Raw genomic sequence first — 55404 nt, 5'->3', positions numbered from 1 at the left:
GCGGCGAAGACCTGGCAGGAATACAAGCACGGGTGGGGACCCGATCCGGCTGGTCTGTTCTTCCAGGGCAACTTCGGCATCGTCACCAAGATCGGCGTACGGCTCATGCCGCTGCCCGAGCACTATCGCACCGGCAAGATCACTGTACCGAAGCGCGCCGACCTGCACGGGTTGATCAAGACCGTGAACTATCTCGCCGACCTTTTCATGATTGGCGAGCCGGTCTTTTCCAGCCCGCTCCACCCGCTTATGAAGGACCCGGAGTTCTTCGCCGAAGCGACGCGGCAGGGCTCGTTCGACGATGACCGTCTGAACGCCATGGCTGCTGCGGCCAACCTGCCGTTCTACCAGGTCGAACTGCAATTCTATGGTTCCGAAGGGACGACGCGCGCAAATTGGGAGTATGCCAAGGAATTGGCCCTGCGCAACGTGCCCGGTGGCAAGACGCTCGACGGGGTATCCTTTGCCATGCCGCTCACTCGCGAGCAGATCATGGAAAAGACCACGCCGTACGGTGAAAGCGCGATCCGCAGGTATGCGGCGGTGGCAACGCCGAACCTGACGACGTTCGACTTCATCGGACGGCATGCCGACAGTCCGGACGACTATGTGCACCTGCACTATGGCATGTTCACGATCGTGCCGCGCTCCGCTGAGTCCGTGTTCGAGGTGCAGCGTGCCTGGGTGGACCTGGTGCATGAAGCCAAGGCGACGCTGGTTACCGAACAAACGCCGCGTCCCAGCGTGCTGACGCTGCCGCTGCAATGGCACCAGACCTGCTTCTTCATGTGGGCCGGCTTCCCGTTGCAGACCGAGAAGCCGATGTCCGAGGCACTTGCTGACATGCTGCAGCGTGTTCTTACGGTGAACGCGAAGAATGGTTGGGGCGAGTATCGCTCGGAGCCGCTGCTGCAGGACAAGGTTGCCGAGCACTACAACTTCAACAACCATGCGCTTAGGCGTTTCAACGAGGCGTTGAAGGACGCGGTCGATCCCAATGGTATCCTTTCGCCGGGGCGCGGCGGGATATGGCCAAAGCCGTATCGCTCGCTGCGCGGAAAGGTCGGAACATGAAGGCAGCACTCCCATTCGCGCTGGTGGCTACAGTTGCACTCGCAAGTGGCAGCGTTGCGCTTTCGTCTGCCCCCCGGCGCGGTGCCGCAGCAAGCGAGACCGCGATCGTCGCACAGGGACGCGACGCGTTCGAGCGCATCTGCGCGCCATGCCATGGCAAGGGGCCGAGCGAAGGACGCGTGCCTTTGCTGACCGGGACCTATGCGCTCTCGCTCAAGTACCGGAATGGTGAGCTTCCGGCGGCCTTGGAGGATCGCAAAGACCTGACTCCGGAGCTGATAGAGTCCGTCGTGCGCTACGGCATCTTCTCGATGCCGCCGTTGCGCAAGACCGAGGTGAGCGATCAGGAACTCAGGGCGATTGCGGCCTATTTCAAGGTTTCGTCGAAGAACCCCGGCGGGCCGATCACGACGGGACCGAACAAAGTACTTGGTCGCAAGACCAACTGAACCTCACAATTTGCGAACATCTGAAGGACGGGAAGTGACCGAAAACAAATTCTGCGACGTGCGCGATGAGGGCAATATCCGCATCATCACGATCAACCGGCCCGAGGTCATGAACGCGCTTCACTGGGAGGCGCACGAAGAACTCGACCGTATCTGGAGCGATTTCGCCACGGACGATTCTGCATGGGTCGCGATCATCACCGGCGCTGGCGACCGGGCCTTCTCGGCCGGCAACGACCTCAAGGTGATGGCAGCGGGCAAATACCGCCCCAAGCCGGTCACCGGTTTTGCCGGGCTGACGCGCCGTCACGATCTGGACAAGCCGGTCATAGCGGCGGTGAATGGCATGGCCATGGGCGGCGGCTTCGAAATCGCGCTGGCGTGCGACATCATCATAGCGGCCGAACACGCGCTCTTTGCCCTGCCTGAACCGCGCGTCGGCATGATGGCGGGCGAGGGCGGCATCACGCGTCTTGGCCGGGTCATCCCGCAGAAGCAGGCACTTGGCATGATCCTGACCGGACGCCGCGTGACGGCGGCAGAGGGTGAACGTCTCGGTTTTGTCAATGAAGTGGTGCCCAAGGGCGAAGCGGTCGCCGGCGCGCTGCGCTGGGCCAGCCAGATTCTCGAAGCCTCGCCGATGGCTGTGCGCGGGTCGAAGCAGGCGTTCTATCGCAGCATGGACGAGCCCACGCTGGCAGCGGCGATCAGCACGATCTATCCGATGCAGGAGAAAAACATGGCGAGCCAGGATTACATCGAAGGGCCGCGTGCATTCTCCGAAAAGCGCAAGCCGAACTGGCAGAACAAGTAAGCGAAGCGGTCGCCTGCGCGCGACCTCCTGAACGGTAAGCCGGCCATCACCGGACCTGCAGAACCAAAGGATAACGATGTCCAAAGAAGCACTTGTCTCGCCAACCTATCTAACCGCCGAGATGGCCGAAGCAGCCGTCGAGGCGGTGGTCGAAGCGATCCTCAATCCGGCTGCGGACAGCAAGCTGGCGGGCGCCGCGAAGCTGCTGCGCCCCAAGCGCAACCAGTGTCATGTCGTGGTCGTCGTGCCCGGCACCTCGGGATCGCTCGACCATGATGGCTCGGGCGACTGGATGGAGCAGCGTCAGGTCAAGCCGCTCGTCCTGTTCGAGAAGAGCTTCTTCGGTGGTCGCGAAAAGCTTGACGCGACCTTTGGCCCGTTCGCCCGGATGAAGGCGCACCAACTCTGGTACGATCGCAACGATGACCGAACGGGCATCCTCCCACACCTGCTGTTCGAAGGTGACACTGTCTATTGGGGTGGCGTCAAGCGCTACGGCATCGTGGTGGCCTGCTCGGGTATCCAGCCCTACATCGATAAGCTGATCTCGGGCATGGTCGCCGACATGCTGGTCACCATGGCCCATGAGGCGTGGATGACGAGCCCGGAAGTGTCCGAGGCACGCCACTTCGTCGGCGGCTGAAGCACACCTGGCCGCAAGGAACGCCATGTCTACCGCAGATCCCCAAGCGCAGCCCACATGGTCGCAACTCTCGCAGGCAGATCGCGATGCCGCCTACAACAACCGTGGCGCGATTGAGGGTGCGGACGATCTGATCGCTGCACGAAAAGTCGCGTCGGCGCAGGTTCGCGCGGAGTTCCCGTGCCACTGCGACGTGGCCTATGGCGATCATCCGCGCGAATGCTGGGACATCTTCCCCGCACGCGACGCCGATGCGCCATGCCTTGTGTTCATTCATGGAGGCTACTGGCAGGGCGGGGCGCGCGACGAATTCTCGGCTTGCGTTCGCGCCGCGCTCGAAAAGGGCTGGTCGGCGGCGCTCTGCGGCTATCCGCTCGCGCCCGAGGCTTCGCTCAGCGACGTCGTCGACAGCGTGGCTCGTGCGATGGCTTGGCTTGACGCCAATCGCGAGGGTTTCGGGGCAGGCGGCCCACTGGTGCTTTCAGGGTGGTCGGCCGGGGCTCATCTGGCGGCTCTCAATGCAAGCCATCCGTCCGTCCGTGCCGTACTGTGCATCTCGGGCATCTTCGAGCTGGCTCCACTGCGCGACACTTTCCTGAACGCGAAGCTGGAGTTGACCGACGCGGAGATCGAAAGTTTTTCGCCAGTCCTTCTCGCTCCGATCGACAAACCTTTCATTGTTGCCTTCGGGGATGAGGAATTGCCGGAGATCCAGCGCCAGAGCCAGGCCTTCTTCGCGATGCGCGCGGGCGCAGAAGTTCCGGTAGAACTGCTGCCGATAACCGGTGCCAATCATCTGACGATTCTGGAGGAGTTTACCCGCACCGGCTCGGTCCTCGCCGAAGCGCCTGGCGTGGCTCTTTCACTGGCGACAACGGCGTGAATGACCAGAATTTCGAATGGCCTGAACGGCCCGGAAAGTTGTTAGCACTTGCCTCGAAGCGATTCTCCGGATAACGTTGTCTATAAGCTCTGACGCGGGCCAAGGCCTTATCGGATGAGTGGCTTTGAGGAAGTAAGGGGGAAGTTGAGCGATCCGCCAAAAATTGGGGTTTTGTTCCTGCAGAAGCCTGGGCGAACGTTTCAGATCACTGGGCATGCGGATCGATCCCCGGATTGACCTGTGCACGTTGAAATATCGGGAAAAGCAGCGCTCTCGCCTAGGAACAGGCGGGATGTCCCTGCAAATTTTTGATCTCCTGGCAGGGATCGATCCGGGTGACCCTTCGGATCTTCAGGCCGGGAGAACCAGCGAATATCCAAAAGGGAACAGTTTCTGATGGCAATCAAGATAGCCACCATCGAAGGCGACGGAATCGGGCCCGAGGTCACGCAGGCCACGATCGAAATCCTGCGCGAGGCTTGCGGGCACGACGCGCTCGATTTCGTCATGCTCGAGGGTGGCGCGGGATCCTATCGGAAGACCGGCCACGTCCTCCCGCCAGAGACTGCAGAGGCCTGCAACAGCATGGCTGCGATCCTTCATGGCGCAGCAGGCCTGCCCGAAGTCGTCTATCCCGATGGCACCGAGGTCGGCAACGATCTGCACCTGCGCCTGCGTTTCGATCTCGATCTTTATGCCAACGTCCGCCCGATCAAGCTGCTCTCGGGCGTTCGTTCGCCCTTGCGCGATGCCGAGACGACCGGCATCGACTACGTCATCGTTCGCGAGAATACCGAAGGGCTCTACGCCAGCCGCGGCGGCGGGATCGAACTGCGCAACGAAGTTGCCACCGATACCCTGCTCATCACGCGCAAGGGAACCGACCGCGTTGCCCGCTTCGCCATGGAACTCGCCCGCAAGCGCAACGGCGCGCTGCGTGATGGCAAGTCGCGCGTGACAGTGTGCGACAAAGCCAACATCCTGCGCTCCTTTGCGTTCTTCCGCCGGGTCTGCGACGAGGCCGCTGCCGATTTTCCCGACGTCGAGATGGATTATTCCTACGTCGACGCGATGACAGTCCACCTCGTCAAGCGCCCTGATTTTTACGATGTGATCGTTGCAGAGAACCTGCTTGGCGACATCATTTCCGATCTGGGCGCAGCCACGGTCGGCGGCATGGGCATCTCGCCGTCTGCCGAGATCGGACCTTCGCACGGGCTATTCCAAGGCGCACACGGCTCCGCTCCGGACATCGCCGGCCTTGGCATTGCCAGCCCCGTGGCGACGGTCTTGTCGGGTGTGATGATGCTCAAGTGGCTGGCTGATCGCGAGAACGCGCCTGCGCTCGCAGAAGCGGGTGACCGGATCGAAGCCGCGGTGATCAAGGTGCTGGCGCAGGGCAAGTCCTTGCCGCGCGACCTTGGTGGCCAGGCGGGATGCGCCGAAGTCACGAAGGCCATCTGTCTCGCGCTGAAGTGATCCGCTGCATTTCTGGAATACGCTTCCTTTGAATTTATTGAAACACCAATGGAGTTAAGGTGAAATGTCCTCAGAGAATAGCAAGCTGCAGATGAGGGGGCTCTATCCAGCCACTGTCGCCGTATACCACGAAGACTTCTCGCTCGATACCGAAGCGACCCGGAAGCACCTTGCTTCCGTGGCATCGGTTCCGGGCGTCAAGGGTCTTGTGGTTACCGGCATGCTGGCCGAAGTGATCGAACTCACCTCTGAGGAAGAGTGCGAGATCGTCCGGATCGCGTGCAGCGTCCGCAAGGAAGGGCAGCTTGTCATCGCCGGCCTGATGGAGCGCAACCCCGATCTGGCGGTCAAGCAGGCCAAGGCACTTAAGGCAGCAGGCGCCGACGCGCTCCTGGTCTTCCCGCCCTACGAACTGCGCTCCTATCGCAAGCTGCTGAGCGACGAAGCCGAGATGGTGAAGTACTTCAGCCGCCTCGACGATGAAGCCGGTATCGCGCTGATCGTGTTCCAGTATCCGCCAGCCAGCGCCGCGTCCTATCCGATCAACATCCTCGAGCGTCTGGCCGACATCCCCGGCGTCGTCGGCATCAAGGCCGCCACCGGCACGGTCGAGGCCTATTACGACATCTGGGACAAGCTGAAGGACAAGATTTCCGTGCTCGCCGCTGTGGACTCGCCGCCGCTGCGCGACATGCTGCTCTACGGTGCGCATGGCGCCCTGATCGGCATCAGCACGATCACGCCGCAGCACTGGGTCAAGCTGCTCGAAGCCACCGAAGCCAAGGATGTTGCAGCGACCGACGCGATCTTCGACAAGATCTGCCGTCCGCTGATGGGCACTGTGTTCGAGAACCAGAAGCCGACCCGCGCGACGCACGAAACCGCCGCCGTCAAGGAAACGCTCGTCCAGCTGGGCGAAATTCCTTCGGCCCGCATCCGCCCGCCCGCCGTGCCGGTCACGGAAGCCATCGCCAAGGAAATTAGCGAGATGCTGGTTTCAACCGGTCTGCTCGCGAAGTAATAGGCGGCCATCGCGGGAAGAGACCTCTTCGGCAGGCCCAAGTAACGAGCCAACTTGTTCGCCCTGGTCCCGTATCGCCACTTCGCGGCAGGTCGGGTCCGGGACGTGACAGATTTATGGAGTAATTTGAAATGACGATTAGAGTCGCAGCGACGGGCGTCGGCCACTGGCATTCGCTCTATGACGCCAAGTACCTCAACATCCTCGATGACATGCCCGACATTGAATTCGTCGGCATTCAGGACCCGAAGGTTGAGGTCGCTGAGCACCGCTCGGCCGCGCTCGGCAAGGGCACGCCCGTCTGGACCGACTATCGCAAGATGATCGACGAGACGAAGCCCGATTTCGTTCTGGCGCTTGGCCGTCATGACGACATGTCCGAGACCGCACGCTATCTCATCGAATGCGGCCTTCCGTTCATGATGGAAAAGCCGATGGGCCTTAATTCGGACCAGGTCGGCGAAGTCGCCGAACTCGCAACCGCGCGCGGTGCCTTCGCCGCCGTGCCTTTCACGCAGCGCTATCTGCCGTTCACGCAGCAGGCGCGCGAACTGCTCGGCTCCGGTGATCTCGGCACCGTTTCGCATCTCTACTTCCGCAACAACCGCCCGACCTCGGATCGCTACCTTGCGTGGGATTCGGAATGGATGTTCGATCCTGCCATGGGCGGTGGCTGCCTGCGCAACCTCGGCATTCACGGCATCGATCTGTTCCTTCACCTGACCGGCGAAGAAGTCGAAGTGATCGGCGCCCAGTCGAGCAACCGCGTCCACGGCCGTGCGGTCGAAGATTACGTCACGGTCATGGTGCGTACGCCCAGCGGCATCATGGGCACGATCGAATCCGGCAACACCTTCCCGCGCGACGGAACCGACGGAGAATGGAAGATTTCAGGCTCGAAGGTCCTGCTCGCTGCCAAGGATGGCAAGATCCGCCGCGTGACCGCCGACGGTGACGAAATGACCGACGGCAACCCGCACCAGCACCTCAGCATCACCGCGACCGAAGAAATCTTCGCCGCATGGCGCGCCGGCCAGAAGCCGCCTGCCAGCGTGGTCGATTGCTATCGCGCCAACAAGGTGGTCGACGCCGCCTTCGACATGATCAAGTCGCGTTGATCGAATATCGCCCCCGGTTTTCCGGGGGCGGCTATAGCGCTCTGCTTGCTTGAACAGGGGCCGGCATGGCCGCAACGCACTGGCAATAGCCGTGCGCGCGGCGATGTCGGCCTCGTCATTCCTCTGACGATGGAAATGGCGCAGCGCCTGCCGGTGCGACGCACAGCGTGGCGTTCAAGCGCCCTGCCGTATCAGCCGCTTGGCCGGCTTGGCGACCGTCGCACCCGGCGTCACCCGCACGGTCATGCTGACGGCATCACGGGCCTCAAGGCCCCTCAGGCGATTGTGGATGTAGTCGAGCGCCTGCCGGCCGCAATCGGCCAGCCTGACGTCGATTGTGACCAGCGGCGGATTCGACCATTCGGCAAGGCGAGAATTGCCCACGCTCACGACCGAGGCGTCGCGCGGGATTTCGCGCCCGAGTTCTCGTAGCTTCTGCAGCACGCCAAGCGCGATCGACCCCGAACCGACGACGAACCCGGTCAGATCGGGCCTGACACTAACGAGCCGTTCCACGGCTGCCGCGCCCGCACCGGGGTTGAGCGTGCTGTGGATCACCTCGTATTCGCCGCCAACCGCTTCGATCGCCTCGATCGCGCCCGAGAGGCGCAAGCTGGTGACCGGGCTTTGCGGCGGCCCTGCGATGATGCCGATCTTGCGGTGCCCGTGCTTCGTCAGTTCGCGCGCCATCATCTGCCCGACTTCGATATTGTCGACAGCAAATTCTGGAACGCCGAGGTCGCGCGGGCTGAGCGAAGTCACGATCACCCCGGACTGGACCATGCGTCCAAGCAGCGCCCTGAGCGCCTCCTTGTGCTCCTCCTGATCGAAGCCGCCGCCCGAGAGCACGAGGCCCGCCACGCGGTGTTCCCACAACTGCTGGCAGTATTTCAGCTCGAGCAGGGGATCGCGCTGCATGTTGCAGACGATGGCGAGCGTGCGGTGCGCTGCTTCGGCGTGCTGCGTGATCGCTTCGGCAATCTCGGCGTAATAGGGTTCGACCATGTCACCGATGACCAGGCCAACCATGGTGGGTGAACCGCCGCGCAAGCTGCGTGCCAGAATGTTGGGCACATAACCCAGCGCTGTGGCGACCTGTCGGACTCGTTCCGCCAGCAGCTTGTCTACTGGATAGCCTTCGTTGCGGAGCACGCGCCCTGCGGTCGCAAGCGAAACTCCGGCCTGTGCTGCGACATCTTTAAGGGTTGGGGCCTTGGTTGGCCGGTGCGACGATATCATAAGCTATAATAGTCACCGTGGCGGCCGAACTGCAAGCCGATTGGCCATTAAGGTCGCCAGGTTCGAAATGAATAGCATTGCGCCCCGCCGGCCAGAGCAGTCGCAGACATCTCGCGCGCAGAAGCTGCCACGACCATATTCCCCCTCAAACCGAACCCTGGCCTCGTCGCCATGCTATCGGCTACCCCTCTCTACGCCACCCCGTCTGTAGCGGGTGGCGCAGGACTTTCAGTTCACTTGTTTGTCTTCGAACGCGGCCGAGCGAGATAAGCACCGATCGCGGCCAGTTCGCTGTCGGATATTTCGGTCTTGCGGAAAAACGGCATGACCGAGATGCCGTTTCTGACAAAAACGGTTACAATTTCGGGCGTTAGGTCGGTACGTTCCTCCAGCAGGGCAGGGGGGTCGCCTTGGTATTTTTCCTGAAGCGCTGCGGTCCCGGGCAATTGCGTGCGTCCCTCGGCACCGACCCCCGCGCCGTGGCACGTGGCGCACCAGTACTGGTAAAGCTTGCGACCCTGCTCGACCTGGCTCACCGGCTTTGCCGCCTTCCCAGCCATGGCCGTGGCGGTGCGCGCGGATGAAACGTATGCCGCGCTCAGCGCGATGGGCGCTGCGATGGCCACAAGCCAGACCGACTTCATGCCTTCTTCTCCCGGTAGCTCTTGGGCCAGATTCCACCCCGGCCCGGCGCAAGGATGCCGTTGGGATCGACCGTGTCCTTCATTGTTTCGATGAAGCGCCGCAGGGCGTGATCGTTGAACGAATAGGTGTCGGACACCAAGCTGTGAAAGATTGCCGGAGCCCGATACTCGCCGAAGCCCGCAGCGGCCGCCGCACGGGCATAGGTCTCGTAGAGACGCCGGCTCTTCTGGTTGAGTTCGCTGTCCGAACGCGAGATCGGCAGACCCGAGATCAGGATGAAAGTGCGATACCACGAGCTAGGTGTGCTGAACGGCGAAATGGTGGGCTCCACGCCCAGATCCCACGCGGCAGCACGATAGACCTTCTGCGCCTCGAAGATCGCATCGCCCGATTTGGGGATGACCGACGAGAACCACATGAAGCCGTCACCCGGCTCGGGGCTTTCCTTCGCCCGCGCGCCGACAAAAAAGATCGAGAGATCCGGAACGCCAAGCGCCGCCTTGTGCGGGAGCGCATCGCTCTGTGCCTGTGTCAGCGGGAAGGAGTGACGGTGGAGGATCTCGAAGCGTGCGCCGGGTATGGCGGCGCTGATCTTGGCGCAGGCTGCCGCCCAGTTGGCCTCGATCGCGGCCGGAGGTCCGTAGAACTGCAGTTCGACCTGCCACGAGGCGAGATTGCGGTCCTTCGCCGTCTGGTTCAACTGGTCGTCGGTCATGCCCGGACGGCTGTTCACCGCGGCCTTGAAAGCTGCATCGCCAAACAGCGATTGCATGGGGCTGCCATAGCGCGGCTGACCGATGACGCCGGTGTGTTCCAGTGCGTTGACGATGTCGACCAGCGGAATCAGATCTTCGCGCCGGGCAACGAACGCCATGCCCGACATGTAGGCGTCGGGCATGGGCATCAGATGGAAGCCCATCTTGGTCACAATGCCGAAATTGCCCTGACTGAACAGACCATCGACGCTCGGCCCGAAGCCATGCTTGAACTCAGCCCAGGTCTTCGAGCCTGGCAACGCGCCCATGCCGGTGCGGATCAACTCGCCATTGGCCAGCACGATCTCCATCCCCGAATGACTGTCGAAGTGGTCGCGATAGCTGCCGTATGTGTAGCCGCATCCCCGATCGAGGCTGTTGCCGATCAGGCTGCCCCAGCCCGGATCAGGCGGATCGATCCACACCTTCAGTCCGCGTTCCTGAATATAATTATGCAAATCAAAGTACGAAACGCCCGGCTCGACAATCGCGAAGTGGCGCTTGTCGTCGACCTCGATGATCTTGTTCATCCGCTTGAGATCGACCACGACCGAACCCGTAACCGTCGGGGCGGAGCCGCCATAGCCTAGGTTCTTGCCGGTCGAGATCGAATAGAGCGGAATCTTGAATTCGTTGGCGATGCGCACGATCGCCTGAACTTCCTCGGCGCTTTGCGGAGCGAGCGCTGCCGAAGGCAGGCGTTCATCCTTTTCGTCCCACAGCGGCGAATAGGCATCACGATAAAGGAAGACGTCTTCCTCTGATGTGAAAACCCATTGACTGCCAATGGCTTGTGCGAACTTGGCTAGGGCCGACTTGAAATCGGCCGGCGAGACACCGGGGGGCAGGGGAAGAGGCATTCAGAGTCTCGCCATGTCGAAAGAACGGGGATCGTTGCGGCGGTGCACGGGTGCCAGCACCCAGGTCACGAGCCGTCGTGACCTGTCGGCCATTCCCGCAGCACGCCCGGTTTCGTAAGATGAAGCCGTGGCTTTCGCGCCCGCTTCGCGCGGTGCTGCTGCCAGGTGCCGCGCCATGTCCGCTACCCAGTCGGCACCGACGCGCAGATCGGGGCAGGTCAGCAGAGCATCGCATCCCGAAAGCTCGTGGCGCATGCCCGAGGGAAGAGTGCGATGTTCGGCGCTGAACACGATGCGCGCGCCGTGGTCGCGACCGAGCTGTTCAAACACCATGCGCACGGCGGGAGTTGTCAGGCCCGCAATGGGGCGTGGCCCCTGTGGCCAGAGCGTACGCAACTCGCGCTGCCACAATGCGGTGGGATCATGATCGAAGCCAAAGACCTCGTCGGCCAGTGCCTCCGCATATGTGCCAAGCCTGACGCTTTCGGGGATGGAATGATCGACGAGCAGACGATGCAGCCGGGGTTTCGCTCCAGCGCCGCGCAGATCGGCGGCTTGCGCCAGGCCTCCCAGAGGAAAGGCTCCGGAAATCAGGCTGCCCACCACAAAGCCGCGGCGATTGACCTCGAAACCGCTCATAAGCGAGCTTCTCCCTCAGCTTCGGGTTCAAGCACGAAATCATAACACAGGCTGTGCCATGGCCCATCCATGGCCCGACCATCGGGAGCAACGCCCGCCTCGTGGCCGGGAAATTCGCAGATCAGCGAATCCTTGACGCCGAACACGGCGTCGGATTCCAGATAGCTGTCGCCTTTGACGAAAAGGTGCGTCACCACCGTGGAGAAGCCCGGCGCGGTCAGCTTGAAATGGAGGTGTGCCGGACGCCATGGATGGCGGGCGGTGGCGTTCAACAGCACGCCGACCGGGCCATCATGCGGGATCGGATAGGCGGTGGGCAGCACCGACCAGAACCGCACTTTGCCCGCGTCGTCGGATGACAACGTGCCGCGCAAATGAAAGCTGCCAGCCAGATCAGGACGCTGCACGTCGTAAAATCCTTCGGAGTCCGACTGCCAGACCTCCACTTTGGCATGCTGGATGGGCAGTCCATCCGCATCGCGCACACTGACATCGACGTAGAGAGGATCGCCTCCCATTCCGCCGGCGATATCAGAACCTTGATCGAACGAAGGTGAATTCTCGATGAAGAAGGGGCCAAGCACGGTGGTGTCGGTTCCTGCGCCATCGGGTGCGTGATTTACCGCATCCACCAGCATCGAAACGCCAAGGACATCCGACAGCAGGATGAACTCCTGGCGCGTCGCGTCGCACATCTGTCCGACGCCGGTCAGAAACTCGATGCCTTGCATCCATTCGCCAAGCGAAAGCTGGGTCTCGCGTACGAAAGCATGGAGGTGCTTTGTCAGGCTCGTCATGATCTCGCGCAAGCGCGGGTCAGGCGTCTGGCTGAAACTGCCGAGCACGGCAGGAGTGATCTTCTGTTCATCGTATTGCGCCACAGATCAGTCCTCGTCCCTGTTTGCTGTCTTCTGAGCCTGTCGTCGTCGGGCTTTGCTGTTGTCAGTCCGACTGTGGAGGACGGCCAAGATAGGCGTTCTCGATCAGGGTCCGGAGACGCCCGGCATCAAGCGGCGCTGGGTTCCAGTAGGGGTTCTTGATCGCCAGCTCTACGACATGGTCGATCCCGTTCTCGGGCATGCCCAGTTCCTTGAGGCTTGTCGGCGCACCCAGCGACTTGGCAAGATCATACAGCCCACGCGGCGCATCTTCGACGCCCAGAGCGCGCGCGAGCCGCGCCATCGCATCGGGCGCGGCCGAGGCATTGTAGGCCATGGCGTGCGGCAGCACGACCGTGTGCGTCTCGGCATGAGGCAGGTCGAACGCGCCCCCAAGGGTGTGACACAGCTTGTGGTGCAGCGACATGCCCACCGAGCCGAGCGTCACGCCGCAAGCCCAGGCACCGTAAAGCGCGTTCGACCGCGCCTCCTTGTCGGTTCCATCGGCATGGAGCCGGGGCAGGGCGGCGGCGAGCGCGCGCAAGCCATCTTCCGCGATCATCCGGATGACCGGATTGCCGTCCTTGGCATACAGACCCTCGGCGGCATGGGCGATGGCGTTCATCCCCGAAGTCACCGAAAGCCCGACCGGCAGCGTCAGGGTCAGATCCACGTCGTAGATCACCACTTCGGGCAAAACTTTGAGCGTGCGTTCGGTATTCTTCACCCCGTTCGCGGTCTGCCCGATGATCGGAGTCGCCTCCGATCCCGCATAAGTCGTCGGAATCACGATCTGCGGCAGATCGGTGCGCAGCGCTATGGCCTTGCCAAGGCCGATGGTCGATCCTCCGCCGAGTGCCACGGTGCAGTCTGCGGCTACCGCCAGTGCCTCGGCAACGGCCCGTTCGGTGACATCGATCGGCGTGTGCATCGTTGCCTCGTAAAACCGGCCCACGGCCAGTTCACCGAGTTGCTCGACCAGCCGTTCAGCCGCGTCCGCCTGCTGCGGGGTCGAAAGCACGATCGCGCGCTTGCATCCCAGCGCGATCATCTCGTCGGCAACGAGCCCGAGCGTGCCGAACCCGAAGGTGACCTTGGAAGGGAGGGCCGAATAGGAGAAAGGTTCCATCAGTCAGGTTCTCGATATGATCAGGATGCAATGCCGCCGAGCGTGCGGTCCTCAAGCTGGTCAAGCGCTGACGCTCCTGCCGACTTGACGAGGCGCGGTGCCGTTTCCTTCAGCCACAGCATCAGGACGCCGCCGAGAATGAGCCCGCCAAGCGCAAGATACAGCATGGCCGGAATGCCGTAGGCCGAGATCACCACACCGGCCACGACGAGCGCCAGCCCGCCGCCGAAGATTTCGCCAGTTCCGATGATGATGCCCGCCGTCGTCGAGATGCGACCTACCGGAGCCGCCTCGGTAGCGATCGGACCGGTGATCAGCGACAGCAGGCCAAAGCTGAAGGCCGCGCTGGCAAAAAGCAGCGGGAAGAGGACCGCAACGTCAGCCCCCGCCTGCATGAACAGATAGAGCATGATAGCGCCCGCGACGAAGCCGACGATGGCTACCGGCTTGCGACCGAAATGGTCCGACACGGCAGGCAGGCCCCACTGGCCGACGAAGCCGCCGAAGCCGAGCGCCGAGGTGACAATGCCCATGTCCACCGGCGAGAGCTTGAGTACCTCGGTAAGATAGAGCGGAATATTGGCGCTGAGCACGAAAATGCCGCACATCGCGCAAAGCAGGCCGACCATGCCGAGCGGGATGTTGCGATGCTGGAACAGATCGCGGATCGGAGCGGGCTTGATCGCCTCGGCCTGCGGCATTTCAACCGGCTGGCTCACGGTCACCGGCTCACGGATCACGCGCCACAGCAGGACCGCAAGGATCAGGCCGGGAATGGCCACCAGCATGAACACCACTTCCCATTCGACATGAGCAAGCAGCTGGGTCGCGATGATCGGGCCAAAGCCCAGGCCGAACAGGGCAAAGGCGCTCTGCTGCAGGCCTTGGTTGAAGCCGCGCCGCGATGGCTTGGAGGCTTCGGCGGTAGCAGCAAAGCTGGTCGGGCAGAACGCGCCTTCGCACACGCCCATCAGGCTGCGGACAAGCAGCAGACCCGTGAAGCTAGCAACCATGCCCGACAGGCCCGACATCAGCGAAAACAGCACGATCGCGGGCAGGAGCACGGCACGACGACCGATGCGGTCGGACAGGCCCCCCATGAGAACCGCAGCGACACCCCAGGTCACGCCTAGCGCGGCAATGAGGTTGTTCATGTCCTGCGGAGTCATGCCGAGGTCGCGGATCATCGCCGGCGCGAGCGGGGCGATGATCCAACGGTCGAGGCCGACCAAGCCGAATGCGAGGGTCAACAGCGCGACCGCCTTGAACTCGTACTTCGTGTCCCAGCCCGCTATTGTGCCTGCGGCGCGCTCGCTTGCATGTGCCATATCCGCCCTCGCATCCTTTTCCCGTTTTGTTTTTTGGTTGTTAGCGTGCGGTTCCCCGCAGGATCATGTCGGCTGCCTTTTCGGCGATCATCAGCGCCGCGGCGTTGGTGTTGGCCGAAACGATGGTTGGCATGATCGAGGCATCGACCACGCGCAGCCCGTCAAGGCCGTGGACGCGCAAGGTGTGGTCGACCACCGCATTCGCGTCCGTTGCCGGACCCATCTTGCAGGTGCCCACCGGGTGGAACACCGTCTGCCCGCGGTTCCTGGCGAATTCGAGCCAATCCTCGTCCGATGTTATGGCCTTGCCGGGGTGGAGTTCGACGCCGCGATACTCGTCGAACGCCTTGTTCTCGACGATGCGACGGCAGATCTTCATGCCCTCGATGATCGTCTGCCCGTCCGTGGGATCGGTCAGGAAGTTGGGGTGGATCTTCGGCGGCGCCTTCGGATCGGACGAAGCGACGTGAATGTGCCCGCGCGAATTGGGCCGCGCGATGCAGACGTTGACGGTCATGCCCGGATAGGGATCGAGCTTGCGGATCGTCGGGTCCGAATAGCTCGCGGCAATGAACTGGTACTGGATGTCGGGCGCGATCACATCGGGCCGTGTCTTTACGTAACCGCAGACCAGCGCCGGTGACGAGCTGAGGATGCCGCGACCGGTGAAGGCATAGCGGATCGCTTCCTTCGCGACATAAAGGCCACGGCTGCGCTCGTTCAGCGTGATCGGCTTGGTGACCTTCCAGATCATGCGCACGGCGAAGTGATCCTGCAGGTTTTCGCCGACACCAGGCAGCGCATGGCGCACGGGAATGCCCGCTGCCTGAAGCACGTCAGGCCGGCCGATGCCCGAAAGCTCGAGAATCTGCGGTGATTGCACGGCGCCCGCCGAGACGATCACTTCGCCCTTGGCGCGAACCTTGGTTTCGGCTCCGCCCTTGACATAAGTGATGCCGATGCAACGCTTGCCTTCGAAATCGAGGCTCGTCGTCATCGCGTCGGTGACGATCGTCAGGTTCGCACGCTTCTTCGCCGGGTCGAGATAGGCCTTGGCCGAAGACCAGCGGCGACCGTTCTTCTGCGTGTACTGGAGGTGGCTGAAGCCTTCCTGCTCACCGCTGTTGTAGTCGGGGTTGTAGGAAAAGCCTTCGCCCTGCGCAGCCACGAGGAACGTTTCTGGCAGTTCGTGGCTCTCGGTGCCACGCGTCACTTCCATCGGGCCGGAATGGCCGCGCGTCTCGCTGTCGCCTTCGGGGAAACGTTCCATCTTCTTGAAATAGGGGAGAACATCGTCGTGCGACCAACCGGCGTTGCCTGCCTGCGCCCACTGGTCGAAGTCGCTGGGATCGCCGCGCACGTAAAGCATACCGTTGATCGTGCTCGAACCGCCAAGGCCACGGCCGCGCGGAATCGGGATGACACGGTCCTTGGTGCTCTTTTCCGGTTCGGAGGAGAAGCGCCAGTTGTAGTTCGGATTGTTGAGCACCTTGGGCAGACCTGCTGGCACATGGATCCAGATGTTCCGGTCGGGCGGGCCTGCTTCGACGAGGAGCACGCGGTGCTCGCCGCTTTCGCTCAGGCGGTTCGCCATGACGCAGCCCGATGTACCCGCGCCGATAACAATGTAGTCGAACTCTTCCATTTGTCGGTCCCAAACCTCCGCACGACATGCTTCAGGCGAACGGCGCGCGATACGCGCCCGGATCACGTGATCCGCCCAGCTCTTCCGCTGGCCTCTCAACCCGGTTGCGCATTCTATAGACAACGTTACCTCAGAATTCTACCGTCTTTTTGAAAGAGCTTTGTTATGCTTGTTTTCCAGATGGATAGGCTGATTTCATCGAGGTGCGCGAGGACATCCGTCCGCCCGATCGTGTATGCCTTGTCGAAGGGGCATCAAAGTGGTTTGCGCTTGCTCGTGATGGGGGTGGATGTGCGATTGTCCTTGCCTCTTTCAAAGCAGAACGTTGCCGGATCGCAGCACTGCGAAAAGCGCTTTCCGACCCGAGTTGCGCGTCGCCAAAGGCGCAAGAAGACTGAGGCATTCAGTGAAGCACGCCAGAATGTCTTGGGACCTGAAATGTTTGGAAGGGTGATGGTGGGCCCGGCAGGATTTGAACCCGCGACCTAGCCGTTATGAGCGGCCAGCTCTAACCGCTGAGCTACAGGCCCATCGCCGTTGCCGGTACAAGGACAACCCTTGCTTGGCAAGGCGCAGTGGTCAGACCTTCGCTGCGGATATTACATCTCGCAGGCAAGCAGGGCGGACCCCGCGCTTTTGCAGGTATCCAAATACCCCGCGCCACCAGTCATAGAACGCATCGAGTTCATCCTCGTCCCGCACATAAGGGGTGAGCCCCGGCCGCAGCGAAGGACTGTGGAAAGAAAACACCAGAATGGGCAAGCCATCGTCGAGGGCCATGTCGATGCCCTTGATCGCTTCGTCGAGCGTCACACCTTCGGGCGTCAGCGGGATGCGTTCGAGCAGGCCCAGCCGCGCCAGCGCGCCGCGCAGACGAGGCACGCGCCACAGCGCCGGATAGACCGTGCGACCCTGTTGGCGCAGGAGGCCCCAAAATACCGTGGTCAACGGCATTTCCATCAGGCCATTGCGGCGGTCGATCCACCAGGGGCGCAAGGGATGATCGCGAAAGTTGGGGCCGCCGGTCGAACTGTAGTCGAAGCGAGAGCGTACCGAGGTGTCGATCGCGACCCCGCATTCCGAGAGGATCGAGGCGGTCTCGGAACCCACCCCGTATCGCCCGGCGCGATAAACCTGCGGTGCCACGCCGAATGCTTCCTCGATCGTGTCGCGCAGTTTGCGGAACTTTGCGCGTTCCAGATCGGGGGGAAGGTTACCCGAAAAGCTGTTGTGGACGTTTACGTCCTCATCGTACGGGGGGCTCACCCAAGGGTGCAGCTGCACGCCGACTTCCGCGCGCCCGGCTTTCACCGCGTCGCCCAGAACTTGTGACGCGCGCGGATCACTCGCCACCGGATAATCGATCAGATAGATCGGCACGATCCCGAGGCCCTCGCAGAACTGCTGGAACTTGGCGATGCGCGGAACGTGATCCAGACCGTGGCTCGTCCGGTCGAGCGGCTTGCTCCAGTCGAACTCTTCTTCGGTGTCGACTGTCAGGACGAAGCGCGTGCCGAAAGCGGCATCAAACCGGACAAAGTCCGCCTCGCCGGGCATGCGCAGGATTTCCGGGCGCTGGTCCACCATTTCCCCCTGGTTCAACCCGCTGCCGACGTATTGCCGGAAAGCGAAGGGGTAAGGCTCTGATTCTTCTCGGTCAAGTGGGGCAGGCCAACAAGGATGCGGTCCTGCTCGCGCCTCAGCGAACCGCCTCCAGCTTCGAATTCTGCACGCGCAAGGCGCAGGGCAAAGCCATTGCCGAGCATGGCAGAGGCCGCAAACAATCCCCCGCTTGCACCAGCATCGGGCGCGAACAGCGCGGCATCGTCAAGCCGCTGCAACGATGCGGGCAAGGTTAGCGAGAGCAAGGCTTGCTGCGCTTGTTCTTCAAGCGCGATCGCGAGCCGTTCGCCGGGGGCAACGCTGGCCGCAATGACCGAGAACACCCGCCACACCGAGCGTTCGATCTCGTCGGGCGCAAAAGCGACCGGCAGGGCATGGGGCGGCATGGCCACGCTCAGCCGCACATTGCGCGCTGACAAAACGGGCGAGATCTGCTCGACCAGACGCGCAACGACCGCGACGACATCGGCTTCCCCGCTGTCGATGTCGAGCGTCCGGCTTTCGAGCTTCACCAGTCGCTCGACCTCTTCGAACCCTGCCAGCATCTGTGCGGCATCCGCAGCGATGGTGGCGGCCATCGCGCGATACTGGTGTGGCGTTGCGCCAAATACCTGCTGCTGGATCACTTCGGCAAAGCCCTGGATCGCGTTTATCGGCGTACGCAGTTCATGCAGCAACTGGCGCAGGCGATCGGCATCTGCCGCGGCACTCGACGGGCGCGCGCCGATTTCTGCCGCCACGACAAGCGGCCGGCGCAGGCGCACGAGGTATCCGGAAAAGCGCCCGCCGTCCCTTGCGAACACGGGTGTTCCATCCACTTGCCAGAAGCCCGAAACCTGATCAGCACCTTCTACCGCAAGCTGGCCGGCACTGATCGGCTGGCGCTGGCGGAAGGCGCTGGCCATCGGCTCGTCGCAATGGACCGCTGCGCCGGGATCGGTCACGAACAGCCGCGTGCCTATCAGCATGCCCGGCGGATCGATCGCGGCGTGCACGACCACGCCATCCGCATCGGTGCGCACGTCGATGGCCTTGGGCGGCATGCGTACTGGAGCAGCATCGTCGACGAAGGGCAGGAGCGGGGCCACGCCCCCTGGGCTGGCAGGCTGGACGGATTGGTCGCGTTCCTCGCGCTTGCGCCGGAAAGCCTCGATCCGCCGAACGATTGCACCGATGCCCTCGTCCGGCACTGACAACGGCTCGAGCGCGGGCGTTTTCGTGGGCAGGGGAGAAATGTGGTCGGCAGGAAGGGAACCGGGCACGGCTGCCGCAAGAGGCACGGCTTCCGCGACTGGCACGGCTTCCGCGACAGGTGGCGCAACTGCCAATCGTTCCGACTTTGCCACTTGCTCAGGTTGCGGCAGAAGGAAGTCGTTGATGCCCAGACGTGATAGCTGTTCGCGCACCCGGTCGCCCAGATCGGTGCGGTGGCGCAGGAAGCCGCGCGCGGCGGTGGGCAGACGGGGAATCAGCGCAAGCCAGTCCTCTTCGGCCAGTTGAGCCGAGGCGATCGCGGCTGCGGCGGTGCGCGGACCCCCTTGTGCGAAATGATAGACCAGTACAGCCGAGCGATGCGAGGTCGCGCGCAGCACGCTGGCGCATTCCTCGTCGTTCAGCAGAGCGGTCAGCGATTCGAGCCGTTCGAGAGCGGCGGCATGCCGTCCGCTCCACGCGGCCAGCGGCACCACTCCAAGTAGATCAACGATCTGCCGCATCTGGGTGCGGCCCGCCATTTTTCCGGCCACGCGGGTACGCAGCACGGTGTCAAGGCGGTCATCGACGATCATTCAAGCTCCGCATCAGGTGCGCATCGGGGCCGTAGCGCGAAGCTCCGGAGAGCCCGTCTAACCTATCGAAGGCTAACAAATCGTGGCCAGTGACAAAAGGTTGCTATCCACTGCGTTGCAATGTGGGACGATTGCGATATGAAACAACAAAATTATCGCCCGATGTTCGATTTTGTGCGGAAAGTTGCAAGATTCGCCACTTTCCGAAAGCTCCGGCGGGCGAATGTGAAATGGATGAACAGAAGGCATGGCAACCTTGGACACGATCGATCGGCGCTTGCTCGCCGAACTTCAGGACGAAGGGCGCGTAACCAACGTTGAACTGGCGCAGCGCGTCGGCTTGACCGCGCCGCCTTGCCTGCGCCGCGTCCGTGCGCTTGAAGATGCCGGTGTGATCAAGGGCTACCATGCCGAACTCGATGCCTCGAAGCTCGGCTTCGCCATCACCGTCTTCGCGCTCGTCAGTCTCAAGAGCCAGGCCGAGGAATCGCTCCGCCAGTTCGAAGATCACATGCGTACGCTCGCCGAAGTGCGCGAATGCCACATGCTCAACGGTGAGATCGATTTCATCCTGAAGATCGTCAGCCGCGACCTGCAGAGCTTCCAGGAGTTCCTGACGAGCAAGCTCACGCCCGCGCCCAACGTCGCCAGCGTGAAAACCTCACTGACGATTCGCACCGCCAAGCAGGTGCCGGGCGTGCCGCTGGAAGATTGAGGCCCAGCCCCCTGACATCTGTCAGGGCCGCGATTACCGCGAACCCGCCGCTTTCTCGTGGTGGCGAATCACTTCCTGAATGATGAACCGCAGGAACTTTTCGGAGAATTCCGGATCCAGCTTGGCATCTTCTGCCAGTCGTCGCAGCCGCTCGATCTGGCGTTCCTCGCGGCCCGGATCCGATGCCGGCAGCTTGTTTTCGGCCTTGTAGGTGCCCACAGCCTTGGTGATGCGGAAGCGCTCCGCCAGAATGTGGATCATGGCAGCGTCGATATTGTCGATCGACTGGCGATAGCCTGCCAGCACCTGGTCTTCACTCATTCCCATACCCCGTTGAACACAGTCATTGGCCCAATTGGCCGCTACCGTGCAACTTGCGTCTTGCCAAGCGCCGCCCTTGACGCCAAGCGGTGGCCCAAGATGACCGCGACCATCCATACCCTGCCGCGCAAGGCGGAACCTTCGCTCACCCCGATGATGTCGCTGGTGGCCGAGGGCATGAACAGCGTCAACGCCGTGATCCTTGATCGCATGCAGTCACGCATTCCGCTGATCCCCACGCTGGCCGGTCACCTGATCGCAGGCGGTGGCAAGCGCATGCGCCCGATGCTCACGCTCGCCAGCGCGTCGCTGCTGGGTTACGGCGGGAGCCGCCATTACAAGCTGGCCGCCGCGGTAGAGTTTATCCACACCGCCACGCTGCTGCACGATGACGTCGTCGACGGTTCCGACATGCGCCGGGGCAAGAAGACCGCGAACATCGTCTACGGCAACCCGGCCACCGTGCTCGTCGGCGATTTCCTTTTCAGCCGCAGCTTCGAACTCATGGTCGAGGACGGCTCGCTCAAGGTCCTGCGCATCCTGTCCAACGCCTCGGCTGTCATTTCCGAAGGCGAGGTCGACCAGCTCGTCGCCCAGCGCCAGATCGATACTACCGAGGAGATGTACCTCGACATCATCGCGGCCAAGACGGCCGCGCTGTTCTCCGCCGCCTGCCGCATCGCAGCCGTCGTAGCAGAACGCCCGGAAGCGGATGAACTGGCGCTCGATTCCTACGGTCGGAACCTTGGCATCGCCTTCCAGCTTGCCGATGACGCGATCGACTATGATTCGAACGCTGCCGAGATGGGCAAGGACCAGGGCGACGATTTCCGCGAAGGCAAGATGACCCTGCCCGTCATCCTCGCCTATGCGCGCGGCAACGCCGAGGAACGCGAATTCTGGCAGCAGGCCATTGCAGGCGACCGGTCGAGCGATGCCGATCTTGCCCATGCGATCGAACTGATCCGCCGCCATGATGCCGTCAACGCCACGCGCGAACGGGCCCGCATGTATGCGCAACGGGCGATTGACTCGATTGCAGCGTTCCCGGCCAGCGCGGCAAAGGGCGCAATGACCGAAGCCGCCGAATTCGCCGTCGCACGACGGTTCTGACGCCACCCTCGAATTCCGGAGCAACCCATGCAGCATCGTCGCCTTGGCAAGTCTGCCATCGTCGTGTCCGACATCAGCATGGGCACGATGACCTTCGGCAGCCAGACTGACGAGGCTGCTGCCCTGCGCATTCTTGATCGCAGTTTCGAAGCGGGCATCAATTTCTTCGACACCGCCGAGGGCTACCCGGTTCCGCCCGACATCAAGTGGGTTGGCCGCACCGAAGAGATCGTCGGCAAGTGGCTCAAGACAAAGCCTCGCGATGCAATCGTGCTGGCGACCAAGGTGTCCGGCCCAAGCCACGTCTGGTTCCGCTCGCCCTGCCGCGAGGGCATGACCGCGCTCGATCGGCGCAACATCATTAGGGCCGTCGAGGCGAGTCTTGCAAAGCTCGGCACCGATTACATCGATCTCTACCAGACGCACTGGCCCGATCACGACACCCCCTATGACGAGACGATGGAGGTGCTCGACGAGCTGGTCCGCGCGGGCAAGGTGCGTATCACCGGGTGCTCGAACGAGACGAGCTGGGGCCTGATGAAGTCGCTGGCCAGCGCCGAGCGCCTCGGCACTGCCCGCTATCAGACGATCCAGAACAATTTCAGCCTGAACAACCGGCGTTTCGAGGATGAACTGGCACAGGTCTGCCGCAAGGAAGGCGTCAGCCTGATCCCCTATTCGCCGATCGCGGGCGGGGTGCTGTCGGGCAAGTACAACAACGGTGCGCGGCCCGAAGGCGCGCGCTTCTCGCGCTATCTCGCGATGGAGGGTCGGCAGGCGCAGATGGGCCGCCGTTTCGTCAACGACCGATCGCTCTCGGCTACGGAACGGTTCATGGCCATCGCTGCTGAGGCGGGGCTCAATCCGGTAACCTTTGCGGTCGCATGGTCGAAGCAGCACGATTTTGTCGCCTCGACCATCGTGGGCGTCAGCGCCGAGGACCAACTCGATCCCATCTTTGCAGCAGCAGACCTCGTGCTTCCCGCCGATGTCATGAAGGCCGTCGATGCGGTTTCGCGGGACATTCCCTACCCGATGGGCTGAATTACTTGCGCCGCCCGAAACGGCGCCACAGCCAGTAGCAACTCCCGCCGCACACTGCGCCAATGCCAAGAATGGCGGCACCAATCATCGCCCCGCTGAACAGGATGCCGGTGGTGAGTGCCACCACGAATGCCAGCGTGGTCTTCATGCAGCGGCTCTATAGCACCGCGTGTCCCGAGCGAAGCTGAACGTTGCATGTGCCGCCCAATCCCCCTTAAGGCGACCGGTGTGAGCGAGCTGCCGATCCACGCCGTCCTGCCCGACCTGCTCGCTGCTCTGCGTGCCGGGCCCAGCGCGGTGCTGATTGCACCTCCGGGTGCGGGCAAGACCACCGCCGTTGCCCCTGCGTTGCTCGGCGAACCGTGGTGCGCCGGGCAGGTCATCGTCCTGTCGCCTCGCCGCGTGGCGGCACGGGCCGCAGCCGAACGCATGGCCGAACTTCTGGGTGAAGAGGCGGGCGGTACGATCGGCTACGTGACGCGTCTTGATGCCAAACGCTCTGCCCGGACGCGCGTTCTGGTCATGACCGAGGCGATCTTCGTTGCCACGATTCTCGGAGATCCCGAATTGTCGGGCGTCTCCGCCGTCCTGTTCGATGAAGCGCATGAGCGGCACCTCGACAGCGACCTCGGCCTTGCCCTAGCAATCGAGGCACAAGGCGTCCTGCGCGATGACCTGCGGCTGGTCGTCATGTCGGCGACCATCGACGGTTCGCGCTTTGCCAGCCTGCTTGGCGATGCGCCGGTGATCGAGAGCGCGGGGAAGGCGCATCCCCTTGCGTACAAGTGGCTGGGTGCTCGCCCGGACGTGAAGGTCGAGGCTGCCATGGCCTCGGCCATTCAGACCGCGTGGCGTGAAGAGCAGGGCGATATCCTCGCCTTCCTTCCCGGCGTCGCACAGATCGAACGGACCGCCGACCTGCTGGCCGAACGCCTGCCCGCTGCCCTGATTCTGCCGCTACACGGACAAGTCGAGCCCGCAGGACAACGCGCAGCGATCAAGCGCAACCCGGATGGCCGCCGCCGTATCGTTCTCGCCACAAGCATCGCCGAAACGTCGCTCACGCTCGATGGTGTTTCAGTCGTCGTCGATGCAGGGCTTTCACGGCGCGCCGAGTTCGACAAGGTCGCGGGCGTCACGCGCCTCGTGACCACCCGCGCCAGCCAGGCATCCGCGGCGCAGCGCGCGGGGCGCGCCGCGCGTCAGGGACCAGGCGTTGCCTATCGGTTGTGGGAGGAAGCCGCTCACGCCGGTCGTGCGCCGTTCGATCCGCCCGAGGTCACGACCAGCGATCTTGCACCGCTTGCGCTCACGCTCGCGCAATGGGGTGCAGGTGATGTGGCAGCGATGGCGTGGCTTGATCCTCCCCCGGCGGCATCGCTCGGCGCAGCGCGCGCCAGCTTGCAGGCTCAGGGTGCGCTCGATCCCGAGGGACGGATCACACCCCACGGTCGCGCCATGGCGCGCATGCCAATGGAGCCAGCGCTTGCCCACATGCTGCTCTACGCCGCGACACGCGGGCAGGCCGACGAGGCCGCGCGGCTCGCGCTGTTGCTGCAGGAGCGCGGGCTTGGCGGGCGCAGCGAGGATCTCGCGCGCAGGATCGAGCGCTGGTCGAGCGAGCGCGGCTCTCGCGCCGAAACCTCGCGCAAGCTCGCCGCGCGCTGGGCTGCCCTTGCCAGGAAGGTCATCGGGCAAGGCAGGTCGCCCGATGTCCCGGTCTCGGTCCTGCTCGCCGAAGCGTTCCCCGATCGCATAGCGCGCGCGCGCAGCGCTTCCGGAGAAGAGTGGCAGTCGTCCGGCGGTCGCGGCTATCGCCTCGATCCTGCCTCGCCGCTCGTCACCGCCCGCTGGCTGGTGATCGGCGATGCGCATGGCGAGGCGAGGGGCGCGCGCATCACTTCGGCGCTTGCGCTTGATGAGAGCGATATCGCTCGCCATCTCGCGCACCGCATCGAAGAGCATCACACCCTGTCGTGGAATGCGACTGAGGAGCGTGTCGAGGCGCGGCTCGAGAGGCGTCTGGGCGCGATCGTGCTCGCCCGTATTCCGGATCCCCGGCCCGATCCCGAAGCGGTGACCGCTCTGCTGATCGCGCAGGTGCGCGACGTCGGATTGGCGGCCCTGCCACTGGGCGAGAGTGCCCGCGCATTGATCCAGCGCGCCGGATATGCTGGCATCGCACAGCTTTCCGAAGCAGCGTTGCTCGAAAGTCTGGACGAATGGCTCGGCCCACTGCTTGCAGGTCGTCGCGATCTGGCAATCGGCGCGGGCAAGCTTCACGATGCGCTGGTCGGTCTGCTCGACTGGAACACCAAGGCCGAGTTCGAGCGACTGGCCCCGGCTGAGTATCGCTCGCCCGCCGGAACCTCCCACGCGATCGATTATGCCCACGAAGGCGGACCCTGCGTGGAGCTGCGCGTGCAGGCGCTGTTCGGGCTCGACCGTCACCCCTGCATCGGCCAACCGCCGCGCCCCCTGCTGCTTTCGCTCACCAGCCCCGGCGGCAAGCCGATCCAGACCACTGCCGATCTTCCCGGCTTCTGGCGCGGGTCGTGGAAAGACGTCTGCAAGGACATGAAGGGGCGCTATCCCAAGCACCGCTGGCCCGACGAGCCTTGGTCCGAAGACCCCAGTCTCAAGACCAAGAACGCCTTCAACCGCTCGCGCTGACCGCCCGCCCGCAGCCTTGTTGATTCCCGGACTTGATTCCGTGCGCGATTCGACGCAGTGCAGCGCCCATGTCAGCACGGATCTATCAGCGCCCGAAGAATGCCATGCAGTCCGGCAAGGCCCGGACCAGCGACTGGCTCCTGGAATTCGAAGCCTCCGAGGCCAAGCGCCCCGATCCCCTGATGGGCTGGGCCGGCTCGGGCGATACGCAAGCGCAAGTCGTGCTGCAGTTCAACACCGCTGAAGACGCGCAGGCCTACGCCGCGCGCTACGGGATCGAGGCGCACCTGATCCCGACCCCGCCGCGCAAGCTCAAGCTGCAGAGCTACGCCGACAATTTTCGTTAAGGACTTGTCCGGCCTTCGGGGCTGGACAAACTTCCGAGACCTCTCCATATGCCGCGCCGGGAGTCGGTCGGACGCTTGCGTCCGCCAACCTGGTCAGGTCCGGAAGGAAGCAGCCACAACGGGTTGCGGCGGGTCGGCCGGCTCCTTTTCCCTTTTCCACCCATAACGCATTGTGCCCTTCGACAAGGGGGCACACAGTTCCTACATAAGGCGCGATGGGCGATTCATCTGACATGTTTGGCGACGAGCCGAAGGACACGGCCGAAGGCACTGGTCCCAGCGCGGCCGAACTCGAGGCGGCAGGGCAGTCCTCGATGTTCGGCGATCCCGCGCCCGCCGAGCCACAGATCGAACGTGCGCCAGCCAAGGCTCCGGCGCCCGCACCGACGGCAACCGTCCAGCCCTACCGCGTCCTTGCCCGCAAGTACCGATCGCAGACCTTTGCGGAACTGATCGGGCAGGATGCGATGGTTCAGACGCTGGCCAACGCGATCAAGCGCGACCGGCTTGCCCACGCCTTCCTGATGACCGGCGTGCGCGGGGTCGGCAAGACCTCGACCGCGCGCCTCATCGCCAAGGCGCTCAACTGCATCGGCCCGGATGGGCAGGGCGGCCCGACGATCGATCCTTGCGGCGTGTGCGAACCGTGCCGCGCTATCGCCGAAGGCCGCCACATCGACGTGATTGAGATGGACGCCGCTTCCAACACCGGTGTCGACGACGTGCGCGAGATCATCGAGGCGGTGCGCTATGCAGCCGTCTCGGCGCGCTACAAGATCTACATCGTCGACGAAGTTCACATGCTTTCGCGCAATGCTTTCAATGCCTTGCTCAAGACGCTCGAAGAACCACCGGCGCATGTGAAATTCCTCTTCGCGACGACGGAGGTCGACAAGCTGCCGGTCACGGTCCTGTCCCGCTGTCAGCGCTTCGATCTCAAACGCATCCCTGCGCCGCTGCTCGCCAGCCATTTCGCGATGATTTGCGAAAAGGAAGGCGTCGAGGCAGAGTCTGAAGCGCTGTCGATGGTTGCTGCCGCAGCCGAGGGCTCGGTGCGCGATGGCCTTTCGATTCTCGATCAGGCGATCAGCCACGCGGATCTTCTGGGAAGTGACGACGGCGCGACCCGCGTTTCGGCCGACCAGGTTCGGCAGATGCTGGGCCTTGCCGACAAGTCGATGCAGCGCCGCCTGCTCGAGGCCGTGCTTTCGGGCAAGGGCAACGCCGTGCTCGAGGAAGTCGCCCAGCAGTACTCGCTCGGGATCGAACCCATCGCGATGATGCGCGCGCAGATGGACGTCGTGCATCGCGTCACCGTCGCGCAGATCGGCGGCGTCGGGCCCGACGTGCGTTCGACCGAAGAGCGCGAGGCGCTCGAGAGCTGGGCCAAGGCACTTACGGCAGGCCAGTTGCATAGGCTCTGGCAGTTGCTGCTCAAGGGCTATGAGGAAGTGAAGACCGCGCCTGACCCGCTGGTCGCCGCGCAAATGGCGCTGCTGCGCGTCATGCACGCCTCCGAGATGCCCGATCCGGGCAGCCTTGTCCGCAAGCTCGAGGAACTGAGTTCGCGTCCACCCGTTGCGCCCTCATCGATGGGTGAGGGGGGTGCCGCTGCAGCACCTGCCGCACCCGTTGCCTCCGTCGATTGGGAAGCGCTGGTCCAGCAGGTCGAGCATGTTTCCCCGCTCGTCGGGTCCACGATGCGACTGGCCGTACGGGTGATTGACCTCAAGCCCGGTCATCTGCGCTATCAGCTCGTGCCGGGGGTGCCCGGTGATCCGGCAACCGATATCCGGCGAGCGCTCAATCACGTGACCGGCGAGAACTGGCTGGTCGAACGCGGTGAGGGCGACGCCAGCCCGAGCCTCGAAGAGGCCAGGGCGGCAGTTGTCGCCGCTCAGGCCGAGGCCATGAGGCAGGACCCGCTGGTCAAGGCCGCACTCGAGGCTTTCCCCGGCGCGGTCATTGTCGATGAAGAAAGCTCGCGAGAGCACGAGAAAAGACCTTGGAGCAAACGCGCATGAAGTCGATGGAAGAGATGATTCAGGCCGCACAGCAGGCGGCGCAAACCATCCAGAAGCAAATGGAGGACGCGCAGACGACGCTCGACGGCATCGAGGTCGAAGGTGCAGCAGGCGGCGGTCTTGTCCGCATCCGCGCCTCGGCCAAGGGGCGTGTCATCGGCGTGGCGATAGACGACAGCCTTCTTGCTCCTTCCGAAAAGGGCATTCTCGAAGATCTTGTCGCCGCCGCGTTCAACGATGCGCGTGGCAAGGCCGATGCTGCCGCGGCCGAAGAAATGCAGAAAGTGCAGATGGCTGCCGGCATTCCGCCGGGCTTCAAGCTGCCGTTCTGATCTGCTTTCTGCCCCCACTTGAGGAATTCTGATTGAGCCTGACTGTCCTGGCCAGTGCGGCACTCCTTGCCACCGCCCCGGCCGTTGCGGCCGAGACGGTCGCGCAAGACGTTGCCCCGAGCGCCGATAATTCCACCAGCCCGACCGAACCCGCGCAGCCGCAGGCTCCGATGCCGTCCGTGGTCGTGCCGCTGCCGGCGTTTGCACCCGGTGGTCCCGCGTCTCCTCCGGCGCCGTCGATCGATCAGATCAGCCAGCCGCAGGATGCGATCGTCGTCTCAGGTGAGCGCACGCCAAAGCAGGACCCGATGCAGGCGGTCAATCAGGCCTCCTATCAAGCAGTCCAGGCGGTTGACGGTGCGGTCGTCGCGCCGCTGGCCATGACGTATCAGAAGAGCGTGCCCGCTCCTGTGCGCAAGGGCTTGCGCAACTTCCTGCTCAACCTCACGGAACCGGTCGTCGCGCTCAACTTCCTGCTGCAGCTTAAGCCGGGCAAGGCTGCTGAAACGCTCGGTCGTTTCGCGATCAATTCGACCATCGGCATCGCTGGACTGAACGACGTTGCCGCCAAGAAGCCGTTCAACCTGCCCTACCGCCGGAACGGCTTTGCCTACACGATGGGCTACTACGGCATCGGCTCGGGCCCATACATGTTCCTGCCGCTGGTCGGGCCGACGACCCTGCGCGACGTGATCGGTCTCGGCCTGGATCGCTTCCTGATGCCTTTTGCGGTCGGCGGACCGCTGAAGCACCCCGCCTATGTCTATGGTGGATTCGTCGTGCGCTCGCTCGACGACCGGGTGGAGAATGACGCGCTGTTCAAGCGAATTCAGGAAGAATCAAATCCTTACGCCAGCTACCGCGAACTATACCTGAAGACGCGTCAGGCCGAGATCGATGCGCTCCACGGCAGGGCGGACTTCCAGCAGGAAGGCACCGTTGTCCTGCCGCCTGCTGCGCCGGCGCCAGTCACACCTTCGATCACCACGATAGAACCGCCAGCGCCCCCCGCGCCCGTGTTCGTGTCGGAGCCTGTCGTGCAGCCGCTTCCGGCCGGCTATCGCTCCCGCAGCTAGAGCCTTTCCGACCTATATCGAGGCACCGTCACGGTGCCTCGATATAGGTCGGAAAGTCTCTAAGACCGGTCAGCTTTCCAGCAGAAGCGAGAAGTCGCGCAGGACCTCCCAGGCCTTTCCGGGGCTGATCATGAGTTGGTTGTCGCTTTCGAGCCCGGCAAGCCGACGGATCATCTGCGCAACTGTCGCGGCATTGCCTGCGCTCATCCCGTAGGTCGAAATCAAGACCTCGGGATTGTGCGAGAGGCTGTTTTCGAACAGCAAGTCCACGTTCTGGGGCTGGAAACCAAAGCCGAGGAACACGAGCCGCTTTGCACCCGCGACGGCAAGGCGCACTTCGCGCACGGCGTTGCGCTCGGCGCTGCGTTCGTTAAGCGATTTGAGCTGTGCGGCGATCGCGTGGAGATTCCACGGCTGCTCGACACCCCATTCGGCCGGCGGGCCCTCGCCCTTCTGCCACGGCAGGCGTCCGATCGCGCCATGCGGATGAATGATGTTGAGCTTTTCGGAGATGACGGTCTGTGCTTCCTTCAGCTCGATCCCGTAGGCCATGACCAGCGCATAGGGCAGGAAATGCTCGACCGAGCGGTCGTAGTTGAAATTGATGATCGTGATCTGTTCGAGCGTATGTCCGATCTTGCTGCGCGGCACGCCTGAGGTAATCAGCTGGCCCAGCTGGTAGATCCAGTATTCGGCAACCTTGCCCTGCAAGGGAAGTTCGCCGGGCACACGCGGGGTTTCGCGCAGCGACGCACGGGACTCGGCCTGTCCCATGAAAAACGCGATCGCCAGCTTGCCGCAGGCAACGACCATGGCATCGTGATCGTATTGTTCGAGAACGGAATCGATCGAACGTCCCAGTCTGCAGGCGTTGCGCAGTCGTTCGGCAGCCGCCGCCACATCCTTCACCGGCTTGTTCATGCGCTCGGCAAGTTTGTAGACGTTGCGCAGGAGCAACTGGCCGTCACGCGTCGAGGTGTCCGAGCGCGAGCGTTCGAAGTCATACCCCTGGATGATGCGCGAGAGCAGTTCGGCGTTTCCCGGGAACTGCAATTCCGCGCTGGCGCCCGCGCCGACGATCAAGGTTGTCCGTGTACGCAGCATTCCAGGTAGCAGCCCCCGCATTCCCTGCTGCCTGCAATGAGGGATTATGCCTAAGATCAGGTTTACAATATCTGCATGTTTGCAGCCTCCCCTGACGAGAAGGTGTTCCACAGCCGATATGGCGCAAACCATTGCGACACGGGCGGAGCGCCCCCATATCCAGGGAAAGCGCCGGGCGACGGGCCCGGTTGGACGGAAACGAAGTGCCCATGAATCTTTATCCTCTGCTTCCCCTGCGCGACATCGTGGTTTTCCCCGGCATGGTCGTGCCCCTGTTTGTCGGGCGCGAGAAGTCGGTGGCCGCGCTGGAGGCGGCGATGTCGGGCAACAAGGATATCTTCCTGCTCGCCCAGCTCGATCCGGGCTGCGACGATCCCGATCGCGACGATCTGTACGATACCGGCGTGATCGCGTCGGTTCTCCAGCTGCTCAAGCTACCGGATGGCACCGTCCGCGTGCTGGTCGAAGGGCGTGACCGCGCCAGCCTGCAGAACTTGCGCGAGGAAACCACTTCCAACGGCGCGATGCTGGTCGCGCAAGTCGAACAGATCGATCCAGTCGTTGCCGAAAGCACCGAAATCTCGGCCATGATGCGCTCGGTCGTCGATCAGTTTGCCGAATATGCGAAGCTGTCCAAGAAGCTGCCGCAGGATGCGGGCGGTCAGCTGGGCGATATCGAGGACGCCGGCAAGCTTGCTGATTCCGTTGCCGCCAACCTTGCCGCCAAAGTGGGCGACAAGCAGGCCGTGCTGTCCGAAAGCGACCCGCTCAAGCGCCTCGAGATGGTGCTCTCGTTCATGGAGGGCGAGCTCGGCGTGCTGCAGGTCGAGCGCAAGATCCGTGGCCGCGTGAAGCGCCAGATGGAAAAGACCCAGCGCGAATATTACCTCAACGAACAGTTGAAGGCGATCCAGTCGGAACTGGGCGGCGGTGACGAGGGCGAAGCCAACGAAATTGCCGAACTGCAGGACAAGATCGACAAGCTCAAGATGTCGAAGGAGGCCAAGGCCAAGGCCAATGCCGAGCTCAAGAAGCTCAAGGGCATGCAGCCGATGAGCGCCGAGGCCACCGTCATCCGCAACTACCTCGACGTGCTTCTCGGCCTGCCATGGGGCAAGAAGAGCAAGCTCAAGAAGGACTTGCCCGCAGCGCAGGCGGTGCTCGATGCCGATCACTATGCGCTCGACAAGGTAAAGGACCGTATTGTCGAATATCTCGCGGTCCAGGCGCGCACCAACAAGCTGAAGGGGCCAATCCTTTGCCTCGTCGGTCCTCCGGGCGTGGGCAAGACCAGTCTCGGCAAGTCGATCGCCAAGGCGACCGGCCGCCAGTTCGTGCGCCAGTCACTGGGCGGCGTGCGCGACGAGGCCGAGATCCGCGGCCACCGCCGCACCTACATCGGCTCGCTTCCGGGCAAGATCGTCACCAACCTGCGCAAGGCGGGTACCGCCAATCCGCTGTTCCTTCTCGACGAGATCGACAAGCTCGGTCAGGATTTCCGGGGCGATCCGGCTTCGGCGCTGCTCGAAGTGCTCGATCCCGAACAGAACTCCAAGTTCCAGGATCACTACCTCGAACTCGATGTCGACCTGTCGGACGTGATGTTTGTCTGCACTGCCAACAGCCTCAACCTCCCGCAGCCGTTGCTCGATCGCATGGAGATCATCCGGCTCGAAGGCTATACCGAAGACGAGAAGGTCGAGATTGCCGAGCGTCACCTTATTGCCAAGCAGGTGGAGGCTCATGGGCTGAAGAAGAATGAGTTCGAACTCACCCATCAGGCCCTGCGCGACCTTATCCGCTTCTACACCCGGGAAGCCGGGGTCCGCACGCTCGAGCGCGAAATCGCGCGTCTTGCCCGCAAGTCGCTTCGCCAGATCCTCGAAGGCAAGACCAAGACCGTCACCATCACGCCCGAGAACCTTGATGAGTATGCTGGCGTGCGCAAGTTCCGCCACGGCGTCTCTGACGAGGAGAATCAGGTCGGGTCGGTCACCGGCCTTGCCTGGACAGAAGTCGGCGGCGAGCTACTGACGATCGAAAGCGTGACTGTCCCCGGCAAGGGTGCGGCGCGGACTACCGGCAAGCTGGGCGAAGTGATGAGCGAAAGCGTCCAGATGGCGTTCAGCTTCGTCAAGGCGCGCAGCCCGGCCTATGGCATCAAGCCTTCGATCTTCCAGCGCAAGGACCTGCACATCCACTTGCCCGAAGGCGCCGTGCCCAAGGATGGACCGAGCGCGGGCATCGGCATGGTCACCGCCATGGTTTCCACGCTGACCGGCATTCCGGTGCGCGCCGACGTGGCGATGACGGGCGAAGTGACCCTGCGTGGCCGCGTGCTGGCCATCGGTGGCCTCAAGGAGAAGCTACTCGCGGCTCTGCGCGGCGGCATCAAGACGGTGTTGATCCCCGAAGAGAACCGCAAGGACCTTGCCGAAATCCCTGCCAACATAAAGGAAGGTCTGGAGATCATCCCGGTCGCCCATGTCGACGAGGTGCTCGCACGCGCACTGACATCGCCGATCGAGGCGATCGAATGGACCGAGGCCGACGATCTTGCGACGCAGCCGGCCACGCCTGTCGGAAGTCAGGCCCCTTCGCAAACGGCACACTGAAGTAAAGTCCTCGCCCTTGCAGACGCAACGAAATTGCGCGCGCAAGGGGGAGGGCTCCAAAACCCCCGTAAACTGCACGGTCTTGGCCGTATTTCATCGCATTTACCTTTGACAGGTGTTCGTTTCTCGGCTCAATTCCCGCCACCCGAAAGGCGACTCAAACCCAAGCTTTCCCAAGAAAAAGATTTAGGGGGTTCCGCGAATGAACAAGAACGATCTGATCGGCGCAGTCGCCGATGCCAGTGGCCTGTCGAAGGGCGATGCGACCAAGGCGGTCGAAGCCGTGTTCGAATCGATCTCCGGTGCTCTGGCCAAGGGCGATGAAGTCCGCCTGGTCGGTTTCGGCACTTTCGCCGTTGCCAAGCGCAAGGCATCGACCGGTCGCAACCCGCGTACCGGCGAACCAATGTCGATCAAGGCGTCGTCGCAGCCAAAGTTCAAGGCCGGCAAGGGCCTCAAGGACGCCGTCAACTGACAGGCCTCCTGCTCGCACCAGCCTGATCACAGGCTGCCGGGCACAAGATAACAAACGCCGCGTCAGCCCGGGCTGGCGCGGCGTTTGTTTTGATTTTGGGGTGGCATCAGGGAGTGATGCGGACCAGTGCGGTGGGCGCGTTGGCAGTCCTTGCGTTCACCTTCCACTCCAGCTTCCGACCGCCCGGAACCGGTGCAGGCCCTTCGTCGGTGTTGTTGGCAAGGACCTCTCCATCGGTCACCAGCGTCAGCACGCCGTCGAGTGTCGGCATGCCGTCGCTTCCACTTTTCCCGTCCTTCCCGGCAGAGGCCGCCGCCATGCCCAAGAGCGGCGATTGCGACGCACCTGAGGCAAAGGCGGGAGCCTCGATACGCACCGTGCCGTCGGCGCGACGGATCAGAGACACGAAAGGCGTGACCATCGGCAGCTTTTCGACCGTCGGGAAGGTAAAGTCGTGATCCAGCTTGCCGCTAATCGCGTAATCCACCTCGAACCGGCCATCGCCCTTGTCGACCACCGATTTCCAGCCGCGCTGGCGGCGCAGGCGGTCGGCGAATTCCTGCGCGGCGCGCGGGTCGGACGGGTCGATCCCGCCGAGCATGGCCTTGGCCATTTCTTCGTCCGACTTCTTCTTTTCAGCGGCCGCCGCCTTGTCCGCCGCTACGCTCTCGGCCCAGATCCTTTTCTGCTCGGCAATCTCGTCACGCGAACACTCGCGCTCGTCGCCCGTTTCGTCACTGGTGCATGACGAGGGCTCGAACACGGCATCCTCGCCGCCCTTGTTGCGCTGCTCGGTCGCCATCTTTGACAGCGCCAGAAGATAGATCTCGCCCTTGTAGGCGAAACTGAAGGTGCCATCCTTGCGCAGGGCGAGGTCCGAGGTAAACGCGCCGGGGAGCAGCATGCAGCCCGCCAGTAGAAGCACACCTGCAATCAGCGCGACGATCGCTCCCGACCCTTTCATCCCGGCCCCCTGCCTTGCGTCAATCCTCGCGTGTTGCCACCGCATAGAGGGCGATGGCCGCCGCATTCGAGACGTTAAGGCTTTCGATGGCCGAGGCAATGGGCAGTCGCGCGATCGAATCGCAATGCTGGGCCACGTTGTGCCGCAGACCTTCGCCCTCCGCACCGAGCACCAGCACCACCGCTCCGGTGGGCAGGGCGGTGGGGAACACGCCCTTGCCATCGCCATCCAGGCCAATGCGCCAATAGCCCTGCTCGGCCATGCGTTCGAGCGCGCGGGCAAGGTTGACCACGCGCACCCACGGCACCACCTCGAGCGCGCCCGAAGCAGACTTGGCCAGCGTGCCCGATTCGGGTGGCGAATTGCGGTCCTGCGTGACCAGCGCGGCCACGCCGAAGGCCGCACAAGAACGCAGGATCGCGCCCACGTTGTGCGGATCGGTCACCGAATCGAGCACCACGATCGTGCGTCCCTCGGCTTCGTCGAGAATGTCGTCGAGCGCGACATCGTCGAGCGGCGCGACTTCGAGCACCAGGCCCTGGTGGGGCGCATCGCGCGCGACGAGGCGACCAAGATCGGCAGCCTGGGCATACTCGACCGGCAGGGTGCTCGGCAGATCGGCGTCGTTGTCGTCCAGCAACTGCTGAATCGCCTCACGTGTGCCCCACAGCTTTTTGGCTTCGCGATTGGGGTTGGTCAGCGCCGCCTCGATGGCGTGACGCCCCCATAGCCGCACGTTGCCGCCGCTGCCGCGCCCTGAGCCGCGACCGTGCTTGTTCCGGGCTTCGCGGCCACGCATGGCCTTGCCCTTGGGTTGATCGTTGTTGCGGGCCATCGGACACCTTTTCGACAATTCGAGGAAATTTCGTGCCGCGCATGCCAGCCTCCCCATTGACAGGCAAGTCTCGCTTCGCCAAAGGGGCCGCCTCTCGGCCGGACGGTCTCCTCGGAGATCATCAAATCGGGGCTCCTTTCGCAGGAATCCCGCACCGGCAGCACTGGTGTGGACAGGTGGCCGAGTGGTTAAAGGCAGCAGACTGTAAATCTGCCCGCGCAAGCGTACGCTAGTTCGAATCTAGCCCTGTCCACCACCATGCCTCTTCTGCCAGCCAGGCCTTCTGTCTCTCATCCGCGCCAGTCCGCCCGGTCGCGGCCAAGATTGCTTGTTCCTGCGCGCGCCAACGCCTAGATGGGTTCGATGTCCGGAGAAATTCTCGATAACCGTGGTCGCGGCACGGCCGGATGGTCTTGGCCATCCGTCCATCCCGAAGGCCGTAAATTTGCCCTGATCGGCGCAGCAGCAAGTGTAGGCGCAGCATTGATGGCTTGGGAGACCATTGCCTGGCCGCTCGCATTTCTGACGCTTGGCATTCTTGCCTTCTTCCGCGATCCCGTCCGCATCACGCCGCGCGACGAGACGATCGTCGTCTCCCCGGCAGACGGGGTCGTCACCTCGATCCAGAAAGTAGCGCCGCCGCGTGAACTTTGTGCCGATGATGGCAGCGGCGTGCGCGGCATGTCTGAGGCGCCGGTCACACGCGTGTCGATCTTCATGTCGGTGTTTGATGTCCACATCAACCGATCGCCGGTTGCCGGAACGATCCGCCGCGTGGTCTACATCCCCGGCAAGTTCCTCAACGCCGATCTCGACAAGGCGAGCGAAGAGAACGAGCGCCAGCACTTCCTCGTCGAGAGGCCTGACGGCGTGCAGGTCGGCTTTACCCAGATCGCGGGGCTGATTGCGCGTCGCATCGTGCCTTTCGTCAAGGGAGGCGACATCGTGGCGGGCGGGCAGCGGGTTGGCCTGATCCGCTTCGGCAGCCGCGTCGACGTCTATCTGCCGGCCGGGACCGAGCCCAGAGTCCTGATGGGGCAGACGACAATTGCCGGCGAAACCGTGCTGGCGGAAATCGGAGAGGCTCCGTTGATCGAAGGGATCGGACAATGAACTATCCCCCGGTCGAGGACCTCGAGGCGCCCCGCAGCCCCCGTCGCGGCCGCCTGCCTGGCGGGCTGACACTACGGGCGATGACGCCCAATGCGATCACTACTGCGGCGCTCTGCTCGGGTCTCACCGGTATTCGCTTTGCCGTTACGGCTGCGTCGGGCACCGATCCGGTGCTTGTGGCCGAGGACTGGCGCAGGGCCGTGGCCGCAGTGATCATCGCAGGCCTGCTCGATGGCATTGACGGGCGTATCGCGCGCCTGCTCAAGGCCCAGTCGCGCTTTGGAGCGGAACTCGACAGTCTTGCGGACAACGTGTCGTTCGGAGTTGCGCCTGCATTGATCCTGTTTCTGTGGTCGTTGCAGGAAGCGCCCCGCGTCGGCTGGTTCGCAGCACTTGCCGTTGCCATCGCCTGTGCGCTGCGGCTTGCCCGGTTCAATGCCCGGATCGACATCGAGGATCAGCCACACAAATCGGCAGGTTTCCTTACCGGTATACCCGCGCCGGTCGGTGCAGGTCTTGCCTTTCTGCCGCTCTATCTCTGGATAGCGACCGACAATTCCGTTTTCCGCCTGCCGATCGTCGTCGGTCCCTGGCTGGTGCTGATCGCGTTCCTGATGATCTCGAACATCGCCACGCTAAGTTGGACTTCGATCCGACCGCGCCGCAGCGTGCGGTTGGAGCTGATCGCACTCATGGGTCTCGTAATTGCCGCGCTTCTTACCGAGCCGTGGCTGACCCTCGTCGGGATCTGCGTAATCTACGTGCTGTCACTGCCTTTGGGTGTGATTCGCTATGCCCGCGTCAAGCGGCAGCGCGCAGCGAGCGTCCGGACCGAACCGCTTCCACCTGCTTGACTGCGCGACGCTGCACGCGGCGTGGTGCCTTGGTCGGCGTTGCCACGGCCATGTCCGGCCCGGTCGAAATGATCCGGACGAGGAATTCGCGATCCTGTTGGAGTGAGCGATAATCGGCAAGCAGAGACGAAATCTGCGCTCGGCGTCCCTGCATCGTCACGAAAACGGCAGCAACCGCGAAACTGGCGGCGGCGGCAAAGACGAGCGTGGAGAGCAGTGCGAGCATCGGCGCGATTCCTTGGCTTTCTTTCCCTTCGGCCCGTTCCTGACATGATCGGGAGAGACCTGTGGAAAACTTGTGGATTGCGGTATTGTTCCTGTCTGACCGAGGACTGATTCGGTTATGAACCTAATGTTCCTATTTTGTTCTCACGCGTCAAGCGTAAAATGCGGCACGTTGTTGCGAACGGTCGACGAGTGAACGGAAGCTTGCCGGCAATTTCCACCATTTCCGGCTGGATTTCCCTGTAATGCTGGTCTAAGGGCCGGCCCGCCGAAGGGTTCTTGAGGACGTGGTGTCCACAGGCGAGAGCGGCAATCCACACGGGAAGCGACTTCACCGGTGCCGATAGCGGGATCTCCGCGCGGTTCTGAGCTTCCCGGAGGCACAACCGGAAAGGAATTTCTCTATGGCGGCACCAGTCGTCACGATGCACCAGCTTATCGAAGCCGGTGCCCACTTCGGCCACCAGACCCACCGCTGGAATCCGCGCATGAAGCCGTACATCTTCGGCGCGCGCAATGGCATCCACATCCTCGACCTGTCGCAGACCGTTCCGCTCATGGCGCGTGCGCTCGAGTTCATCGCGGCCACCGTCCAGGCTGGTGGCAAGGTCCTGTTCGTCGGCACCAAGCGCCAGGCGCAGGAGCCGATTGCCCAGGCCGCGCGCGCGGCCGGCCAGCACTATGTCAACCACCGCTGGCTGGGCGGCATGCTCACCAACTGGAAGACGATCTCGGGTTCGATCAAGCGCTTCAAGGCGCTTGAAGAGCAGCTCTCGGGCGACACCGCGGGCCTCACCAAGAAGGAAGTCCTCCAGCTCACGCGTGAGCGTGACAAGTTCGAACTGTCGCTCGGCGGCATTCGCGACATGGGCGGCATTCCCGACGTGATGTTCGTGATCGACGCCAACAAGGAAGAGTTGGCGATCAAGGAAGCCAACGTTCTTGGTATCCCGGTCGTCGCAATTCTCGATTCGAACGTTTCGCCCGAAGGCATCGCGTTCCCGATCCCGGCGAACGACGACGCCAGCCGCGCGATCCGTCTCTACTGCGAAGCCGTGGCCGCCGCCGCGACCCGTGGTGGCCGTGACGCCGCAATCGCTTCGGGTGCCGATCTCGGCGCCATGGCAGAACCGCTGGCTGAAGAAGTCACGGCCGAGGCCTGATCTGGATATTCGCGTGACGGTGGCCTGCCGGTCACCGTCACCGAACTGTCCCGGACATGATTTACGGGCCGCGGCATCTGCTGCGGCCTTCCTACGTTTCAAGAATAAAGGATCAACGCGATGGCTTATACCGCCGCTGACGTGAAGAACCTGCGCGAGCGCACCGGCGCCGGCATGATGGACTGCAAGAAGGCTCTCGACGAGTCAGGTGGCGATTTCGAAGCGGCCGTCGACGCACTGCGCGCCAAGGGCCTTGCCGCTGCCGCCAAGAAGTCGAGCCGCACCGCCGCTGAAGGCCTGGTCGGCGTCGCCGTTTCGGGCACCAAGGGCGTTGCCGTCGAAGTCAACTCGGAAACCGACTTCGTCGCCAAGAACGAACAGTTCCAGGACTTCGTCCGCAAGTCGACCGAAGTCGCGCTCAGCACCGGCGCTGCCGATGTCGAGGCGCTCAAGGCCTCTGCCTACCCCGATGGTGGCACCGTGGCCGACAAGCTGACCAACAATGTCGCCACCATCGGCGAGAACCAGCAGCTGCGCCGCATCAAGCACGTCTCGGTCGCAAATGGCGTGGTCGTGCCCTACATGCACAACGCAGCCGCTCCTGCGCTCGGCAAGATCGGCGTGCTCGTCGCGCTTGAATCCGAAGCCGCTGCCGACGTTCTCGAAGCGCTGGGCAAGCAGATCGCGATGCACATCGCCGCTGCCTTCCCGCAGGCTCTCACTGCCGAAGACCTCGACGCCGACCTGATCGCGCGTGAGCGCAAGGTCGCCGCCGAGAAGGCTGCCGAAAGCGGCAAGCCCGCTGAAGTCCAGGCCAAGATGGTTGACGGTGCCGTCGCCAAGTACGCCAAGGAAAACGCGCTGCTCTCGCAGATCTTCGTGATGGACAACAAGTCGACCATCCAGCAGGTCGTCGACGCCGCTGGCAAGGAAGCCGGTTCGAAGATCGTGCTCAAGGACTACGTCCGCTTCCAGCTCGGTGAAGGCATCGAGAAGGAAGAGACCGACTTCGCTGCCGAAGTGGCTGCCGCCGCCGGCATCAAGTAAGTCTGGCTAAATCAATCCCCGCACGGGCGGCTTGCATCTGCAGGCCTGCCGGTGCGGGGTTTGTCATGTCTGTTTATTGTGCACGCCCTTGGCATGGCCCTTTACGGGGGTATAAGGGCGGCCACTTCCTTCCTGACGAGTTTCAAGCACCCATGAGCCTGCCCACTTTCAAGCGCATCCTCCTGAAGCTATCGGGCGAAGTGCTGATGGGCGAACAGCAGTTCGGCATCGACACCGACTATGTCGCCAGGCTCGCCCAGGAAGTGAAGGACGCGCGCGACAGCGGGCTCGAGATCTGCCTCGTCATCGGCGGTGGCAACATTTTCCGCGGCATGGCTGGCGCTGCCAAGGGCATGGATCGAGCCCAGGCCGATTACATGGGCATGCTTGCCACGATCATGAACGCGCTCGCCATGCAGAACGCGCTCGAGCAGATCGGCGTCGAAACCCGCGTCCAGTCGGCCATCCAGATGGACGAGGTGTGCGAGCCAGTCATCCGCCGCCGCGCCGAGCGTCATCTTGAGAAGGGCCGCATCGTCATTTTTGCAGCCGGTGTCGGCAGCCCCTATTTCACCACCGATTCCGGTGCCGCGCTGCGCGCCGCCGAGATGAAGTGCGATGCCCTGTTCAAGGGCACCAGCGTCGATGGCGTCTATGATGCCGATCCCAAGAAGGACGCATCGGCAAAGCGTTATGAAACCGTCGATTACGACACGGTTCTCGCAGACAATCTGAAGGTCATGGACGCAAGCGCCGTGGCCCTGTGTCGTGACAACACTATTCCGATCGTCGTCTTCTCGATCCGCGAACGGGGCAATCTCGCCCGTGTTCTGGCGGGCGGGGGCACGCAGACGGTCGTACAGAAAGGAGCCTGAACATGGCGAAGTTTGACAAGGCCGATCTCGAGCGCCGCATGAAGGGCGCCGTGGAATCGCTCAAGCACGATCTCGTTGGTCTGCGCACCGGCCGCGCCAACACCGCGCTGCTCGAACCGATCATGGTCGACGTCTATGGCGCGCACATGCCGATCACCCAAGTCGCCACGATTTCGGCACCCGAACCGCGCATGCTCACCGTGCAGGTCTGGGACAAGTCGAGCATCGGCCCTGTCGAAAAGGCGATCCGCTCGGCGGGGCTTGGCCTCAATCCGATCAATGATGGCAACACCCTGCGCCTGCCGATCCCCGACCTTACCGAGGAACGCCGCAAGGAACTCGCCAAGCTCGCCAGCAAGTATGCCGAGAACGCGCGCATCGCGATCCGCAACGTGCGTCGCGATGGCATGGACGCGCTCAAGGCCGATGAAAACAAGAAGGAAATCTCGGAGGACGAGCGCAAGCGCGCCGAGACTGATCTCCAGAAGCTGACCGACGAGATCATCAAGCAGGCCGACGAGGCCGCTGCCGCCAAGGAAAAGGAAATCCTCGGCAAGTGAGTGCGGTCCCCGCCTCGAATGGTGATGGCGTGGGCAGCGGCGTGCGGCACGTCGCCATCATCATGGACGGCAATGGCCGCTGGGCCAAGAAGCGTTTGATGCCGCGCGCCTTCGGGCACAAGCGCGGCGTCGATACCGTGCGCGAGATTGCCCGCGCCGCGCGCGACATGCGGCTCGAGGCGCTGACGCTCTATGCCTTCTCCTCGGAGAACTGGAAGCGTCCGGCAGACGAGATCGCGGATCTCATGGGCATGCTGCGGACTTTTATCCGCAATGATCTAGACGAGTTCATTGCCAACAACACGCGCTTGAAGATCATCGGCGATTATCAGGCTCTTGCGCCCGATATCGTCGAAATGATCGAAAATGCGATGGCGCGCACGGCGCACAATACCGGCACCACTCTCGCAATTGCGCTCAACTACGGCTCGCAGCAAGAAATCGCCCGCGCCGCCGCGCGCGCCGCTGCCAAGGGGCCGGTCACGCCCGAGGCAATCGAGGCCGAACTCGATACCGCGTGCCTGCCGCCACTTGACCTGCTGATCCGCACCTCGGGTGAAATCCGACTATCCAACTTCCTGCTTTGGCAGGCGGCCTATGCCGAGATGTGGTTCACCGACGTGCTCTGGCCCGATTTTACGCCCGCGCACTTGCGTGAGGCGCTCGGCCAGTTCGCCTCGCGCGAAAGGCGCTTCGGTGGACGCTGAACCTGCTGTCGCGGTCACTGTGGCCGAACCGAAGGCATCCGACCTCAAGGTGCGCGTCGCTTCAGCGGTGGTCATGCTGGCGATCGCCGGCACGGCGTTCTGGTTTGGCGGCGTGGTCCTCGATCTGTTCGTTGCCGCAGTCGGCTTCGGCGTCTTCGTCGAATACGTCCTGCTTGCCAGCAAGATCGCTGATGGGACTCCGCGCCTTGCCTCGATGGTCATTGCCGGTGCGATCTACATCGGCTGGGGCGCACTGGCGCTGGCGGTCATGCCCGAACCGCTGATGCTTGCCGTTCTCGGTCTCGTCATCTGCACCGACACCGGTGCCTATTTTACCGGACGTTCGCTCGGCGGGCCCAAGATCGCGCCGAGGATCAGTCCGTCGAAGACGTGGTCCGGTCTTGCTGGCGGCATGGCTGCAGCCGGTATCTGGGCCGCGCTCGTGGTGCTTACCGCAGGTTACCTGATTTCCGCGATGGGCCCCACTGGGCCAAGCCTCGCCTCTGCGTTCGAGGTTACCAACGTGGGCGTGGCCGCGCTGGTCGGTGCGGTGCTGGCCATTTTTGCACAAGCCGGAGACTTCTACGAATCCTGGCTCAAGCGCAGGGCAGGGGTGAAGGATTCCTCGCGTCTGATCCCCGGCCACGGCGGCCTGTTCGATCGCGTCGACGGTCTCCTGCCGGTCGCGATCATCGCCGGGACGGCCTGGGCGGCCACTCAGGCCGGGTTCTGAGGCGATGACCCGTTCGATCTCCGTCCTCGGTGCCACAGGATCGATCGGCGCATCCACGCTCGACTTGATCCGGCGCGAAAACGACAGATGGCGAGTAATCGCGCTCACCGCCAATGGCAATGCCGAAGACCTCGCCCGGCTCGCCCGCGAGTTCGGAGCTGAGGTCGCGGTCGTCGCGGAGGAATCGGCGCTTCCTGCCCTGCGTGCGGCCCTGTCCGGCACCACCATCGCAGCCGCCGCTGGTCCCGCCGCGCTAGTGGAAGCAGCTGCGCGCGGCGCAGACGTTACCGTCGCCGCAATCGTCGGCTGTGCGGGACTTGCCCCCACCATGGCGGCAATCGAGCAGGGCGGCGTTATCGCGCTTGCCAACAAGGAAGCGCTTGTTTCCGCAGGCGATGTGATGACGGCCGCGGTCGCCCGTTACGGTGCCACGCTGCTGCCGGTCGATTCAGAACACAACGCGATCTTTCAGTGCCTGCAGGGCAACGAACTTGCCCATGTACGCGCTATCACGCTGACCGCAAGCGGCGGCCCGTTCCGCGACTGGACGCTCGACCAGCTCCACCGCGCCACGCCCGCCGAGGCGGTCAAGCACCCCAACTGGTCGATGGGGGCAAAGATCAGCGTCGATTCGGCCACGATGATGAACAAGGGCCTGGAATTCATCGAGGCGTTCCACTTGTTCCCCGTGGGCGTCGAACGCCTGCGCATCATCGTCCACCCCCAGTCGATCGTCCATTCGATGGTCGAATATCGCGATGGATCGACGCTTGCGCAGCTGGGGCCATCGGACATGCGCGTGCCGATCGCCTCGGCGCTGGCCTGGCCCGCGCGCATGGATACGCCTTGCGATCGGCTCGACCTTGCGGCCATCGGCCAGCTTACGTTTCGTGCGCCTGACGAGGTTCGTTTTCCCGCCACCCGGCTTGCGCGCGAGGCGGTGATTGCAGGCGGCGCTGCGCCTGCCGTGCTCAACGCTGCCAATGAGATAGCGGTCGCCGCATTCCTGGGCGGTCAGATTGCATTCACCCGCATCGTGCAATCGGTTGAGGACGTGCTTGCCCAGGGCTTCGCGCCTGCGCCGACCTGCCTTGAGGATGTTGTGGCGATTGATGCCGAAGCGCGGGCGAGGGCGCGCGAATTGATGGAGCCTGTTAGGTAATGCCGCCACTTGAGAGTCCCGGAATCCTGACGACGCTGCTGGCCTTCGTGCTGGTGCTGGGGCCGCTCGTGTTCATCCACGAACTCGGCCACTATCTTGTCGGCCGCTGGTTCGGGGTGAAGGCTGATGTCTTTTCCATCGGCTTCGGCAAGGAAATCGCGGGCTGGACCGACAAGCGCGGCACCCGCTGGAAACTCTCGATCCTGCCGCTTGGCGGCTACGTCCAGTTCGCTGGCGACATGAACCCGGCCAGCCAGCCCAGCGCCGAATGGCTCGCGCTTTCGGCCGAAGAGCGCAACCGCACGTTCCCGGCAAAGCCGCTTTACCAGCGCGCCCTGATTGTGCTCGCTGGCCCGGTCACCAACCTGCTGTTCGCCGTGCTGATCCTGGCAGGCTTCACGCTGGCCTATGGCAAGGTCGTGATCCCGCCAGTCGTGGGCGAGGTTCAGGCCGGCTCTGCGGCCGAGCGGTTGCAGTTGCGGCCAGACGACCGGATTGTCTCGATTCACGGCAAGTCCATGGATTCGTTCCTCGACGTGCGGTTGGAGGTCGGGCAATTCCCCGGCGACCCGCTCGATCTGGTGATTCTGCGTGATGGTCGACAGATCGAAGTGGCGGGCACCGCCGACGTGAAGATGGAAAGCGATCGCTTCGGTAACACCCAGAAGATCGGTTTCCTCGGGGTCAGCCCGAAAAGCTATGAAATCGTGCGCGTCGATCCGCTTGAGGCTGTGGCAGAAGGCGTTGGGCAAACGCGCGATATCATAGGCATGATGGTCACCGGCATCGGCCAGATCGTCACCGGCAAACGCGAGGTCAAGGAACTGGGCGGTCCTATCAAGATCGCCAAGTACTCGGGGGAACAACTGGTTTCGGGGTGGCAAGCATTCGTCGGATTCGTCGCCCTGATCTCGATTAACTTGGGGTTCATTAACCTGCTGCCAATCCCGGTTCTCGACGGGGGCCACCTCGCTTTCTACGCGGCGGAAGCCATACGCAGGAAACCGGTTGGTCAGCGCGGGCAGGAGTGGGCGTTCCGCACCGGCATCGCGTTCGTCATGGCATTGATGCTCTTCGTCACGATCAACGATGTGGCGTCGCTGAAGCTCTTCGGGGGCTGATCATGGTCGGAGGGTAGTCGACTTTTGCATTGCGAGGCCCGTTCGACGGTCGCGCACATCCGGCAAGTCAGGGGTGACGCAGGAGTTTTCCACATAACTTGGGGGCAATGTTTGCTTGATTGGCCCTTTGGCATGGGGCACAGGGCAACATTGCTTGCCGCGGCCGGGCACTCCTCGCGGGCGTCCAGCCGCCACAACATACGGGATGGCGCTTGGTGATCATTGGACGTAACGCGGACCGGGCTGGATTTCGGACCGCCAAGGCATCTCCGCTCTGCGCGGCCCTCATGGCAACCAGTGCGCTGGTTGCCGTGCCGCAGGTCGCATTTGCGCAGGCCGTCGCGCCTGCTGCTCCGCCTGCGCCCGCAGCCCCTGCCGTCGTGGCGCCAGTCGGTGATGTGATCCGCACGGTTACTGTCGAAGGCTCGCAGCGCCTCGAACCCGATACGATCCTGTCCTATATCCGCCTTCGCCCCGGTCAGACCTACACCCAGGCCACCGGCGACCAGGCCCTGAAGGACCTTTACGCGACCGAACTCTTTGCCGACGTCTCGATCCGCAACAACAGCGGCGACGTGGTCGTGCAGGTCAAGGAAAACCCGGTCATCAACCGCATCATCCTTGAAGGCAACAAGCGCCTCAAGGAAGACAAGATTCTGCCCGAGATCAAGCTCGCGGCGCGCCAGATCTTTACCCGCTCGAAGGTCCGTGCCGACGTTGCTCGCATCATCGAACTCTACAAGCGCCAGGGCCGTTTCGCCGCTTCGGTAGAACCGAAGATGGTCATGCTTGATCAGAACCGCGTCGATATCGTGTTCGAGATCAGCGAAGGGCCGAAGTCCAAGGTCCGCCAGATCAACATCATCGGCAACGAGAAGTTTGGCGATGGCAAGCTGCGCGGTGAGATGGTCACCAAGCAAGCGCGCTTCTTCCGCCTGTTCTCATCCGGCACCAGCTACGATCCCGATCGCCTCGCGTTCGACCAGCAGAAGCTGCGCCAGTTCTACCTGACCGAAGGTTATGCCGATTTCCGCGTTGTCTCGGCCGTGGCCGAGCTCACGCCGGACAAGCGCGATTTCATCATCACTTACGTGGTGGAAGAGGGCGATCGCTACAAGTTTGGTGACGTCAAGGTCGACAGCCAGCTGCGCGATTTCGACTCCGATGCCATGGCCAAGCGCCTGCCGATGAAGGCCGGCGACTGGTACAATGCCAAGACCGTCGAAGATCAGGTTGACGCGCTGACGGAAACCGCTGGCGCCTTTGGCTATGCCTTCGCCGACGTTCGTCCGGACTTTTCGCGCAACAAGGAAGACCTGACCATGTCGGTCACCTTCCGCATCGCCGAAGCCCCGCGCGTCTATGTCGAACGCGTCGACGTCAACGGCAACACGCTGACTCAGGACAAGGTCGTGCGCCGCGAGTTCCGTCTCGCAGAGGGCGATGCCTTCAACACGTTCCAGATCAAGCGCTCGACCAACCGCATCAAGTCGCTCGGCTACTTCCAGGAGAAGTTCGAGATCGAGCAGAAGCCGGGCAGCGCACCCGATCGCATCATCCTCGAAGCCAACGTCGAGGAAAAGCCGACCGGCGAACTCCAGCTCTCGGCCGGGTTCTCGAGCCTTGAAAGCTTTATTTTCCAGGGTTCGATCCGTCAGAACAACTTCCGCGGTCGCGGTCAGACGGTGGGTCTTTCGGTCGACTATTCGCGCTATTCGCGCTCGGTCCAGCTGAGCTTTACCGAGCCGTACCTGTTCGACAAGAACATCTCGACCGGCGTGGACATCTACCGTCGCGACTACAACAGCTTCAACTACTTCAACTCGGACCGCAACACGACCTACAAGCAGGCCACTACGGGCTTCCAGGTTCGCGCGGGCGTGCCGCTCACCGAGTACATGTCGCTGATCGGACGCTATACGTTCAATCTCGATGACGTGACCCTGTCGAAGAGCCAGTTCTACGCCGATCTCAACGGCGATGGCGTGCAGACCTGCGAGCCGCTGCTCGCGGGCCGCTATCTGTGCGATGCCATCGGCAAGCGCACCAGTTCGATTATCGGTCTGTCACTGGTCTATGACACGCTCGACAATCGCCTGCGTCCGAGCCGTGGCACGCAATTCGTGATCGGCACCGACTTTGCCGGCCTTGGCGGCTCGGTGAAGTATGCCCGCGTCACCGCCAACGCTGCCAAGTATTTCCCGCTCGGCAGCGGCTTCATCTTCTCGGTGCGCGGTGAAGGCGGCATCATCAAGGCGCTGGCCAACCGTTCGAACGATCCGTCGATCGACGACGTCCGCCTGACCGACCGCTTCTTCCTGGGCGAACCGCAGATCCGCGGCTTCGACATCCGCGGTGTCGGGCCGCGCGTACTTCGCAAGTATCTGGTCGATACCAACAACGACGGGGTGGTGGATTCGCCCTCGACCGATCGCAACCAGTGGGTCGATGACTCGCTCGGCGGCAAGTACTACTACCTCAGCCGTGCCGAACTCGAGATCCCGCTGGGCTCAGGCGCGCGTGAACTCGGCCTTCGTCCGTCGATCTTCCTCGATGCAGGTGCGGTCTTCGGCATCAGGCGTCCGCAGACGCAGAACGTGACAACGCCGGTCACGCTCTACAGCCAGACCTATCAGGGCGTGACAACCATCGTCAGCAACCCGAAGGCTCCGGACAATACCGCCAACACGCTCTACACGTCGATTCCGGCTTATGTGGAAGAGTACGTCGGCGACACGCCTTCGCCACGCGTTTCCGTCGGCATCGGCGTCAACTGGAACTCGCCGTTCGGTCCGTTCCGTCTCGATTTTGCCAAGGTCCTGAAGAAGGCCAACGGCGACGATCCCAAGTCCTTCACATTCAACGTAGGAACCCAGTTCTGATGAAGACCCGTCTTGCTACCGCGCTTTTCGCAAGCGTTGCCCTTGCCACCGTCGCCCCTGCCGTTGCCACTGCACAGTCGGCTGGCGTGATTGCTCCCGGCATCGCCATCGCCAACCCGCCTGCCGTCGTCGCGGCCTCTGCCGCCTATCAGACCGCGCAGCAGCAGCGTCCGGTGACCTACAAGCCGCAGATCGATCAGGCCAATGCACGCAAGGGCCAGATCGAAGCGCAGCTTCGTCCGCTGATCACCAAGCTTGAAGCCGATTCGAAGGCCGCAAACCCGAACCGCGCCGCGCTGCAGGCTCAGTACGAGCAGATCCAGCAGATCCAGCAGGCCGGCGAGGCCGAGATCCAGAAGATCCTCGAGCCGCTCAACCTCTCGCAGCAGTACGTGCTCGAGCAGATCGGCGACAAGCTTGATGCCGCAACCCAGACGGCGATGGACAAGAAGAAGATCTCTGTCGTGCTCGACTCGCAGTCGATCATCAAGGCTGGCCAGACCTACAACCTCAATCAGGATATCCTGACCGAGCTCAACAAGCTGATCCCCTCGGCCCAGCTCGTGCCGCCCGCAGGCTGGCTGCCGCGCGCCCAGCGTGAACAGCAGGCTCAGGCTGCCGCTGCCCAGCAGCAGGGTGCGGCCGCCGCTGGCCAGCCCGCCAAGAAGGCACCGGAAGGCCGGTAAGCCAGTCGCGAGGGACGGGGAAATGACTGAAGCAACGACCGCGCCGGAAAGCGCGATCCTCGACTACGACGTGCGCAAGGTGATGGCGGCGCTCCCGCACCGCTATCCCCTGCTGCTGGTCGATCGCGTGGCATCGCTTACGCTGAATGAGCGCATCCATGCGGTGAAGGCCGTGTCGATGAACGAGCAGTTCTTTCAGGGTCATTTCCCCGGTCGTCCGATCATGCCGGGCGTTCTCCAGATCGAGGCGCTGGCCCAGGCCGCAGGCGTTCTCGCCGTGGAATCGTTGGGTCTCGCAGGCTCGGGCAAGCTGGTCTATTTCATGGCGATCGAGGAAGCCAAGTTCCGCAACCCTGTGGAACCGGGCGTTCTGCTCGACCTGCACGTCGAATTCACGCAGAAGCGCAGCCGCGTCTGCAAATTCGCCGGCAAGGCGATGATCGGCGACAAGGTCACCTGCGAGGTCAGCTTCACGGCGATGATCGCTGACGCCTGATAGGCATTAGTCGCGCGCCCTCGCGAAGGCGGGGGCCCCAGGCCGGTTAAACGTGCGCTTGAGGCACGAGTTCTCGCCTTCGCAGGGACGGCCATCGTTCGCGCGACGCGCGGTTGCACTGATTGCCAAATCCCGCTAATGGCCCGCGCTTAAAGATTCTTGTGGCCGGTCGGAACCGGCTGCGTATCGGAGTTAGACTCATGAAGACTGGCGTTCACCCCGACTACCACATGATCAAGGTGCAGATGACAGACGGCACCGTTTTCGAGACCCGCTCCACCTGGGGCAAGGAAGGCGACACGCTCGCTCTCGAAATCGACCCGACCTCGCACCCGGCATGGACCGGCGGTACGCGCCAGCTGGACCAGGGTGGCCGCGTCGCCCAGTTCAACAAGCGCTTCGGCGGTCTTTCGCTCAAGCGCTAAGCGCTGGCGACAAGCTGAACACGGAAAAGGGCGGCTTCGGTCGCCCTTTCTTTTTGCGCGCCCGCGGCGTTTCGCGCCAGTCCCGCAAGCTCGGCCATTGCTATCGCCGATAGCTGTCCATAAGACCAAGTCCGATGACCCTGACGAATGCCCTTGAGAGCCGTCTCGGCTACCAGCTCCGTCGCGCATCGGCGGTGATGATGGCCGATTTGTCGCGCGAACTGGCCGAGCTCGACTTGCGCCCGGCCGAAGTGACCACGCTGCTCGTCATTGCGGAGAATCCCGATTGCTCGCAGACCGAGGTCGGGCAGGCGCTGGCGATCAAGCGCGCCAACATGGTTCCGATCATCTCGCGCTTGATGGATCGCGGTCTGGTCGAGCGCCGCCGCATTGACGGCCGCAGCCATGCGCTGTCGCTCACCGGGGAGGGGCGCGTGGTCGCGGCCGACGCGCAAGCCCGTATCGAGCGCCACGAAGCACGCTTTACCGAACTGCTCGGCGCACCCGACGTGGAAACCTTGTTCCGTTGCCTGCCCACGATTCGCACCGCGCGCGAGGCTGAGCCGGATCTTTGATCCCGGCCTAGCCCCAGGGCTTCTCGCGATACCACTTGGTCACGACGTACTTCAGTCCTTTGCGCACCTTCATCGCGTGATGGAGCGTGGCGGGGTTGACCGTTCCATCGGGGCGCCGATTGTTCCAGCAGACCAGCTTGCCGCACTCGGGCTGGATCAGCTTGTCGATCACCTTGAACCGCGTCGCGCCGCCTGCTTCCACGTCGTTCAAATATATCATGAAGGTCCAGGTACGCTGTCCGGCAATGCTGCAGAATCGCTGGAAGTCGTCGCCCTGCGGATCAAAGTAGTCGGTATGCGCCTTGAATTCCTGCCCCGGCGCATAGCGCTGCCCCTGGATCGGCTCGCCGAACGCCCGATCGATGCCCGACAGCGCCGACAGCTTGTCGTCAAGCGCAACGACATCAGGCTCGGCCATTGGCAGGTCGCAAGTCTCGCTGGTCCGGAAGTAATGGTCGCCATTCGAATCGGCGATTGTCGAGGGCCGCCGGTCCAGCTCAACCCGCGCCAGAAGTGCGGCGCATTCGTCCGCGTTCAGGAAATCGCGCAGGATGAACATCTCCACCCGGGGCGAGGGGACTTTCATCATGCCCGGAACGGCGAGCAGGTGCTGGGCGGAAGATTCGTTCGAAAGCATCGCCAATGCCATATCGCAGCCGTCGCGCCTGCGGCAACTTGAACGCGCTGGCTTCTTTCTACTAAAACCGTCAGGCTCCTGCCTTCATGCGAGACCCCGTGTCCGACACCCGCCGCCAGACCCCGATGCACAACGGCTTCTCGCTGGTAGAGATGATGGTTGTGCTCATGGTCATGGGGCTCCTTGCCAGCGTGGCCGTGCTGACGATTCCCGGTGATGCCGGAAAGTTGCGCAACGAGGCCGAGCGCTTTGCCGCCCGCACGCTCGCCGCGCGCGACGAGGCCATCGTTGGTGCGCGGCCGATTGCGCTGGTTGTGAGCGATGCAGGCTACTATTTCGAACGTCGCAGCGAAGGGCGATGGCTGCCGCTGCCCGGCAAGGGTTTCGATCTTGCTGCTTGGGACGAACAGACGAAGGTCACCGCTGGCCGCCAGCGCGTGATCTTCGATTCGCTCGGCCTTGTCAGCAGCGAAGCTGCGGTCGGCCTTACGCGCGGCACCCAACGCCTCGTCGTTCACTTGCGCCGCGACGGCAAGGTTACGCTCGATGCGCCGTGACCCGGTCCGCCCCAACGGCTTTACTTTGCTCGAACTGCTCGTCGCGCTGGCGATCTTCGCCATCGCTGCGCTGGCGCTGCTGCAAATGGAAGGCGCGAGCATTGCGCGCACCGCCGATCTCGACCAGCGCCTGTTGCGCGAGATCGTCGCGCAAAACATGGCTGCTGAAATCCTGACCGATCCCGCCCCGCCATCGACGGGATCGGCAACGGGCACGATCGAGAATGCAGGGCGCAAGTTCCAGTGGACCCGCACCGTTGCGCCACTGGCGGATTACGGCGTGCTCGGCATCACCCTATCGGTGCGCGAGACGACTCCGGGCGCGGCATCGCAGGCCTTCACGCTCGATTTTACGCGGCTTCCCGACACATGAGCGAGACTCCCACGCGCAACGGCTTCACGCTTGTCGAAATGCTGATCGCGCTCGCTCTGTTTGCAGTGATCGCGGTCGGCGCGCTCGGCCTTCTGCGCTTTTCGGTGGATGCCGAACTTGCCGGTCGGAGGAAGACGGATTCGATTGCCGCCCAGCGCCGCTTCCTCTCGGTCTGGACCGCCGATCTTGCCCAGGCCGTCCCCCGCCCGGCACGAGACCAGTCGGGCACACCGCACAATGCTTTCGAGGCCGGGCGCGACGGCGTGCTGATCCGCATGACCCGTAGCGGGTGGGACAATGTCGATGGCGCGCCGCGCCCGAGCCTGCAGAAGGTCGAATACAGGGTCACCACCTCGGCGCTTGTCCGCGCAGGCTATCCCTTTCCTGATGGTGCTGCGCCGGAAGCAGGGGCGGAGATGCTCCCTCTGACCGGCGCACCTTCGGTCCGGTTCCGCAGCAAGGATGGCAACTGGCATGATCGATGGGAGCCGCAACTCACCACCGAATTGCCCGTCGCGGTAGAACTGCTGCTGCCACAGACCGGTCGCCCGCCCTTGCGCATCGTCTCGCTGGTCGGGGTCAATTACCAGTGAGCCCGTACGATCCCAAGGAACGCGGCGCGGCGCTGCTTTCGGTCCTCCTGCTGGTGGCGGTGATGGCGGTGATCGCCGCGGTCATGCTCGATCGCCTGAATCTTGCCACGCGGCTTGCCGGCAATGGTCAGGCGATGACGCAGGCGCGGCTCTACGCCACCAGCGCCGAGACGCTGGCAATGGCGCGGATCAAGGCGATGGCGGATACTTCGCCCGATCGCACGGTGGATAGCGGCGGGTTGCTGGGCCGCGATTTTCCGCTTCCCCTGGCGCGCGGCGTGGTCATGGCGCGCGTCGAAGATGCCGGAAACTGCTTCAATCTCAATTCGCTCGTCGAGGCGGATGCGCAAGGCGTGCTCAAGCTGCGCCTGGTCGGCCTCAACCAGTTGCGGGCGCTGATGGCAGGCCTTGCCATGCCGCAGGCCGAAAGCGCCATCGTCAGCGATGCGATTGCCGACTGGATCGACACCGACAGCGTGCCGGCGCCCAACGGCGCGGAGGACGAGACCTATCAGGGCACCGCCACGCCCTATCGCACCGCCGGACGCCTGATCGGCGATGTCAGCGAAGTCCGCGCGGTGCGGGGCATGACGCCGCAGTTTTACGAGCGCCTCCGCCCATGGCTTTGCGCGTTGCCAGGAGCGGATCTTTCCCCGATCAACGTCAATACCTTGCGCCCGGATCAGGCGCTGCTGCTGTCGATGCTGGCGCCAACGGCCATTCCGGTGGACCGTGCGCGCAGCGTCCTTGCGGCACGTCCCGCGCTGGGCTGGGCCACCGCGGACGACGCCTTGCGCGGGATCGGCGGCACCGGAGCAGGGGGTGTTCCGCTCAACCAGTTGCAGGTGACGAGCCGTTGGTTCCTGCTCACGCAGTCAGTCACGGTCGATTCGGCGCAAGTCGAGGAGCAAGCGCTGATCGACGTCGGCAGCAATCCGCCGCGCGTCGCCTTCCGCAGTTGGGGCGACCGGTTCAGCCGGTAGGACTTGTCCCGAGGCAGCGATTTTGCACGGCCCCGCAAGATTCCGCTTCCCTTCCGCGCCTGTTTCTGCAAATGGGCCAGCCCGCGCGGCGAACAGTTGCGCACCGATATGTGGCGACCGTAGCTCAGTTGGTTAGAGCGCCGGTTTGTGGTACCGGAGGTCGGGGGTTCGAACCCCCTCGGTCGCCCCATTATCTCCCGATAACAACGCTGTCCGCGCGAATGCTGGCTAAGCTTTTAGGGCCATGGCCTGCCATTGCGCTTGCCCGCGCCTGCGCCAAGTGGCAGAGCGCACCTGACTGGCGGCGGGGGTCGCCGGGAGAAGGATTCGATCGGCCTGCGCCAATGCACGGTTTTGCAAATCCCGCACGTTTCCTGCGTCTTGCACGCTGGCTCATGCCATTGCTGATGGTCTCCGGGCTGTTACTGGCGATGGGGGCGGTGCTTTATGGCGTTCTGGTCGTCCCGCCCGATCGCCTGATGGGCGAAACCGTGCGTATCCTGTTTATCCACGTGCCCGCCGCATGGCTGGGCATGGCAGGTTGGTCCACCATTGCCGTGGCAAGCCTGGTCGAACTGGTCTGGCGTCATCCACTTGCTGCCATTGCCGGGCGCGCCGCTGCGGTCCCGGGGGCGACTTTCACCGCGATCTGCCTTGTCACTGGCTCGATCTGGGCCCGGCCCACATGGGGCACATGGTGGGTGTGGGACGGCCGGCTCACCAGCTTTCTCATCCTTCTGTTCCTCTATTTCGGCTACATCGCGCTTTCGGGTGCGGCGCAGCGTGACATGGCGTCGGGCGGTGGCGGAAACCGCATTACCGCGATTTTCGGCCTTGTCGGCGCGATCAACATTCCGATCATCAACCGCTCGGTGGTATGGTGGAACAGCCTGCACCAGCCGCCCTCGATCACTGCGGGCAAATCGTCAATCGACGGCACGTTCCTGTGGCCGTTGCTGATTGCCGCGCTTGGCTTCAGCCTGATCTTCGGCGGGGTTGTTCTGGCGCGGATGCGCACGCTGCTGGCCGATATCCAGGCAGAGGCGCGCCTGCGTCGCAAGGCGATGGCCTGAAGGGACATATGCGCGAAGGTCTTGAACAGTGGGATTATGTGCTGGCCGCGCTGGCGATCGGCGTGATCGGCACGCTCGTTCTGGTCGGCTGGACGCTTGTTGCCATGACCCGGGCCGAGCGGCGACGTGACAAGGTAAGAGGCAAGTGAGCGAGAGCAAGATCGGCGGCGGCATCAAGCCCAAGCACCAGCGGCTGGTCCTGCTGGTCATCGCGCTGGTCGCGCTGATCGGTGCGGGGCTGCTCGCGGCCTATGCCCTGTCAAACCAGGCCAGCTACTTCTATGTGCCCAACGATTTGATGAAGAACCCTCCCGAGCAGGGTCGCGCCATCCGCTTGGGCGGCATGGTCGAGACCGGATCGCTGAAGACGCGGCCCGACGGTGTGACGATCGATTTCGTGGTGGGTGACGGCAAGGCGCGCGTGCCGGTGCGATACACCGGGATTACGCCAGACCTGTTCGTTGAAGGATCGGGCGTCGTGGCCGAAGGGCGCATGGAAGGCCAGACCTTCGTCGCCGACAATCTGCTGGCCAAGCATGACGAGAACTACGTGCCGCGCCAGATGGGCGACATGACCGAAGCGCAGGCCAAGGCCGTTGTTGCGGAGACGAAATGATCGCTGAAATCGGCCTCGCCGTTCTGTGGATGGCGGCGGCGCTTGCCGCGCTGCAACTCTTCGCAGGGATCAGCGCCTTGCGGCCAAAGGGTCATGAGGCCGCCGGCAAGGCAATGGCTGGTATGGTCCGCCCGCTCGCAGTGATGCAGGGCGCTCTGGTCGCGATCTCGTTTTTCGCGCTGATCGACCTTTTTCTCGAGACCGACCTGTCGGTGAAGTTGGTGGCGGAAAACAGCCACTCGATGAAGCCGTTCATTTTCAAGCTCGCAGGCACATGGGGCAACCATGAAGGATCGATGCT

General features: G+C 63.3%; 58 protein-coding genes, 3 tRNA genes and 1 other RNA gene (2 of these 62 only partly in view). 44 read left to right on the top strand and 18 right to left on the bottom strand.

Going from position 1 to position 55404, the window contains the following annotated elements; all coding sequences use genetic code 11:
* The 8 genes from AC2A04_RS10890 to AC2A04_RS10855 all read left to right on the top strand — a co-directional run.
* Positions 1 to 1074, top strand: partial view of an FAD-binding oxidoreductase gene (locus AC2A04_RS10890; protein ID WP_484212364.1) — the 3' portion only. The gene continues 603 nt to the left of window position 1, outside the view; the window shows 1074 of its 1677 coding nt (coding positions 604–1677); its start codon lies beyond the left edge, outside the window; the stop codon is at positions 1072 to 1074.
* The gene (locus AC2A04_RS10885) at positions 1071 to 1523 is read left to right on the top strand and encodes a c-type cytochrome (RefSeq protein ID WP_484212363.1); all 453 of its coding nucleotides are present in this window, start codon (positions 1071 to 1073) and stop codon (positions 1521 to 1523) included. The genes AC2A04_RS10890 and AC2A04_RS10885 overlap by 4 nt, the downstream gene beginning before the upstream one ends.
* Before the next feature lie 34 nt (positions 1524 to 1557).
* A complete protein-coding gene (locus tag AC2A04_RS10880; protein ID WP_484212362.1) occupies positions 1558 to 2337 on the top strand; it encodes an enoyl-CoA hydratase-related protein in 780 nt (259 codons plus the stop codon).
* A 76-nt stretch (positions 2338 to 2413) separates the two neighbouring features.
* Positions 2414 to 2980, top strand: coding sequence for a hypothetical protein (locus AC2A04_RS10875; protein ID WP_484212361.1), 567 nt, complete (start codon positions 2414 to 2416; stop codon positions 2978 to 2980).
* A 25-nt stretch (positions 2981 to 3005) separates the two neighbouring features.
* Positions 3006 to 3863: an alpha/beta hydrolase gene (locus AC2A04_RS10870; protein WP_484212360.1), complete on the top strand. Its 858-nt coding sequence runs from the start codon at positions 3006 to 3008 to the stop codon at positions 3861 to 3863.
* 396 nt (positions 3864 to 4259) lie between these two features.
* A complete protein-coding gene (locus tag AC2A04_RS10865) occupies positions 4260 to 5342 on the top strand; it encodes an isocitrate/isopropylmalate dehydrogenase family protein (RefSeq protein ID WP_484212359.1) in 1083 nt (360 codons plus the stop codon).
* Between the two features lie 64 nt (positions 5343 to 5406).
* A complete protein-coding gene (locus AC2A04_RS10860; protein ID WP_484212358.1) occupies positions 5407 to 6363 on the top strand; it encodes a dihydrodipicolinate synthase family protein in 957 nt (318 codons plus the stop codon).
* 131 nt (positions 6364 to 6494) lie between these two features.
* The gene (locus AC2A04_RS10855; protein ID WP_484212357.1) at positions 6495 to 7481 is read left to right on the top strand and encodes a Gfo/Idh/MocA family protein; all 987 of its coding nucleotides are present in this window, start codon (positions 6495 to 6497) and stop codon (positions 7479 to 7481) included.
* Positions 7482 to 7655: 174 nt separating this feature from the next.
* Here AC2A04_RS10855 and AC2A04_RS10850 read toward each other — a convergent pair whose 3' ends face one another.
* The 11 genes from AC2A04_RS10850 to AC2A04_RS10800 form a co-directional block, all read right to left on the bottom strand.
* Positions 7656 to 8720 carry a LacI family DNA-binding transcriptional regulator gene (locus tag AC2A04_RS10850; protein WP_484212356.1) on the bottom strand — a complete coding sequence of 355 codons (1065 nt, stop codon included), beginning with the start codon at positions 8718 to 8720 and terminating at the stop codon, positions 7656 to 7658.
* A 233-nt stretch (positions 8721 to 8953) separates the two neighbouring features.
* The gene (locus tag AC2A04_RS10845) at positions 8954 to 9364 is read right to left on the bottom strand and encodes a c-type cytochrome (protein WP_484212355.1); all 411 of its coding nucleotides are present in this window, start codon (positions 9362 to 9364) and stop codon (positions 8954 to 8956) included.
* On the bottom strand, positions 9361 to 10980 hold the full coding sequence (locus AC2A04_RS10840) for an FAD-binding oxidoreductase (RefSeq protein ID WP_484212354.1): 1620 nt from the start codon (positions 10978 to 10980) through the stop codon (positions 9361 to 9363). Before AC2A04_RS10840 ends, AC2A04_RS10845 begins: the two co-directional genes overlap by 4 nt.
* Positions 10981 to 11619, bottom strand: a complete 639-nt coding sequence (locus AC2A04_RS10835; protein ID WP_484212353.1) for a hypothetical protein — start codon at positions 11617 to 11619, stop codon at positions 10981 to 10983.
* Entirely contained in the window at positions 11616 to 12500 is an 885-nt protein-coding gene (locus tag AC2A04_RS10830; protein ID WP_484212352.1) for an intradiol ring-cleavage dioxygenase, read from the bottom strand. Before AC2A04_RS10830 ends, AC2A04_RS10835 begins: the two co-directional genes overlap by 4 nt.
* A 61-nt stretch (positions 12501 to 12561) precedes the next feature.
* On the bottom strand, positions 12562 to 13626 hold the full coding sequence (locus tag AC2A04_RS10825) for a maleylacetate reductase (protein ID WP_484212351.1): 1065 nt from the start codon (positions 13624 to 13626) through the stop codon (positions 12562 to 12564).
* Between the two features lie 20 nt (positions 13627 to 13646).
* On the bottom strand, positions 13647 to 14954 hold the full coding sequence (locus AC2A04_RS10820) for an MFS transporter (protein WP_484212350.1): 1308 nt from the start codon (positions 14952 to 14954) through the stop codon (positions 13647 to 13649).
* Positions 14955 to 14994: 40 nt separating this feature from the next.
* Entirely contained in the window at positions 14995 to 16599 is a 1605-nt protein-coding gene (locus AC2A04_RS10815; RefSeq protein ID WP_484212349.1) for a GMC family oxidoreductase, read from the bottom strand.
* A 454-nt stretch (positions 16600 to 17053) separates the two neighbouring features.
* Positions 17054 to 17129, bottom strand: a tRNA-Ile gene (locus AC2A04_RS10810).
* 49 nt (positions 17130 to 17178) lie between these two features.
* On the bottom strand, positions 17179 to 18156 hold the full coding sequence (locus tag AC2A04_RS10805; protein WP_484212674.1) for a polysaccharide deacetylase family protein: 978 nt from the start codon (positions 18154 to 18156) through the stop codon (positions 17179 to 17181).
* A 41-nt stretch (positions 18157 to 18197) separates the two neighbouring features.
* Positions 18198 to 20009, bottom strand: coding sequence for a histidine kinase dimerization/phospho-acceptor domain-containing protein (locus AC2A04_RS10800; protein ID WP_484212348.1), 1812 nt, complete (start codon positions 20007 to 20009; stop codon positions 18198 to 18200).
* A gap of 247 nt (positions 20010 to 20256) precedes the next feature.
* On the opposite strand from AC2A04_RS10800, the gene AC2A04_RS10795 reads away from it, so the two are divergent.
* The gene (locus AC2A04_RS10795; RefSeq protein WP_484212347.1) at positions 20257 to 20724 is read left to right on the top strand and encodes an Lrp/AsnC family transcriptional regulator; all 468 of its coding nucleotides are present in this window, start codon (positions 20257 to 20259) and stop codon (positions 20722 to 20724) included.
* A 33-nt stretch (positions 20725 to 20757) separates the two neighbouring features.
* Here the strand turns inward: AC2A04_RS10795 and AC2A04_RS10790 are convergent, their stop codons facing one another.
* Complete coding sequence (locus AC2A04_RS10790) at positions 20758 to 21045, bottom strand: chorismate mutase (protein ID WP_484212346.1); 288 nt, start codon at positions 21043 to 21045, stop codon at positions 20758 to 20760.
* Positions 21046 to 21144: 99 nt separating this feature from the next.
* Between AC2A04_RS10790 and AC2A04_RS10785 the strand changes: the two genes are divergently transcribed.
* Positions 21145 to 22158, top strand: coding sequence for a polyprenyl synthetase family protein (locus AC2A04_RS10785; RefSeq protein ID WP_484212345.1), 1014 nt, complete (start codon positions 21145 to 21147; stop codon positions 22156 to 22158).
* 27 nt (positions 22159 to 22185) lie between these two features.
* Positions 22186 to 23202 carry an aldo/keto reductase gene (locus AC2A04_RS10780; RefSeq protein WP_484212344.1) on the top strand — a complete coding sequence of 339 codons (1017 nt, stop codon included), beginning with the start codon at positions 22186 to 22188 and terminating at the stop codon, positions 23200 to 23202.
* 1 nt (position 23203) lies between these two features.
* On the opposite strand, the gene AC2A04_RS10775 is transcribed toward AC2A04_RS10780, so the two are convergent.
* Positions 23204 to 23350 (bottom strand): hypothetical protein, encoded by a 147-nt coding sequence (locus AC2A04_RS10775; RefSeq protein ID WP_484212343.1) that lies wholly within the window; start codon positions 23348 to 23350, stop codon positions 23204 to 23206.
* Between the two features lie 80 nt (positions 23351 to 23430).
* On the opposite strand from AC2A04_RS10775, the gene hrpB reads away from it, so the two are divergent.
* From hrpB to AC2A04_RS10745, 6 genes are all read left to right on the top strand, one after another.
* Complete coding sequence (gene hrpB, locus AC2A04_RS10770) at positions 23431 to 25875, top strand: ATP-dependent helicase HrpB (protein WP_484212342.1); 2445 nt, start codon at positions 23431 to 23433, stop codon at positions 25873 to 25875.
* A gap of 68 nt (positions 25876 to 25943) precedes the next feature.
* Positions 25944 to 26222 carry an ETC complex I subunit gene (locus AC2A04_RS10765; RefSeq protein ID WP_484212341.1) on the top strand — a complete coding sequence of 93 codons (279 nt, stop codon included), beginning with the start codon at positions 25944 to 25946 and terminating at the stop codon, positions 26220 to 26222.
* Between the two features lie 56 nt (positions 26223 to 26278).
* Positions 26279 to 26373, top strand: an RNA gene (gene ffs, locus AC2A04_RS10760) — signal recognition particle sRNA small type.
* A 64-nt stretch (positions 26374 to 26437) separates the two neighbouring features.
* A complete protein-coding gene (locus AC2A04_RS10755) occupies positions 26438 to 28246 on the top strand; it encodes a DNA polymerase III subunit gamma/tau (RefSeq protein ID WP_484212340.1) in 1809 nt (602 codons plus the stop codon).
* Entirely contained in the window at positions 28243 to 28578 is a 336-nt protein-coding gene (locus AC2A04_RS10750) for a YbaB/EbfC family nucleoid-associated protein (protein ID WP_484212339.1), read from the top strand. The genes AC2A04_RS10755 and AC2A04_RS10750 overlap by 4 nt, the downstream gene beginning before the upstream one ends.
* Before the next feature lie 32 nt (positions 28579 to 28610).
* On the top strand, positions 28611 to 29654 hold the full coding sequence (locus AC2A04_RS10745) for an MlaA family lipoprotein (protein ID WP_484212338.1): 1044 nt from the start codon (positions 28611 to 28613) through the stop codon (positions 29652 to 29654).
* 69 nt (positions 29655 to 29723) lie between these two features.
* Here AC2A04_RS10745 and AC2A04_RS10740 read toward each other — a convergent pair whose 3' ends face one another.
* Complete coding sequence (locus AC2A04_RS10740; protein WP_484212337.1) at positions 29724 to 30758, bottom strand: hypothetical protein; 1035 nt, start codon at positions 30756 to 30758, stop codon at positions 29724 to 29726.
* Positions 30759 to 30967: 209 nt separating this feature from the next.
* Between AC2A04_RS10740 and lon the strand changes: the two genes are divergently transcribed.
* Together lon and AC2A04_RS10730 are read left to right on the top strand one after the other, a co-directional pair.
* Positions 30968 to 33373 (top strand): endopeptidase La, encoded by a 2406-nt coding sequence (gene lon / locus AC2A04_RS10735; protein WP_484212336.1) that lies wholly within the window; start codon positions 30968 to 30970, stop codon positions 33371 to 33373.
* 202 nt (positions 33374 to 33575) lie between these two features.
* Positions 33576 to 33848, top strand: coding sequence for an HU family DNA-binding protein (locus AC2A04_RS10730; protein ID WP_484212335.1), 273 nt, complete (start codon positions 33576 to 33578; stop codon positions 33846 to 33848).
* A 106-nt stretch (positions 33849 to 33954) separates the two neighbouring features.
* Here the strand turns inward: AC2A04_RS10730 and AC2A04_RS10725 are convergent, their stop codons facing one another.
* Both AC2A04_RS10725 and rlmB read right to left on the bottom strand, forming a co-directional pair.
* Complete coding sequence (locus AC2A04_RS10725) at positions 33955 to 34812, bottom strand: hypothetical protein (RefSeq protein ID WP_484212334.1); 858 nt, start codon at positions 34810 to 34812, stop codon at positions 33955 to 33957.
* Between the two features lie 19 nt (positions 34813 to 34831).
* On the bottom strand, positions 34832 to 35647 hold the full coding sequence (gene rlmB, locus AC2A04_RS10720; protein WP_484212333.1) for a 23S rRNA (guanosine(2251)-2'-O)-methyltransferase RlmB: 816 nt from the start codon (positions 35645 to 35647) through the stop codon (positions 34832 to 34834).
* 170 nt (positions 35648 to 35817) lie between these two features.
* Between rlmB and AC2A04_RS10715 the strand changes: the two genes are divergently transcribed.
* The 3 genes from AC2A04_RS10715 (at position 35818) to AC2A04_RS10705 (ending at position 37614) form a co-directional block, all read left to right on the top strand.
* A tRNA-Tyr gene (locus tag AC2A04_RS10715) sits at positions 35818 to 35903 on the top strand.
* 107 nt (positions 35904 to 36010) lie between these two features.
* On the top strand, positions 36011 to 36760 hold the full coding sequence (locus AC2A04_RS10710; protein WP_484212332.1) for a phosphatidylserine decarboxylase: 750 nt from the start codon (positions 36011 to 36013) through the stop codon (positions 36758 to 36760).
* Positions 36757 to 37614, top strand: coding sequence for a CDP-alcohol phosphatidyltransferase family protein (locus tag AC2A04_RS10705; protein WP_484212331.1), 858 nt, complete (start codon positions 36757 to 36759; stop codon positions 37612 to 37614). Before AC2A04_RS10710 ends, AC2A04_RS10705 begins: the two co-directional genes overlap by 4 nt.
* Here the strand turns inward: AC2A04_RS10705 and AC2A04_RS10700 are convergent.
* Positions 37562 to 37840 carry a hypothetical protein gene (locus AC2A04_RS10700; RefSeq protein ID WP_484212330.1) on the bottom strand — a complete coding sequence of 93 codons (279 nt, stop codon included), beginning with the start codon at positions 37838 to 37840 and terminating at the stop codon, positions 37562 to 37564. The two genes, AC2A04_RS10705 and AC2A04_RS10700, sit on opposite strands and share 53 nt — an antisense overlap.
* A gap of 403 nt (positions 37841 to 38243) precedes the next feature.
* Here AC2A04_RS10700 and rpsB point away from each other — a divergent pair, with 403 nt between their 5' ends.
* The 13 genes from rpsB (at position 38244) to AC2A04_RS10635 (ending at position 50271) form a co-directional block, all read left to right on the top strand.
* On the top strand, positions 38244 to 39002 hold the full coding sequence (gene rpsB, locus AC2A04_RS10695; RefSeq protein ID WP_484212329.1) for a 30S ribosomal protein S2: 759 nt from the start codon (positions 38244 to 38246) through the stop codon (positions 39000 to 39002).
* A gap of 120 nt (positions 39003 to 39122) precedes the next feature.
* The gene (tsf, locus tag AC2A04_RS10690; RefSeq protein WP_484212328.1) at positions 39123 to 40049 is read left to right on the top strand and encodes a translation elongation factor Ts; all 927 of its coding nucleotides are present in this window, start codon (positions 39123 to 39125) and stop codon (positions 40047 to 40049) included.
* Between the two features lie 152 nt (positions 40050 to 40201).
* Positions 40202 to 40924 carry a UMP kinase gene (gene pyrH / locus AC2A04_RS10685; RefSeq protein WP_484212327.1) on the top strand — a complete coding sequence of 241 codons (723 nt, stop codon included), beginning with the start codon at positions 40202 to 40204 and terminating at the stop codon, positions 40922 to 40924.
* 2 nt (positions 40925 to 40926) lie between these two features.
* Complete coding sequence (frr, locus tag AC2A04_RS10680; protein WP_484212326.1) at positions 40927 to 41484, top strand: ribosome recycling factor; 558 nt, start codon at positions 40927 to 40929, stop codon at positions 41482 to 41484.
* 62 nt (positions 41485 to 41546) lie between these two features.
* Complete coding sequence (gene uppS / locus AC2A04_RS10675) at positions 41547 to 42191, top strand: polyprenyl diphosphate synthase (RefSeq protein WP_484212673.1); 645 nt, start codon at positions 41547 to 41549, stop codon at positions 42189 to 42191.
* Complete coding sequence (locus AC2A04_RS10670; RefSeq protein ID WP_484212325.1) at positions 42181 to 42924, top strand: phosphatidate cytidylyltransferase; 744 nt, start codon at positions 42181 to 42183, stop codon at positions 42922 to 42924. The genes uppS and AC2A04_RS10670 overlap by 11 nt, the downstream gene beginning before the upstream one ends.
* 4 nt (positions 42925 to 42928) lie before the next feature.
* The gene (locus tag AC2A04_RS10665; protein ID WP_484212324.1) at positions 42929 to 44086 is read left to right on the top strand and encodes a 1-deoxy-D-xylulose-5-phosphate reductoisomerase; all 1158 of its coding nucleotides are present in this window, start codon (positions 42929 to 42931) and stop codon (positions 44084 to 44086) included.
* Positions 44086 to 45207, top strand: a complete 1122-nt coding sequence (rseP, locus tag AC2A04_RS10660; RefSeq protein ID WP_484212323.1) for an RIP metalloprotease RseP — start codon at positions 44086 to 44088, stop codon at positions 45205 to 45207. The genes AC2A04_RS10665 and rseP overlap by 1 nt, the downstream gene beginning before the upstream one ends.
* Positions 45208 to 45494: 287 nt before the next feature.
* Positions 45495 to 48089: an outer membrane protein assembly factor BamA gene (gene bamA, locus AC2A04_RS10655; protein WP_484212322.1), complete on the top strand. Its 2595-nt coding sequence runs from the start codon at positions 45495 to 45497 to the stop codon at positions 48087 to 48089.
* A complete protein-coding gene (locus AC2A04_RS10650; RefSeq protein WP_484212321.1) occupies positions 48089 to 48775 on the top strand; it encodes an OmpH family outer membrane protein in 687 nt (228 codons plus the stop codon). Before bamA ends, AC2A04_RS10650 begins: the two co-directional genes overlap by 1 nt.
* A 22-nt stretch (positions 48776 to 48797) precedes the next feature.
* Complete coding sequence (gene fabZ, locus AC2A04_RS10645) at positions 48798 to 49271, top strand: 3-hydroxyacyl-ACP dehydratase FabZ (RefSeq protein ID WP_484212320.1); 474 nt, start codon at positions 48798 to 48800, stop codon at positions 49269 to 49271.
* Between the two features lie 200 nt (positions 49272 to 49471).
* Positions 49472 to 49696, top strand: a complete 225-nt coding sequence (rpmE, locus tag AC2A04_RS10640; RefSeq protein WP_084278040.1) for a 50S ribosomal protein L31 — start codon at positions 49472 to 49474, stop codon at positions 49694 to 49696.
* Positions 49697 to 49830: 134 nt separating this feature from the next.
* Positions 49831 to 50271, top strand: coding sequence for a MarR family winged helix-turn-helix transcriptional regulator (locus tag AC2A04_RS10635; RefSeq protein ID WP_484212319.1), 441 nt, complete (start codon positions 49831 to 49833; stop codon positions 50269 to 50271).
* 7 nt (positions 50272 to 50278) lie between these two features.
* Here AC2A04_RS10635 and AC2A04_RS10630 read toward each other — a convergent pair whose 3' ends face one another.
* Positions 50279 to 50908, bottom strand: coding sequence for a prolyl hydroxylase family protein (locus tag AC2A04_RS10630; protein WP_484212318.1), 630 nt, complete (start codon positions 50906 to 50908; stop codon positions 50279 to 50281).
* A 98-nt stretch (positions 50909 to 51006) separates the two neighbouring features.
* On the opposite strand from AC2A04_RS10630, the gene AC2A04_RS10625 reads away from it, so the two are divergent.
* The 9 genes from AC2A04_RS10625 to AC2A04_RS10585 form a co-directional block, all read left to right on the top strand.
* Positions 51007 to 51465 (top strand): GspH/FimT family pseudopilin, encoded by a 459-nt coding sequence (locus AC2A04_RS10625; protein WP_484212317.1) that lies wholly within the window; start codon positions 51007 to 51009, stop codon positions 51463 to 51465.
* The gene (gene gspI / locus AC2A04_RS10620) at positions 51455 to 51838 is read left to right on the top strand and encodes a type II secretion system minor pseudopilin GspI (RefSeq protein ID WP_484212316.1); all 384 of its coding nucleotides are present in this window, start codon (positions 51455 to 51457) and stop codon (positions 51836 to 51838) included. Before AC2A04_RS10625 ends, gspI begins: the two co-directional genes overlap by 11 nt.
* Positions 51835 to 52431 (top strand): type II secretion system minor pseudopilin GspJ, encoded by a 597-nt coding sequence (gene gspJ / locus AC2A04_RS10615; RefSeq protein WP_484212315.1) that lies wholly within the window; start codon positions 51835 to 51837, stop codon positions 52429 to 52431. Before gspI ends, gspJ begins: the two co-directional genes overlap by 4 nt.
* Positions 52428 to 53414, top strand: coding sequence for a type II secretion system minor pseudopilin GspK (gene gspK / locus AC2A04_RS10610; RefSeq protein WP_484212314.1), 987 nt, complete (start codon positions 52428 to 52430; stop codon positions 53412 to 53414). The genes gspJ and gspK overlap by 4 nt, the downstream gene beginning before the upstream one ends.
* A 113-nt stretch (positions 53415 to 53527) precedes the next feature.
* Positions 53528 to 53604 (top strand) — tRNA-His (locus tag AC2A04_RS10605).
* 154 nt (positions 53605 to 53758) lie between these two features.
* Positions 53759 to 54487 (top strand): heme ABC transporter permease CcmC, encoded by a 729-nt coding sequence (ccmC, locus tag AC2A04_RS10600; RefSeq protein WP_484212313.1) that lies wholly within the window; start codon positions 53759 to 53761, stop codon positions 54485 to 54487.
* An 8-nt stretch (positions 54488 to 54495) separates the two neighbouring features.
* Positions 54496 to 54636: a hypothetical protein gene (locus AC2A04_RS10595; RefSeq protein ID WP_484212312.1), complete on the top strand. Its 141-nt coding sequence runs from the start codon at positions 54496 to 54498 to the stop codon at positions 54634 to 54636.
* The gene (gene ccmE, locus AC2A04_RS10590) at positions 54633 to 55103 is read left to right on the top strand and encodes a cytochrome c maturation protein CcmE (protein ID WP_484212311.1); all 471 of its coding nucleotides are present in this window, start codon (positions 54633 to 54635) and stop codon (positions 55101 to 55103) included. Before AC2A04_RS10595 ends, ccmE begins: the two co-directional genes overlap by 4 nt.
* Positions 55100 to 55404, top strand: the 5' portion of a protein-coding gene (locus AC2A04_RS10585) for a heme lyase CcmF/NrfE family subunit (RefSeq protein WP_484212310.1). Its footprint extends 1666 nt past the window's final position; the window shows 305 of its 1971 coding nt (coding positions 1–305); the start codon lies at positions 55100 to 55102; the stop codon falls past the right edge of the window. Before ccmE ends, AC2A04_RS10585 begins: the two co-directional genes overlap by 4 nt.

It is taken from the genome of Novosphingobium sp. HNCC26DJ243 (assembly GCF_057180545.1).
This window is presented reverse-complemented; position numbering and strand designations above follow the sequence as displayed.

Excerpts from the sequence above, each read along its gene's own strand:
- AC2A04_RS10795 (WP_484212347.1), top strand. The coding sequence starts at position 20,257 with ATGGCAACCTTGGACACGATCGATCGGCGCTTGCTCGCCGAACTTCAG.
- rlmB (WP_484212333.1), bottom strand. The coding sequence starts at position 35,647 with ATGGCCCGCAACAACGATCAACCCAAGGGCAAGGCCATGCGTGGCCGC.
- AC2A04_RS10785 (WP_484212345.1), top strand. The coding sequence starts at position 21,145 with ATGACCGCGACCATCCATACCCTGCCGCGCAAGGCGGAACCTTCGCTC.
- AC2A04_RS10740 (WP_484212337.1), bottom strand. The coding sequence starts at position 30,758 with ATGCTGCGTACACGGACAACCTTGATCGTCGGCGCGGGCGCCAGCGCG.
- AC2A04_RS10870 (WP_484212360.1), top strand. The coding sequence starts at position 3,006 with ATGTCTACCGCAGATCCCCAAGCGCAGCCCACATGGTCGCAACTCTCG.
- fabZ (WP_484212320.1), top strand. The coding sequence starts at position 48,798 with ATGACTGAAGCAACGACCGCGCCGGAAAGCGCGATCCTCGACTACGAC.
- AC2A04_RS10820 (WP_484212350.1), bottom strand. The coding sequence starts at position 14,954 with ATGGCACATGCAAGCGAGCGCGCCGCAGGCACAATAGCGGGCTGGGAC.
- AC2A04_RS10595 (WP_484212312.1), top strand. The coding sequence starts at position 54,496 with ATGCGCGAAGGTCTTGAACAGTGGGATTATGTGCTGGCCGCGCTGGCG.
- AC2A04_RS10705 (WP_484212331.1), top strand. The coding sequence starts at position 36,757 with ATGAACTATCCCCCGGTCGAGGACCTCGAGGCGCCCCGCAGCCCCCGT.
- rpsB (WP_484212329.1), top strand. The coding sequence starts at position 38,244 with ATGGCGGCACCAGTCGTCACGATGCACCAGCTTATCGAAGCCGGTGCC.
- AC2A04_RS10700 (WP_484212330.1), bottom strand. The coding sequence starts at position 37,840 with ATGCTCGCACTGCTCTCCACGCTCGTCTTTGCCGCCGCCGCCAGTTTC.
- AC2A04_RS10835 (WP_484212353.1), bottom strand. The coding sequence starts at position 11,619 with ATGAGCGGTTTCGAGGTCAATCGCCGCGGCTTTGTGGTGGGCAGCCTG.
- AC2A04_RS10825 (WP_484212351.1), bottom strand. The coding sequence starts at position 13,626 with ATGGAACCTTTCTCCTATTCGGCCCTCCCTTCCAAGGTCACCTTCGGG.
- AC2A04_RS10755 (WP_484212340.1), top strand. The coding sequence starts at position 26,438 with ATGGGCGATTCATCTGACATGTTTGGCGACGAGCCGAAGGACACGGCC.
- AC2A04_RS10875 (WP_484212361.1), top strand. The coding sequence starts at position 2,414 with ATGTCCAAAGAAGCACTTGTCTCGCCAACCTATCTAACCGCCGAGATG.
- AC2A04_RS10790 (WP_484212346.1), bottom strand. The coding sequence starts at position 21,045 with ATGAGTGAAGACCAGGTGCTGGCAGGCTATCGCCAGTCGATCGACAAT.
- AC2A04_RS10635 (WP_484212319.1), top strand. The coding sequence starts at position 49,831 with ATGACCCTGACGAATGCCCTTGAGAGCCGTCTCGGCTACCAGCTCCGT.
- AC2A04_RS10775 (WP_484212343.1), bottom strand. The coding sequence starts at position 23,350 with ATGAAGACCACGCTGGCATTCGTGGTGGCACTCACCACCGGCATCCTG.
- AC2A04_RS10725 (WP_484212334.1), bottom strand. The coding sequence starts at position 34,812 with ATGAAAGGGTCGGGAGCGATCGTCGCGCTGATTGCAGGTGTGCTTCTA.
- AC2A04_RS10885 (WP_484212363.1), top strand. The coding sequence starts at position 1,071 with ATGAAGGCAGCACTCCCATTCGCGCTGGTGGCTACAGTTGCACTCGCA.
- AC2A04_RS10730 (WP_484212335.1), top strand. The coding sequence starts at position 33,576 with ATGAACAAGAACGATCTGATCGGCGCAGTCGCCGATGCCAGTGGCCTG.
- gspJ (WP_484212315.1), top strand. The coding sequence starts at position 51,835 with ATGAGCGAGACTCCCACGCGCAACGGCTTCACGCTTGTCGAAATGCTG.
- AC2A04_RS10855 (WP_484212357.1), top strand. The coding sequence starts at position 6,495 with ATGACGATTAGAGTCGCAGCGACGGGCGTCGGCCACTGGCATTCGCTC.
- AC2A04_RS10665 (WP_484212324.1), top strand. The coding sequence starts at position 42,929 with ATGACCCGTTCGATCTCCGTCCTCGGTGCCACAGGATCGATCGGCGCA.
- AC2A04_RS10815 (WP_484212349.1), bottom strand. The coding sequence starts at position 16,599 with ATGGAAGAGTTCGACTACATTGTTATCGGCGCGGGTACATCGGGCTGC.
- AC2A04_RS10860 (WP_484212358.1), top strand. The coding sequence starts at position 5,407 with ATGTCCTCAGAGAATAGCAAGCTGCAGATGAGGGGGCTCTATCCAGCC.
- AC2A04_RS10765 (WP_484212341.1), top strand. The coding sequence starts at position 25,944 with ATGTCAGCACGGATCTATCAGCGCCCGAAGAATGCCATGCAGTCCGGC.
- AC2A04_RS10750 (WP_484212339.1), top strand. The coding sequence starts at position 28,243 with ATGAAGTCGATGGAAGAGATGATTCAGGCCGCACAGCAGGCGGCGCAA.
- AC2A04_RS10710 (WP_484212332.1), top strand. The coding sequence starts at position 36,011 with ATGTCCGGAGAAATTCTCGATAACCGTGGTCGCGGCACGGCCGGATGG.
- AC2A04_RS10780 (WP_484212344.1), top strand. The coding sequence starts at position 22,186 with ATGCAGCATCGTCGCCTTGGCAAGTCTGCCATCGTCGTGTCCGACATC.
- tsf (WP_484212328.1), top strand. The coding sequence starts at position 39,123 with ATGGCTTATACCGCCGCTGACGTGAAGAACCTGCGCGAGCGCACCGGC.
- AC2A04_RS10850 (WP_484212356.1), bottom strand. The coding sequence starts at position 8,720 with ATGATATCGTCGCACCGGCCAACCAAGGCCCCAACCCTTAAAGATGTC.
- AC2A04_RS10865 (WP_484212359.1), top strand. The coding sequence starts at position 4,260 with ATGGCAATCAAGATAGCCACCATCGAAGGCGACGGAATCGGGCCCGAG.
- uppS (WP_484212673.1), top strand. The coding sequence starts at position 41,547 with ATGGACGGCAATGGCCGCTGGGCCAAGAAGCGTTTGATGCCGCGCGCC.
- gspI (WP_484212316.1), top strand. The coding sequence starts at position 51,455 with ATGCGCCGTGACCCGGTCCGCCCCAACGGCTTTACTTTGCTCGAACTG.
- bamA (WP_484212322.1), top strand. The coding sequence starts at position 45,495 with ATGGCAACCAGTGCGCTGGTTGCCGTGCCGCAGGTCGCATTTGCGCAG.
- AC2A04_RS10805 (WP_484212674.1), bottom strand. The coding sequence starts at position 18,156 with ATGCCCGGCGAGGCGGACTTTGTCCGGTTTGATGCCGCTTTCGGCACG.
- AC2A04_RS10650 (WP_484212321.1), top strand. The coding sequence starts at position 48,089 with ATGAAGACCCGTCTTGCTACCGCGCTTTTCGCAAGCGTTGCCCTTGCC.
- ccmC (WP_484212313.1), top strand. The coding sequence starts at position 53,759 with ATGCACGGTTTTGCAAATCCCGCACGTTTCCTGCGTCTTGCACGCTGG.
- AC2A04_RS10630 (WP_484212318.1), bottom strand. The coding sequence starts at position 50,908 with ATGCTTTCGAACGAATCTTCCGCCCAGCACCTGCTCGCCGTTCCGGGC.
- pyrH (WP_484212327.1), top strand. The coding sequence starts at position 40,202 with ATGAGCCTGCCCACTTTCAAGCGCATCCTCCTGAAGCTATCGGGCGAA.
- frr (WP_484212326.1), top strand. The coding sequence starts at position 40,927 with ATGGCGAAGTTTGACAAGGCCGATCTCGAGCGCCGCATGAAGGGCGCC.
- lon (WP_484212336.1), top strand. The coding sequence starts at position 30,968 with ATGAATCTTTATCCTCTGCTTCCCCTGCGCGACATCGTGGTTTTCCCC.
- AC2A04_RS10800 (WP_484212348.1), bottom strand. The coding sequence starts at position 20,009 with ATGATCGTCGATGACCGCCTTGACACCGTGCTGCGTACCCGCGTGGCC.
- rseP (WP_484212323.1), top strand. The coding sequence starts at position 44,086 with ATGCCGCCACTTGAGAGTCCCGGAATCCTGACGACGCTGCTGGCCTTC.
- AC2A04_RS10845 (WP_484212355.1), bottom strand. The coding sequence starts at position 9,364 with ATGAAGTCGGTCTGGCTTGTGGCCATCGCAGCGCCCATCGCGCTGAGC.
- AC2A04_RS10840 (WP_484212354.1), bottom strand. The coding sequence starts at position 10,980 with ATGCCTCTTCCCCTGCCCCCCGGTGTCTCGCCGGCCGATTTCAAGTCG.
- rpmE (WP_084278040.1), top strand. The coding sequence starts at position 49,472 with ATGAAGACTGGCGTTCACCCCGACTACCACATGATCAAGGTGCAGATG.